Source organism: Streptomyces sp. VTCC 41912, from assembly GCF_045799175.1.
Lineage (GTDB): Bacteria > Actinomycetota > Actinomycetes > Streptomycetales > Streptomycetaceae > Streptomyces > Streptomyces albulus_C.
This window is the reverse complement of the sequence record NZ_JBJMAB010000048.1, coordinates 1-53,465: the sequence shown is the minus strand read 5'-3', so window position 1 is coordinate 53,465 and position 53,465 is coordinate 1. Positions and strand designations below refer to the sequence as shown.

Annotated in this window: 49 protein-coding genes, 2 pseudogenes and 1 CRISPR repeat array; of the genes and pseudogenes, 14 read left to right on the top strand and 37 right to left on the bottom strand. The window is 70.7% G+C overall.

Annotation, left to right across the window (positions count from 1 at the left end; all coding sequences use genetic code 11):
- Window positions 1–663: 663 nt before the first annotated feature.
- On the top strand, window positions 664–987 hold the full coding sequence (locus tag ACJ6WD_RS37030) for a hypothetical protein (protein WP_407617433.1): 324 nt from the start codon (window positions 664–666) through the stop codon (window positions 985–987).
- A gap of 984 nt (window positions 988–1,971) precedes the next feature.
- Window positions 1,972–3,829: a CRISPR direct-repeat array (repeat unit 29 nt; unit sequence CCGCTCCCCGCACCCGCGGGGTTGAGCCC).
- A gap of 320 nt (window positions 3,830–4,149) precedes the next feature.
- On the opposite strand, the gene ACJ6WD_RS37025 is transcribed toward ACJ6WD_RS37030, so the two are convergent.
- The 14 genes and pseudogenes from ACJ6WD_RS37025 to ACJ6WD_RS36960 form a co-directional block, all read right to left on the bottom strand.
- Window positions 4,150–4,509, bottom strand: coding sequence for a hypothetical protein (locus ACJ6WD_RS37025; RefSeq protein ID WP_407617432.1), 360 nt, complete (start codon window positions 4,507–4,509; stop codon window positions 4,150–4,152).
- Window positions 4,510–4,588: 79 nt separating this feature from the next.
- Window positions 4,589–5,848, bottom strand: a complete 1,260-nt coding sequence (locus tag ACJ6WD_RS37020) for an amidase domain-containing protein (protein ID WP_407617431.1) — start codon at window positions 5,846–5,848, stop codon at window positions 4,589–4,591.
- 4 nt (window positions 5,849–5,852) lie between these two features.
- A complete protein-coding gene (locus tag ACJ6WD_RS37015; protein ID WP_038524054.1) occupies window positions 5,853–6,170 on the bottom strand; it encodes a WXG100 family type VII secretion target in 318 nt (105 codons plus the stop codon).
- A 377-nt stretch (window positions 6,171–6,547) separates the two neighbouring features.
- Entirely contained in the window at window positions 6,548–6,802 is a 255-nt protein-coding gene (locus tag ACJ6WD_RS37010; RefSeq protein WP_407617430.1) for a type II toxin-antitoxin system RelE family toxin, read from the bottom strand.
- Entirely contained in the window at window positions 6,799–7,140 is a 342-nt protein-coding gene (locus ACJ6WD_RS37005) for a hypothetical protein (protein WP_407617429.1), read from the bottom strand. The genes ACJ6WD_RS37010 and ACJ6WD_RS37005 overlap by 4 nt, the downstream gene beginning before the upstream one ends.
- A 338-nt stretch (window positions 7,141–7,478) precedes the next feature.
- Window positions 7,479–9,029, bottom strand: coding sequence for an MFS transporter (locus tag ACJ6WD_RS37000; RefSeq protein WP_407617428.1), 1,551 nt, complete (start codon window positions 9,027–9,029; stop codon window positions 7,479–7,481).
- A 42-nt stretch (window positions 9,030–9,071) separates the two neighbouring features.
- A complete protein-coding gene (locus ACJ6WD_RS36995; RefSeq protein ID WP_407617427.1) occupies window positions 9,072–9,779 on the bottom strand; it encodes a tRNA-dependent cyclodipeptide synthase in 708 nt (235 codons plus the stop codon).
- 7 nt (window positions 9,780–9,786) lie between these two features.
- On the bottom strand, window positions 9,787–10,452 hold the full coding sequence (locus ACJ6WD_RS36990; protein WP_407617426.1) for a hypothetical protein: 666 nt from the start codon (window positions 10,450–10,452) through the stop codon (window positions 9,787–9,789).
- Window positions 10,453–10,808: 356 nt separating this feature from the next.
- Window positions 10,809–11,602, bottom strand: a pseudogene (locus ACJ6WD_RS36985) (IS5 family transposase).
- Window positions 11,603–11,818: 216 nt separating this feature from the next.
- The gene (locus ACJ6WD_RS36980) at window positions 11,819–12,298 is read right to left on the bottom strand and encodes a DinB family protein (protein WP_331247999.1); all 480 of its coding nucleotides are present in this window, start codon (window positions 12,296–12,298) and stop codon (window positions 11,819–11,821) included.
- 171 nt (window positions 12,299–12,469) lie between these two features.
- Window positions 12,470–12,577, bottom strand: a pseudogene (locus tag ACJ6WD_RS36975) (IS5/IS1182 family transposase); the annotation flags it as partial.
- A 354-nt stretch (window positions 12,578–12,931) separates the two neighbouring features.
- Complete coding sequence (locus ACJ6WD_RS36970) at window positions 12,932–13,483, bottom strand: lipoprotein (RefSeq protein ID WP_407617434.1); 552 nt, start codon at window positions 13,481–13,483, stop codon at window positions 12,932–12,934.
- A gap of 332 nt (window positions 13,484–13,815) precedes the next feature.
- A complete protein-coding gene (gene trxA / locus ACJ6WD_RS36965; protein WP_407617425.1) occupies window positions 13,816–14,166 on the bottom strand; it encodes a thioredoxin in 351 nt (116 codons plus the stop codon).
- A gap of 37 nt (window positions 14,167–14,203) precedes the next feature.
- Window positions 14,204–14,602 carry a MerR family transcriptional regulator gene (locus tag ACJ6WD_RS36960; RefSeq protein ID WP_233661066.1) on the bottom strand — a complete coding sequence of 133 codons (399 nt, stop codon included), beginning with the start codon at window positions 14,600–14,602 and terminating at the stop codon, window positions 14,204–14,206.
- 140 nt (window positions 14,603–14,742) lie between these two features.
- Here ACJ6WD_RS36960 and ACJ6WD_RS36955 point away from each other — a divergent pair, with 140 nt between their 5' ends.
- Both ACJ6WD_RS36955 and ACJ6WD_RS36950 read left to right on the top strand, forming a co-directional pair.
- Window positions 14,743–15,510: a MerR family transcriptional regulator gene (locus ACJ6WD_RS36955; RefSeq protein WP_376444226.1), complete on the top strand. Its 768-nt coding sequence runs from the start codon at window positions 14,743–14,745 to the stop codon at window positions 15,508–15,510.
- A gap of 53 nt (window positions 15,511–15,563) precedes the next feature.
- Window positions 15,564–15,779: a hypothetical protein gene (locus ACJ6WD_RS36950; protein ID WP_233661068.1), complete on the top strand. Its 216-nt coding sequence runs from the start codon at window positions 15,564–15,566 to the stop codon at window positions 15,777–15,779.
- A gap of 12 nt (window positions 15,780–15,791) precedes the next feature.
- On the opposite strand, the gene ACJ6WD_RS36945 is transcribed toward ACJ6WD_RS36950, so the two are convergent.
- Window positions 15,792–16,052, bottom strand: coding sequence for a hypothetical protein (locus ACJ6WD_RS36945; RefSeq protein WP_376444229.1), 261 nt, complete (start codon window positions 16,050–16,052; stop codon window positions 15,792–15,794).
- A 280-nt stretch (window positions 16,053–16,332) separates the two neighbouring features.
- On the bottom strand, window positions 16,333–16,923 hold the full coding sequence (locus ACJ6WD_RS36940; RefSeq protein WP_407617424.1) for a snapalysin family zinc-dependent metalloprotease: 591 nt from the start codon (window positions 16,921–16,923) through the stop codon (window positions 16,333–16,335).
- 600 nt (window positions 16,924–17,523) lie between these two features.
- On the opposite strand from ACJ6WD_RS36940, the gene ACJ6WD_RS36935 reads away from it, so the two are divergent.
- Window positions 17,524–18,585 carry an isopenicillin N synthase family dioxygenase gene (locus ACJ6WD_RS36935; protein ID WP_407617423.1) on the top strand — a complete coding sequence of 354 codons (1,062 nt, stop codon included), beginning with the start codon at window positions 17,524–17,526 and terminating at the stop codon, window positions 18,583–18,585.
- A gap of 111 nt (window positions 18,586–18,696) precedes the next feature.
- Window positions 18,697–20,052, top strand: coding sequence for a solute carrier family 23 protein (locus ACJ6WD_RS36930; protein ID WP_407617422.1), 1,356 nt, complete (start codon window positions 18,697–18,699; stop codon window positions 20,050–20,052).
- An 11-nt stretch (window positions 20,053–20,063) separates the two neighbouring features.
- Here ACJ6WD_RS36930 and ACJ6WD_RS36925 read toward each other — a convergent pair whose 3' ends face one another.
- The 7 genes from ACJ6WD_RS36925 to ACJ6WD_RS36895 all read right to left on the bottom strand — a co-directional run bounded on the left by ACJ6WD_RS36925 (window position 20,064) and on the right by ACJ6WD_RS36895 (window position 28,434).
- A complete protein-coding gene (locus ACJ6WD_RS36925; RefSeq protein ID WP_407617421.1) occupies window positions 20,064–21,470 on the bottom strand; it encodes an 8-oxoguanine deaminase in 1,407 nt (468 codons plus the stop codon).
- A gap of 244 nt (window positions 21,471–21,714) precedes the next feature.
- Window positions 21,715–22,917 (bottom strand): MFS transporter, encoded by a 1,203-nt coding sequence (locus ACJ6WD_RS36920; protein WP_038524077.1) that lies wholly within the window; start codon window positions 22,915–22,917, stop codon window positions 21,715–21,717.
- Between the two features lie 98 nt (window positions 22,918–23,015).
- A complete protein-coding gene (locus tag ACJ6WD_RS36915) occupies window positions 23,016–24,791 on the bottom strand; it encodes a M4 family metallopeptidase (RefSeq protein ID WP_407617420.1) in 1,776 nt (591 codons plus the stop codon).
- A 337-nt stretch (window positions 24,792–25,128) separates the two neighbouring features.
- Window positions 25,129–25,422, bottom strand: a complete 294-nt coding sequence (locus ACJ6WD_RS36910) for a hypothetical protein (RefSeq protein WP_037634725.1) — start codon at window positions 25,420–25,422, stop codon at window positions 25,129–25,131.
- 140 nt (window positions 25,423–25,562) lie between these two features.
- Window positions 25,563–26,561, bottom strand: a complete 999-nt coding sequence (locus ACJ6WD_RS36905; protein WP_407617419.1) for an alpha/beta hydrolase — start codon at window positions 26,559–26,561, stop codon at window positions 25,563–25,565.
- Window positions 26,558–27,310, bottom strand: coding sequence for a glucose 1-dehydrogenase (locus tag ACJ6WD_RS36900; protein ID WP_038524083.1), 753 nt, complete (start codon window positions 27,308–27,310; stop codon window positions 26,558–26,560). The genes ACJ6WD_RS36905 and ACJ6WD_RS36900 overlap by 4 nt, the downstream gene beginning before the upstream one ends.
- Window positions 27,307–28,434 carry an LLM class flavin-dependent oxidoreductase gene (locus ACJ6WD_RS36895; RefSeq protein WP_407617418.1) on the bottom strand — a complete coding sequence of 376 codons (1,128 nt, stop codon included), beginning with the start codon at window positions 28,432–28,434 and terminating at the stop codon, window positions 27,307–27,309. Before ACJ6WD_RS36895 ends, ACJ6WD_RS36900 begins: the two co-directional genes overlap by 4 nt.
- A 138-nt stretch (window positions 28,435–28,572) precedes the next feature.
- Here ACJ6WD_RS36895 and ACJ6WD_RS36890 point away from each other — a divergent pair, with 138 nt between their 5' ends.
- On the top strand, window positions 28,573–29,226 hold the full coding sequence (locus ACJ6WD_RS36890; protein WP_233661077.1) for a PadR family transcriptional regulator: 654 nt from the start codon (window positions 28,573–28,575) through the stop codon (window positions 29,224–29,226).
- Here the strand turns inward: ACJ6WD_RS36890 and ACJ6WD_RS36885 are convergent.
- A complete protein-coding gene (locus tag ACJ6WD_RS36885; RefSeq protein ID WP_233661078.1) occupies window positions 29,109–29,726 on the bottom strand; it encodes a flavin reductase family protein in 618 nt (205 codons plus the stop codon). The genes ACJ6WD_RS36890 and ACJ6WD_RS36885 overlap by 118 nt on opposite strands.
- 157 nt (window positions 29,727–29,883) lie before the next feature.
- Here ACJ6WD_RS36885 and ACJ6WD_RS36880 point away from each other — a divergent pair, with 157 nt between their 5' ends.
- Together ACJ6WD_RS36880 and ACJ6WD_RS36875 are read left to right on the top strand one after the other, a co-directional pair.
- A complete protein-coding gene (locus ACJ6WD_RS36880) occupies window positions 29,884–31,530 on the top strand; it encodes a FadD3 family acyl-CoA ligase (RefSeq protein ID WP_376557406.1) in 1,647 nt (548 codons plus the stop codon).
- Window positions 31,527–32,597: an acyl-CoA dehydrogenase family protein gene (locus tag ACJ6WD_RS36875; protein ID WP_376444258.1), complete on the top strand. Its 1,071-nt coding sequence runs from the start codon at window positions 31,527–31,529 to the stop codon at window positions 32,595–32,597. Before ACJ6WD_RS36880 ends, ACJ6WD_RS36875 begins: the two co-directional genes overlap by 4 nt.
- Window positions 32,598–32,681: 84 nt before the next feature.
- On the opposite strand, the gene ACJ6WD_RS36870 is transcribed toward ACJ6WD_RS36875, so the two are convergent.
- From ACJ6WD_RS36870 to ACJ6WD_RS36860, 3 genes are all read right to left on the bottom strand, one after another.
- Entirely contained in the window at window positions 32,682–33,665 is a 984-nt protein-coding gene (locus ACJ6WD_RS36870) for an acyl-CoA dehydrogenase family protein (RefSeq protein WP_376444261.1), read from the bottom strand.
- 61 nt (window positions 33,666–33,726) lie between these two features.
- Complete coding sequence (locus tag ACJ6WD_RS36865; RefSeq protein ID WP_407617417.1) at window positions 33,727–34,899, bottom strand: acyl-CoA dehydrogenase family protein; 1,173 nt, start codon at window positions 34,897–34,899, stop codon at window positions 33,727–33,729.
- Window positions 34,899–35,750 (bottom strand): enoyl-CoA hydratase, encoded by an 852-nt coding sequence (locus ACJ6WD_RS36860; protein WP_038524102.1) that lies wholly within the window; start codon window positions 35,748–35,750, stop codon window positions 34,899–34,901. The genes ACJ6WD_RS36865 and ACJ6WD_RS36860 overlap by 1 nt, the downstream gene beginning before the upstream one ends.
- A 47-nt stretch (window positions 35,751–35,797) precedes the next feature.
- Here ACJ6WD_RS36860 and ACJ6WD_RS36855 point away from each other — a divergent pair, with 47 nt between their 5' ends.
- Genes ACJ6WD_RS36855 through ACJ6WD_RS36840 form a run of 4 tightly spaced genes read left to right on the top strand, consistent with a single transcriptional unit; the run spans window position 35,798 to window position 39,532 of the window.
- On the top strand, window positions 35,798–36,982 hold the full coding sequence (locus ACJ6WD_RS36855; RefSeq protein ID WP_376444270.1) for an acyl-CoA dehydrogenase family protein: 1,185 nt from the start codon (window positions 35,798–35,800) through the stop codon (window positions 36,980–36,982).
- The gene (locus ACJ6WD_RS36850) at window positions 36,979–37,761 is read left to right on the top strand and encodes an SDR family oxidoreductase (RefSeq protein ID WP_233661084.1); all 783 of its coding nucleotides are present in this window, start codon (window positions 36,979–36,981) and stop codon (window positions 37,759–37,761) included. Before ACJ6WD_RS36855 ends, ACJ6WD_RS36850 begins: the two co-directional genes overlap by 4 nt.
- The gene (locus ACJ6WD_RS36845; protein WP_233661085.1) at window positions 37,754–38,338 is read left to right on the top strand and encodes a TetR/AcrR family transcriptional regulator; all 585 of its coding nucleotides are present in this window, start codon (window positions 37,754–37,756) and stop codon (window positions 38,336–38,338) included. Before ACJ6WD_RS36850 ends, ACJ6WD_RS36845 begins: the two co-directional genes overlap by 8 nt.
- A 36-nt stretch (window positions 38,339–38,374) precedes the next feature.
- Entirely contained in the window at window positions 38,375–39,532 is a 1,158-nt protein-coding gene (locus tag ACJ6WD_RS36840) for an acetyl-CoA C-acetyltransferase (RefSeq protein ID WP_376444275.1), read from the top strand.
- Between the two features lie 147 nt (window positions 39,533–39,679).
- Here the strand turns inward: ACJ6WD_RS36840 and ACJ6WD_RS36835 are convergent, their stop codons facing one another.
- From ACJ6WD_RS36835 to ACJ6WD_RS36790, 10 genes are all read right to left on the bottom strand, one after another.
- Window positions 39,680–40,480 carry a LuxR C-terminal-related transcriptional regulator gene (locus ACJ6WD_RS36835; RefSeq protein WP_331247986.1) on the bottom strand — a complete coding sequence of 267 codons (801 nt, stop codon included), beginning with the start codon at window positions 40,478–40,480 and terminating at the stop codon, window positions 39,680–39,682.
- Window positions 40,481–40,812: 332 nt separating this feature from the next.
- Window positions 40,813–41,742, bottom strand: coding sequence for a hypothetical protein (locus tag ACJ6WD_RS36830; protein WP_407617416.1), 930 nt, complete (start codon window positions 41,740–41,742; stop codon window positions 40,813–40,815).
- Window positions 41,743–41,902: 160 nt separating this feature from the next.
- On the bottom strand, window positions 41,903–43,150 hold the full coding sequence (locus ACJ6WD_RS36825; protein ID WP_407617415.1) for an ATP-grasp domain-containing protein: 1,248 nt from the start codon (window positions 43,148–43,150) through the stop codon (window positions 41,903–41,905).
- 107 nt (window positions 43,151–43,257) lie between these two features.
- Window positions 43,258–44,685 carry a hypothetical protein gene (locus ACJ6WD_RS36820; protein WP_407617414.1) on the bottom strand — a complete coding sequence of 476 codons (1,428 nt, stop codon included), beginning with the start codon at window positions 44,683–44,685 and terminating at the stop codon, window positions 43,258–43,260.
- Between the two features lie 234 nt (window positions 44,686–44,919).
- Entirely contained in the window at window positions 44,920–45,996 is a 1,077-nt protein-coding gene (locus ACJ6WD_RS36815) for an aminotransferase class I/II-fold pyridoxal phosphate-dependent enzyme (RefSeq protein WP_407617413.1), read from the bottom strand.
- A 1,059-nt stretch (window positions 45,997–47,055) separates the two neighbouring features.
- Window positions 47,056–47,985, bottom strand: coding sequence for a tyrosine-protein phosphatase (locus ACJ6WD_RS36810; protein WP_331247991.1), 930 nt, complete (start codon window positions 47,983–47,985; stop codon window positions 47,056–47,058).
- A gap of 78 nt (window positions 47,986–48,063) precedes the next feature.
- Complete coding sequence (locus ACJ6WD_RS36805; protein ID WP_407617412.1) at window positions 48,064–49,161, bottom strand: NAD(P)H-dependent flavin oxidoreductase; 1,098 nt, start codon at window positions 49,159–49,161, stop codon at window positions 48,064–48,066.
- The gene (locus ACJ6WD_RS36800; protein WP_331247993.1) at window positions 49,158–49,886 is read right to left on the bottom strand and encodes a CoA-transferase; all 729 of its coding nucleotides are present in this window, start codon (window positions 49,884–49,886) and stop codon (window positions 49,158–49,160) included. Before ACJ6WD_RS36800 ends, ACJ6WD_RS36805 begins: the two co-directional genes overlap by 4 nt.
- On the bottom strand, window positions 49,883–50,722 hold the full coding sequence (locus tag ACJ6WD_RS36795; protein WP_020930300.1) for a CoA transferase subunit A: 840 nt from the start codon (window positions 50,720–50,722) through the stop codon (window positions 49,883–49,885). Before ACJ6WD_RS36795 ends, ACJ6WD_RS36800 begins: the two co-directional genes overlap by 4 nt.
- Entirely contained in the window at window positions 50,719–51,498 is a 780-nt protein-coding gene (locus ACJ6WD_RS36790) for an enoyl-CoA hydratase family protein (RefSeq protein WP_233662077.1), read from the bottom strand. Before ACJ6WD_RS36790 ends, ACJ6WD_RS36795 begins: the two co-directional genes overlap by 4 nt.
- 80 nt (window positions 51,499–51,578) lie before the next feature.
- Here ACJ6WD_RS36790 and ACJ6WD_RS36785 point away from each other — a divergent pair, with 80 nt between their 5' ends.
- Both ACJ6WD_RS36785 and ACJ6WD_RS36780 read left to right on the top strand, forming a co-directional pair.
- Window positions 51,579–52,367 carry an SDR family oxidoreductase gene (locus ACJ6WD_RS36785; protein ID WP_407617411.1) on the top strand — a complete coding sequence of 263 codons (789 nt, stop codon included), beginning with the start codon at window positions 51,579–51,581 and terminating at the stop codon, window positions 52,365–52,367.
- Window position 52,368: 1 nt separating this feature from the next.
- Window positions 52,369–53,277, top strand: coding sequence for an SDR family oxidoreductase (locus ACJ6WD_RS36780; RefSeq protein WP_233662079.1), 909 nt, complete (start codon window positions 52,369–52,371; stop codon window positions 53,275–53,277).
- The last annotated feature ends 188 nt before the right edge of the window (window positions 53,278–53,465 follow it).

The following is a 53,465-nucleotide window of genomic DNA, read 5'->3' as shown; positions in this document are numbered from 1 at the left end:
CCTTCTTCCGCCCCGGCCGCCGCTGACCATCGGGTTTCGATGGCAGCAACGGCTCGATTCTCGACCACAACTCATCGTCAAACAGTCAGGGTTGAGGGTTCCGCTTGCCCATACCCAAGCAACCGACGCATCCGTCCGGAGGACACGGCTACCAGTGTTGCGTTAGGAGCTCTTAGCCCAGAAGTCGGGGTCCGGACGGGCGAGCGGGAACACCCCCACGTGCGTGGGGAGGACCTTTCTGACCTGCGGTGTTGTGGCTGGGGTGCTGTTGTTTTGTCAATGAGCAGGTGGTGCGCTGTCGACGATACCGAGTGCTGGGAGGGGTTGGGGGCCGGTCGAGGAGTGCCAGTCGTCGGTGGTCGGCGGCGGCGCGGTCACATCAGCCCAGGACCGGCTCGCGAGGCAGGTCCTCGAGTACCAGGTCGTCGTCGGCATCGTGGAACTGCGGTGCCGGGAGAGGGGCGATGGCGGCCGGGCGGGGTGCGGGCTGCGACGACGATCTGCCGGGCGCGGCCCCGTTCCCACTCAGGTGCCCACGCTCTGGCAGTCACGTCCCGATGCAACTGTCGTTCGGTAGCAGCCCGCTGCTCCGCCTCGGGGGCCCCTATGGGTTTCGTCAAGATGGGACAGTGCTCATGGTGGAAGCGGGGGCGAGGATGTGGCATGACCAGTTGGTTCCGCACGTATTACGAGGACGAAGACCTGTGGCTGTATTTCGAGGCCGATGACGAGGGCTGGGCAGTTCGCCAGGTTGAGGTCCGGGGGGCGGACTCGAAGCCCGTGACAGCGGCTTGCCTGGAGGAGGTTCTGCACCTGCGCGACCATGCTGATCTTGCTGCGATGGATTGGTATGAGCGGCAGTACGGTGTGCTCGCCGAGGGCAGTCTTGACGGCTGGCAGGAGCAGCCGCATGCAGCCGGGATTCCCGCGGCGGAGTTCGAGCGGCTGTGGGCTGAGGCACGGCGAACCCTCGGTGCTTCACGCTGACCTGACGGGGTGGGGTTCGTAGAAGGAACACGCGCGCGGGGCGGCCCCCCCCCGTGGCGGGGGAGCTCGATCAAGATTCTGAACACTGGCCGGGCCTGGTTGTCGTTCCCGCGCGGGGGAGTTCGACCAGCGTCGGCCGCCAGAGCGTTACTGCCGCCGAGGACGGCCGGCTGCTGGTCCACGACGGCTTGGACGAGGTCGGGCCACGAGACCAGGTCGGTGTGGGCGAGCAGCGCCTCGACGGGGCCTCCGAGGCGCAGAGTGGTGTGAGGAGCGAGTAAGGCGTCCATGCCTCTCCTCACGTCACGCTGAGCGTCTTGACCCGGCCCCGGGGCCGGTCGGGCGCGCGCGGCACGACCGGTGCCGGCGCAATGACTGTGAGGTCGAGGTTGCCCTCGGGCCGCGCGGCTGCGGCTTCGGCGCGGACTGCGACGACCGCCTGCCAGAGGTGCTCGTACTCGCTCTCGCTCGGGTGCCCACGTCCTGGCCGTCATCTCCCGGTGCGGCTGCCGTTCGGTAGCCGCTCGCTGCTCCGCCTCAGGGCTCAGCATCGAAGCGTCGCCGGAGGCCGCCGCGACCGCGAGACGCTGCAAACGACGGTCGAGCTGCCGCTCTTCGCACCGCGGGCAGCCGGGGCCGGGCAGCCGTGCGGGTGGATCAGGCAGCGCGGCCCCCACGTGCGTGGGCATCTCGATAATCCCCGGAAACCGGACTCCCCACGGGCTGGGCCTTGCTTCCCGCGGTTCGTAGCGAACCGCCTGGCGCGCATGCGGTTTCACGCCCGGCACTGTAGGAGGGGAGCAGGGCCTCGTCGGGGGTGTCTTTGGGGCCTTGGCGGTTTCCCCGAGGGCCTCGGTGTGAGGGCATAGCCTGTGGCGTGGAGGTGTCTCTGACCGAACGGGTTCCCGTTTGTTCTGTATGCCCTTTTCTCTCATCCTTGCTGAAACAAGCGTCGCCCCTTGATAAAAGTACAGCTCACGAAGTCCGCTCCCCGCACCCGCGGGGATGAGCCCTACGACCCCGCCTGGAAGACCCAGGACACTCCCCGCTCCCCGCACCCGCGGGGTTGAGCCCCCACCCCGAACGACGAAGGAGGCGTCAGCACCCCGCTCCCCGCACCCGCGGGGTTGAGCCCTGCGTTTCGCGGACGCGGCGTGGAGCGGGCGCCCGCTCCCCGCACCCGCGGGGTTGAGCCCGAGGGCCACGACCGGGTGCTCGACGGGGGCGCCCGCTCCCCGCACCCGCGGGGTTGAGCCCCCCCAAATCGACCTGGCCGGTGCCGGATTCCGCTCCCCGCACCCGCGGGGTTGAGCCCTCGGGGGTGGACGGCCTGTCCAAGGTGTCCAACCGCTCCCCGCACCCGCGGGGTTGAGCCCTGGCGGCAAGCCGGCTGGCGTCCGCTCCGCCCCCGCTCCCCGCACCCGCGGGGTTGAGCCCATCTGCGCGGGCCGGGCCGGCACCGGTGGAGGCCGCTCCCCGCACCCGCGGGGTTGAGCCCGACCCCGCGCCCCCACCTTCCCTCGGCAGCGTCCGCTCCCCGCACCCGCGGGGTTGAGCCCGCGACGCCCGCGACACCGACGAGGCCGACGACCCCGCTCCCCGCACCCGCGGGGTTGAGCCCGATCCGGCGTCCACCGCAGCAACAGCCGGACGCCGCTCCCCGCACCCGCGGGGTTGAGCCCGAGGGGAGGCTCTGGCCCGCTACATCGTCAAGCCGCTCCCCGCACCCGCGGGGTTGAGCCCCGGTGCACAGATCGCCAACAAGCGGAACATGCGCCGCTCCCCGCACCCGCGGGGTTGAGCCCATCGGGCGGATGTGGGGGCCCGGCTTGGTGTCCCGCTCCCCGCACCCGCGGGGTTGAGCCCGCGGTCTGGTGCGGGCAGAGTCGACCCGCGGTCCGCTCCCCGCACCCGCGGGGTTGAGCCCCCGAGGAGCCCCACCATGTCCGACGACTGGCGCCGCTCCCCGCACCCGCGGGGTTGAGCCCGCCCCGCGCTGCAGGGGCACCAACCGCCGGTTCCGCTCCCCGCACCCGCGGGGTTGAGCCCCAGCCCCACCGGCCCACCGCCGACGAGGCGCTCCGCTCCCCGCACCCGCGGGGTTGAGCCCGACCTATGGGCACTCCCCGGTGGCGGTCACGACCGCTCCCCGCACCCGCGGGGTTGAGCCCTGCCCATGGGCAACTGCGCCGCTTGCCGGGACCCGCTCCCCGCACCCGCGGGGTTGAGCCCGGGACCTTGCCTGCCCGCAGGGGTAGGGCCGGCCGCTCCCCGCACCCGCGGGGTTGAGCCCAACGCGACGCCGGCCATCGAACGCTACCTGTGCCGCTCCCCGCACCCGCGGGGTTGAGCCCACCCACACCCGGGCGGTCTCGTCGAAGTGGTCCCGCTCCCCGCACCCGCGGGGTTGAGCCCCGATCCGAAGGCCACTCACGCCGCCGCCTGCTCCGCTCCCCGCACCCGCGGGGTTGAGCCCGACGACGTCATCGAAGGTGACCTCCTCGCACACCGCTCCCCGCACCCGCGGGGTTGAGCCCGCCCAGACCACGCTGGGGATGTGAGACGCGATCCGCTCCCCGCACCCGCGGGGTTGAGCCCGAGCGTGAGACCGATGGCGGTACTGGCGGGCACCGCTCCCCGCACCCGCGGGGTTGAGCCCGATCCGCGAACCTCGGCACACCGGCCGGCGCCCCGCTCCCCGCACCCGCGGGGTTGAGCCCGACAGTGACTTCGAGGTCATATCCCGCCTGTGCCGCTCCCCGCACCCGCGGGGATGAGCCCGCAGACCATCACGAACCTGCGGGCGCACGCTCCCGCTCCCCGCGCATGCGGGGATGAGCCCCGCAGCACCCACCAGGGCGCCCAGGGCGAGCGCCGCTCCCCGCGCCCGCACGCGCGGGGGTAGCTCGGAGTTCATCCAGGACAGCGCGCCCCTGAGCGCGCGGGGGTAGTTCTGCTGCATGCCCCGCACCGTGCGGCCAGCGCCCTCGCCGGTCGACGATCCCGGTCTCGGCGGACCGGGTCCCGCAACCGCCAGCGGCTCGGAGCTCAGGGCAGTCGGCTGCCGAACTTCGACAAGGCCGACCACCGCGAGCGCCACGAGGCCGAGCGCGGGGTCAACGATGAAGCAGCGGGGCGTATCCATCGACACAGGCCACAGGGTCAGCCTTCGCAGATGGGTTTTCCGATATTCGCAGCTGACTGGGAAGCGTCCATGTGTGTCACGACGACCATGCCGGCCGTCAGCAGGATCATGAGGCAGGCGATGATGAAGAAGATCGTTGAAACCGTGCTCTGCCAACCACAGTTGGGATTCTGCCCTGCATGTCGTGCGGACCGGAACATCAGCAGATGGACAGCCACCGACATGACGGCCGCCGCCAGGCCGCCGTAGGCGACGGCGAAGTGAGTCCATGGCAGAAGCGTGTACCGGCATGCCGTCGACTGGAATTCGTGGTGCCCGTTGGAGAGTGAGACCGACACAAAGAAGCTGACGACGGCGGCTGCCGAGAGCAGCGGCACGGAGAGGATCATCGTCTGCCAACGTCCCGACGGACGTTGCCCGCGCTGGACGCGTTGTGGTGTGGCTGCGGTACTCACGTCAGTACCAATCCGGGTGCGGGCGGACGATGCGGATTCGCTGCTGTCCTTCGGCCTTTTCCGTCGTTGGGAGTCTCCCTTGCAGACTCACGTTCTGGTACGAGTCCTGGTGTTGTGTGTACTTGATCTCGCCGTCCGGCATCACGGCCGTGACCACGGCGGCGTGGTGGGTGTTGCCCTGCTCGATCTTGTCGTTGGGGCCCTGCTGCTCGTAGTAGATGATGTCGCCGGGCCGTGCCTCGGATCGTGGTACTTCCTCCCCGCCGTGCTTGAGCATGAAGTTCTGCTGATTCTCGGCTCCAGCCCAAGTCTTTGAGTAGTACATGCTCGCGTCGATTGTGTCGATGCCGATGCCGCCGGTATTTCCCCACGTATCGTCGCCTCGGGCGCCCGACCAGAAGTCGATTTTGTGCTCCATGCCTGCGTGGTCAAGTGCTTGGGACACGAAGTTGGTGCAATTGTTGTCGAACTGGATCGGGTCCTTCTTGTCCCAGTTCTCCAGCGCGTACTCCACCATCTTCACGCGGTCGAATTTCCCATCCGTGCCACGCATTTCACGTTTGATGTTCTCAGGAATTCCGTCGAGATGAGCGATCTTTACCGGCTCGGCACGCATCAAGTCGTGCTGCTGCTTCTCGCTTAGGCCGTTCCACCAGGCCCGTACCACAGACGGGTCAGTACCTTTCTTCGGGATGTCGGCGGCGAGCATGTCCATTTCGACGTGCGATGCGCGGTTCTGCTCTTTGAGCGCCTTGTCCGGATCATTGATACTGACCGTACCTGCCAGACGGTACAGCTCGGCCGCTGTCTTCTCGTCCGCTTCAGTCGCCTGCTGAACCGCTTGGTCCCGCAGTGCGACGATTTCGCGGTATGCCTGCTGCTGGCCAGCTTCGGCGTTCGCGCTGGGACACTCCAGCGGCATGCCGTCCTCGCCTAGAGGAAGGTCATGAGCTCGTGAGAGATCGGCTATCTGGTGCGCGATGCTCATCGCCGTTTCAAGGCTGGTATGCATGCCTTCCATGACCATCTTGACGCTGAGCAGCAGGTCGTACGCCGACTCGAGTTGGTTCGCCAACGTCACGAAATCGCCGGCCGCAGCTGCGCCGACTTCGTCGGCCCAATTATCGGCAAGAGGCTTGACGCCTTGCTCACGTACATCGTGCGCCGCATTCAAAGCATACTTCGCCAGTGCTGCCCAGTCGTCCGCGGCTTCTTTCCATTTCTGCGGATGGGCACTGATGAGTTCCGAGTACGAGACCAAGGTGTCAGTTCCTTCCCAGGTCCCGCATGCCGGCCCTCAGTCGCGTAACGGCTTCCTGGTCGGCAGCATCGTAGCCGTCGGCGGAGTCTTGCAAACGCTGCCCCAGTTCGCCCATCTGCTTGGCGAGCTCGATCATGTGATCTTGCCAAGCAGTGCGGCACGACATGACAGCGTTACCGCTCTTCCAAAACATGGCGTCGAAGTAAACCTCTTCAGAGCTGTCAAGGACATGCGACAAGCGCCGCTGGGTGTCGCTCGACAGCGCCTTCATGTCATCGCCGGTGCCACGGACCTTCGCCGTGTCCACCTGTATGTCACCCACGACGCCCCCTCGATACGTTCGATCGTTTTCGTACGTGGCCTTGCGCAAGCCCTCGTACATCGTGCCCGCACACCCTATGACGTGCCCGACACGCCTACGAGAAGGAGCCAAGCCAACCGCTGTCCCGTTAGTGGCCGTCCCCGCGTCTGCCGGGGAGCCCGCTCCGGCTGCGTTCCCACCATCAGGCGCTCGTCTCCACACCCATGGGCGAGTTCCATCGGGTTGTCGTCCGTTGCGCTGACTGTGGTTGTCCAGAGCTGCGGAGCCCGCATGTGGTGGTTCCGCCTTCGTGAGTCGGCCGGTGCTGGCTCTGATGTGCCGGCTTCGAGGTTTGACTCAGGCGCGGGAGACCGGCTATCGCGCTCGGGTTCCCTGCGTTAGGCAGGCGTGGCGTCGGCGGTCAGGACTTTCACGGCGAGGTGGGCCCCGTCGAATTCGTAGGTGGCACGGAACTCCCCGACCCGTAGGCATCGCAGGTGGGTGCCGCCGAGTCTGTTGCTGGAGCGTGGTTCGGGGTTGTCTGCGAGCGCGTTGACGGCGCGGACGAAGGGTTTGACCGTGTCGCCGTACTTGGCGGGTAGCCGTTTCAGTCCCTCGGAGGCGGCCCGTTCCCAGATGACGGTATGGCTCACGAAGCCTTCCTCGTGATCATCTGCTTGACCTCATCAGACGTGTAGGTGGGCCCGCCTTCGGCGCGGACATGCAGGGCGACGTCGGCGACCCCAATCGCAGCCTCCCTGGCCTCGTCGTCGAGGGCGGCGTCGGCTAGGACCTGGGTCCACTTGTGGTTGAGCCATGCCGCGAACGCGCCGCCACCATCAAGGGCACCGAGTTCCTGATCGAACTCCTGCCGCCGGTCGGCCCGCAAGCGTTCTCGGACCGCCTCGACGCTTCGGGGGATGGCCTCGCCGGCATAGCCGGTTGCCTCGCGAGGTTGGCCCGTGGCCCTGGCCCACTGGAGATCCGCCAAGTCCTACTCCTCTCGCGCGGACATCACGCTACTCCGATGACGGTGGCCGGCGGTCGACTTCTGGCCCGGACCCTGAGCGGAGGTTGGCCGGGGCTCTGTGTCAGGGCGCCGAGACAGGCCCGTCGTGACAGTCGACTTTCGGCGTGCTGATCGTTGAACCTGCTCAGTCGTCCCCGCAAGGGCGGACGTCGTCCCGTTGCCTGGAGAGCCTGGCGCTCAGTTGGCGGTCGCAGTCGCCGAGCCGTTGTGCGGCGTCACTGCGGGTTCCTGGTGAGTGTGCGGAACGTCCTGGAAGGCGACGAGGGGAGTGGCCGGATGAGGCTGCTCCCCTTGGTGTGTCAGGCGGCTTGGCGGCGGTCGGTGAGGCTGAGCAGGCCGAGGATGATCAGGGCGGCCCCGGAGGTGCCGACCAGCATCCACATTGCCGACTGGGTGCCGTGCGCGAACATCTGGTTGAAGACGTCGGTGATGTCGTGTGCGTTGAGGGAGGTGTGTTCCTTGAGGAGTTCAGTGGCGCGCTCCGGGTCGGCGACGGCGTCCCGGGCCCAGGGGCCGATGGCCACGCCCTTGGCCGACAGAGTGTCGGTGAGGTGGGATTCGGCCTGTACCCGGTAGAGCACGATGCCTGCTGCCAGGCCGATGGCTCCGCCGAGGTTGTGGAAGGTCCAGGAGGAGCCCATGGCGAGGCCGGCTTGTCGTTCCGGCACCGAGGACAGGGCGGAGACGGTGGCGGGGCCGAGCACGCTGCCCCAGGCCAGTCCCATCGCGACCAGCGCCACCACGATGAGGAAGAGGGAGGTGTGGGCGGTGAGTTGGGTGAACAGCAGGGCCGAGACGGTGAATGCGGTGAAGCCCGCGATGAGGATCTTCCGGGGGCCGTAGCGGTCGGTCAGGCGCCCCACGAAGGGGGACAGCACCGCCATCACCGCCGTGCAGGGCAGCAGGAGGGCACCGGTGGCGTAACCGTCGTAGCCGCGTACTTCGTCGAGGTAGAGGGGCAGCAGGAAGAGCACGGTGGCGTAGAAGGAGGCGAGTGCGAAGTCCGAGACGATCGCGGCGAGGAAGGCACGGTGCTTGAAGAGGCTGAAGCGGATGACGGGGTCGGCGGCGCGCTTCTCCACGAGGTAGAAGGCGATGAGCACGATCAGAGCGAAGGCGAGAAGTCCCAGCGTGGGAAGGCTCGTCCAGCCCCATGCGCCGCCGAGTGCGAAAGCGAGCACGATGGCGGGGATGCCGAGGCTGATGAGGATGAGGCCGGGCCAGTCCACGCCGGTGGTGGCTTCCTCGTTGCGGGACTCACGGACGCTGAACGAGCACAGCGACAGTGCGAGTGCGACGAGCGGGACGTTGAGCCAGAACACCCAGTGCCAGCCGGCGGCGGAGACGAGCACCCCGCCGAGCATGGGCCCGATGGCGAGGCCGACACCGTTGACCCCGTACAGGGCACCGATGGCCCGGCCGCGCTGGGATTCGGGGAAGGCGTTCTGGACGATGGCGCCGGTGGAGGTGTAGAGGATCGCCCCGGCGGCGCCCTGCAGGAACCGGAAGGCGATGAGCCAGCCGGTGGTGGGGGCGAAGCCGGCGCCGAGCGAGGCGAGTCCGAAGACGACCGTGCCGATGTAGAGGACACGACGCCGGCCGTAGGAGTCGGCTAGCCGCCCCATGGTCACCATGAACATGGACAAGGCGACGATGAACATGTTGACGATGAGCTGGAGGTCGGTGACGGACGCACCGAGGTCCTTCTGGATCTGCGGGGCGGCCGTGTTCACGATCGTGAGATCGATGCAGCCGAGGAAGCTGATCAGGCTCACCCCGGCGAAGGCCCACCACCTGCGGTCCGATGGGGTCTTCGTCGCTGACTTGGGGGTGGTGGTCGATGACGTCACAGTGCCGTGTCCTCTGTACCGGATGGTGATGATCGTGAAGCTCTAGGCAGGTTGGTCAGCAGCGGCGGCCCGCTTCTTGAACCTCAAGGACAACCAGCCTCCCTTTCCGGGGTATTCCGTCGTGACGAACAGCCGTTGGGATTCAGCCAGGGCGGCCGTCATCGGCTGTGGGCAGATGACGTAGTCGTAGCCCTGGTGTGCCCACATCGGAATGGTGGTGGGGCACTCCTCTATGAGGTATTCCAGGCATCCTTTGAACGCCTTCTCGGTGTCCGCTTCAGGGTCACGTGCCGTGAGCCGGTCAATGAACTTCTTGATGGTGGAATCTACCGCCTGGCGGTACTCTGCATTCTCCGCGTATGCGCGTTCGACGCGCTGCCTGAATTGGGGGTAGTCGGGGTCCTTCAGTGCTTCTTCCCACCGGAGCACCTCGTTGGGAACGGAAAGCTGGCCCAGGATCTTGTCGTTGCGCTCAAGCCATTCGTCCCCCTCGCGCAGGAAACGTGCGTATGCCTGCTCGGGAGATGCGTCGATGTAGTTGGAGCGCTGCAAGGTGTCGGCCACCGCGATGGTCAACTGCTTGAATTCGCTGCGGTTCACCAGCTCCGCTGTGGCTCTGAGTTTGTCACCCTCGTGATAGCGCTGGCCGACACTCACCAGCAGAATTGCTCGCGTGCCGGCGAGGGTGAGTTTCTTGGCGGCCTCCCCGAAATTCGCCTTCGTGCGTCCGTCGACGAGGTAGGAGTTCATTCCTGCCTCAGCTCCACAGGGTGAGCGGCCGGTCGGTACCGTGGTAGCCGATGAAATGGCCCAAGGTGATGCGGGGCTCGTCGCTGGACGGCCGTACCGCATGGATCTGGCGCGGGTTGAGGAGCAGCAGATCGCCCGGCGCAGGCTTGATGACCGCCTTCGGCGGGCCCCACTGATCGCGTTTGAGGCCCCAGACCCGTCCCCCTTGAGCTTGTTGTAGGCGTGCTCGCCAGGTTCGGTGCCCCATAGTTCGAGTTCGCCGCCGGTGTGCGGGATGTTGATGTAGATGTTGGCCGAGAGCTGTGCGACCAGCTCTTGTGCGTCCGTCGAGGGAAGATTGCGTTCCAGGGTCGGTATGCGGATTGAGATCCACTCCCTGGTCCTGGAACCGGCAGATGCCGATGAACGCCTTCCGCCCTTCAACGCTCAGCAGGCTTGCCCCGGGATTCCAGGTCTCTTCGAGGAGGAGGCGCAGGGTGTCACTCGGCGACGCGTAGGGGGAGAATAGATCTCGCATTCTTTGGATGTTGTCGCGGGCTTCCGAGTGATAACGCTCGCGGGACGCGTCACAGCTGACCTCGGAGTGGGCGAAGCCTATGCGCTGGAACGTTGTGTCCTTACTCAGGCCACCCTTGTCGGGGTGGTCGACCAGTTGACCGTGTGCGGATGTCACGACCTCGGCGGGGTGAACCCCGGTATATGTACGGCTAATACCGTACCTCGATGAGTGCATGAATGTCCTCATGGGTGAGCTCGCGAAAAGTCGCACGTCTCGTAATTGACATTTCTTCTCTTTCGGGTCCTCGGGTCCTCGGGAACTGGGTGGCGACCCTTCCTCGCGTTTCCGCTTGAAGGAGCTCCTGGCCGGGATCGGGCTGGCGCGTTCTGTGCGCCGATCGGGATCCCGCGGAAAGAGGCGCGACATACTGCCGCAACGGTGTTTGGTGTCGACCGTTCCGCCATCAGCCGGGTCGTCGGCCAGATCCGACCGTGCCTGGGCGGACGGGGCCGTGCGGTTCAGAGGTCGTCTCATTTGGCGAGTCTGCGGTAGCAGATGAGGGTGCAGGCGATACTGGTGAAGGCGAGGAAGTGGTCGGCTTTGCGCTCGTAGCGACGGTGGCGTCGTCGGCAGCCGGCGAGCCAGGCCGTAGTGCGTTCGATGGTCCAGCGGTGGCGGCCCAGTCGCTTGGAGGGCTCGATGCCCTTGCGCGCGATGTGGTGGGTGATTCCGCGTAAACGGAGCCATCGCCGCAGGAGGTCGTAGTCGTAGCCCTTGTCGGCGTGCAGCTTTGCGGGACGTCGCCTGCGGGGGCCACGGCGGGAACGGATCGGCGGGATGCCGCGGACGAGCGGTTCGAGGGCCTGGCTGTCGTGCAGGTTCGCGCCGGAGATGCCGATCGAGATGGGCAGACCGGTCCGCTAGGTAGTCAAGTGGGTCTTCGAGCCTTTCTTGCCTCGATCGACAGGATTCGGACCGGTCAGGTCCCCCCTTTCAGGGCCCGCATGTTCACCGAGTCGATCGCGCAGCGACTCCAGTTCAGGTCGCCGCGCGTACCCAGTTCGTCCAGCACCAGGCGGTGCAGCTTCGCCCGCACCCTGGCCTTGCTCCACTCGGTGAAGCGCCGGTGAGCCGTCGGCCCGGACGGCCCGAAAGACGGAGGCAACTGCCTCCAGGTACAGCCTGACGTGGCGACAAAGATGATCGCCGCAAGCACTTCACGATCCCCATACCTCTGTCGGCCGCCACCCTGCCGCCGAATCGGCGCCGGCGGCACCACCCGCTCGAACAACGACCAGAGCTCATCCGGCACCAAACGCTCCACGATTCCCACGACCGCAGACTACCGAGCACACCAAATGAGACGACGTCTAAAGTCCCCGGCCCGATCCGTGCTTGCGAACTCCGGGCGGCGTGTTCGCCTACGCCCGGGCTGCGGGCGGCGAGTTGCGCCTTGACGCCACCGAGGTCCGGGCCCGCTGGCCGGCGACCGGCCGCGGCGGACGCCGCGCGTTCACCTCGTCGGACGTGGTCTCAGGACTCAGTCAGCGAGTACCTGTTCGCGCAGGATGTCGGCGTGTCCGCAATGGTGGGCCAGCTCTCGCAGAACTTGCAGGTACACCCAGCGAAGCGTGCGCGGCCCGGTCCGATGGCCCGTCACGACGGCGTCCAGCGGCAGGTCCGCGATCGTCGTCCGGGCCGTGGCGCAGGCTTCCCGGTGGGCCGCCGTGACCGAGGCGACGGTGTCGTCGTCGGAGAGCTGGAAGGATGCGTCCGGATTCGGTACCAGACCGAGTTCCTGGCGGGACGTGCCGCCGGCGCACTCTTCGAACCACACCCGCTGCATCCACGTGACGTGCTTGAGCAGACCGAGCAACGTCGTTTTCGACGTGACGAGTTGGCGGCGGGCCTGTTCTTCGGTGAGACCGTCGAGAGTCAACTCGATGGCGCTGCGGTATTCCTCGATGAATGCATCGAGCTGGGTGCGTTCGTCGTCCAGCGGCACATCGAACGAACCCATCAGAGTCTCCCCTCAAGCCGTAGGCCGAGGCCCGTGGCAACTCGCGCGAGCGACGGCCCGCGGCGACGTCGACAATCCCGGTCGCACGACTCTTGCCGCACGGGTCGACGCCAGGCAATCCGTGCACAGCCCGAGGTGAGCAGTCGGCGCACGGTGGTTGTGTGCGGTCGAGCGCAGTCCGAGACGTGCGAACCGCAGCAGCCAGCATACGGTGCGCTCGACGAGCCATCGGTGGCGGCCGAGCGAGGTCTCGTCCTCGGTCCCACGACGCGCGATGCGGACCTTGGGCCCGTGCTGGTGCGGGGGCGACGGCGATGGAGGTGGTCGTAGCCTTCGGCGGCGGATCGGTCCCGAGTCGCGGAGCGGATCACGCCGGGGACACCCGGTGCTCGGCGCGAACACGATCTTGCTGGGGCGTGTCCGCTCGGTCGTCTGACGTGCTCGAGCAGACGTCGTTCGGGCCTGTGTAGGCGGGTGACCTGTCGGAAGAGGAGTGGGGTCGGCTGGAGCCGCATGTGCCGAAGAGTGGTGGTGGAGAAGGGCGTTGGGAAAGCCATCGCAGGGTGATCAACGGCATTCCCGGCCGGTAGCGGACAGGTGTCCCGTGGCGTGATCCACCGCAGGTGGAAGCTGTCAGGGGGTGATCCGCAGGGAGGACTTCACCCGGTCGTAGACCTTGCGGTTGCGCTCGTCGGCGCCGGGGTTGCGGGCGCCCATCCGCAGCAGGATCGTGGCATCGCGCGTGACCACCGCGAGCGTCCGTCTTTGGAAGGACTGGTCCTCGGCAGTCGGCGGGTCGACTGTGTACCTCATCTCCGCGGCGGGGTGCCCCGCGATCGTCAACCGGTTCTCGTGCCGGTCGTGGTAGTACTCGCCGTAGTTGCTCATGCCGTAGCCGTCGTAGTCGAGGAGCGCCTTGCTCGGATCGGCGCTCGCCTTGCCCTTGTCGTAGACCCTGACCCGCATTTCCATGCTCGTCTTACCGGAGCCCCACTCAAGGTCGCAGGAGGCGTACCGGGTCGACCGCTCCGGGTCCACTACGTTCCCGTCCTCCGACTTCCTCCACCGCTGCGTCGGAATCTCGAAGGTCACCGGCAGTTCGCACGCCGAACCTGCACCACCTACCGACGCAACGCGCTCGCCCTCGTTACGGGAACAGCCCAGGTCTGCCCCGACCAGCAACACGGCACCCAACACCCCCACGGACCACCGTCGTATGCGGCTCGACACCAGGATCCCCTCCCTCCGACTCCTCCGAACGGTAATGCACTTCCGTAGAGGCATCCCAGGCACATCCGTGCCGGCCTGCTCCCTCCCGTGAGCAGCACCACGCAACCAGCCGGACAACCTATGGGACAGGCTCTGGGCCGAACATTGCCTGGGCAGCGGTTCTCGCGGGGCCTGCCTGTCCCCATGAGCCGGGTCCGGCTTGCGTCGCCGCCCGTGTCGCCCGGCGCAACAACGTGACTAGCGCGCAGGTAACTTGGTCACTGGTCGCCTATGGCCACCGGTCGGCCCTACAGCTGATTGTGCGTCAGGACGTCCTCCAGTTCATGCATCAGCCGCCGCTTCGGGCGCGCGCCGACTATTTCCTTCACCAACTCGCCATCGCGGTAGACCTGCAAGGTGGGAGCGGCGAGAACGTTGCAGGCGATCATCGTGGCGGGGTTCTCGTCGGTGTTGAGCTTGGCGACGGTCAGGCGGTCCGCCTCCTCGCGGGCGATGTGTTCGAGGACCGGCGCAAGCTGTCGGCAGGGGCCGCACCAGGATGCCCAGAACTCGAGGAGGACGGGCCGCGCGCTGTGCAGTACCAGGTGGTCGAAGGTCTCGTCGGTGACGGTGATGACGGCGGTTTCGGTGGTGTTCACGGGTGGTGTCCTTTGCTCTTGGGCGGGCCGGGCTGGATCATTCGGAAACACAGGGGGAGAACTCGCAGCGCGGATCGGTGGTGCGGACCTCGATGGCCCGTTGCAGTTGTCCGGAGACCCGCTGACGCACCTCGCTCAGGTGGGCGATGCACGCGTCCAGCTCGGCGATCTTGTGGCGGTAGACGGCGATGGAGTCCGCGCAGCGATCGCCGGTCTCGTGACCGTCGCGCAGACACTCCACGAAGGGCCGGATCTCCTCCAGTCCGAAGCCGAGATCCAGCAGCGAGCGGATTTCCCGAACGATCCGCAGGTCCTCGTCCCCGTAGTCGCGATAGCCGTTGGCAGCCCGCCGGGCTCGCAGCAGCCCCTGCGCCTCGTAGTAGCGCAACGACCGAGTGCTCACCCCGGCACGCTCGGCCAGCTCTCCGATCCGCATGGTGGCTCCTCCCTGGTTCACCCGAGACGCTAGACCTTGACACCGGCGTCAAGGCCAGCGCTGGGTCGAGTTGAGTAGTAGTAGCAGCAGTCGCTGTCACGGTTTGAACCTCACGCGGCGTGAGGATGCATCGTTGCTCTATGACCACTTCTGCCACCTGGAAGGTAGGCCGGCTTGCCGAGGCCAGCGGGCTGACCGTGCGCACGCTGCACCACTGGGACACCATTCGCCTGCTCAGCCCCTCACAGCGCACCACGGGAGGGCACAGGGAATACACCGAGGAAGACCTCGTCCGCCTGTATCAGGTGCTGGCGCTCCGTAGCCTGGGGCTGGCTCTGGACACCATCGCTGCCTGCCTGGATGCCGGGGTCGACCCTGCGCGGTTGGTTCGGGACCACTTGACCAGCGTGGAGACGTCTCTCGCTGCGCTCGGTGTCCTGCGGGAGCGGCTCGTGCGACTCGGTGACGAGCTGTCGGCTGACCAGAACCCGACGGCCACGGCGCTGCTCGATGCGCTGCGGGCGATCGGCGCCCCCGGACCGGAGGGCGAGCGCTCGCTAGGCCACCACCTGGATGCCGACCAGAGTCAGGTCCTGCGGGCCCGAGCCACTGCCCTGGGGCCTGCGATGCATTACGTGCTCGAGGTCGAGTGGCCTGAGCTGTACCGCAGGGCCGAACGGCTCCGTGCCGCTGGAACTCCTCCCACTGATCCGAAGGTCCGCCGACTGGTGGCCCGCATGGATGAGCTGAGCGCGTTGGTCACCGGCGGCGATGCCGGCGTTTCCGCCGGTGTAAGAGCTGCCTGGCATGACGATCCAGCCGCCATGTCCGGCGACCCCGGTGCTCCGGCTGACGACTGGCGAGAGCTGGCCGACTACCTGGACCGCGCTCGCAACAGCCCCGCCTGACTGGCGCGTGCTGTGGTCACCCTGTCACCTTCATCTGCCAAAGGAGTCCGGCCATGAACCGCCGAACCCGTATATGCATTGCCCTGGCCTCGACGTGCCCCACTCTCCTCACCCTTCCGGTCATCTGTCTGCTGGCTGCAGTCGGCGCGGTGCCGTGGGGCCTTCTCGTTGCTCTGCCGGTTGCGCTCGTCGCGCATGCCGCCATCAATTTCTTCCGACTGAATCCGAGGCTGTCGGAGGTCGGTTCGGGCCGCCCGAACACCTTGTGAGGGAGCAGGGGGTCACATCGACTGCCGTATCACGGCGAGGTGGACGGTCGCTTCGTAGCGGATGGCGAGCTTGTCATTCCTGGTGGCCATGGCCCGGGCCTGTTTGAGCAGCCCGATCCGGCATGCGGTCTTGTGTCTGTGCTTGTGGTGGTCGCGGTCGAAGCCGGGCGGCCTGCCGCCCGTTGAGCCCGGGCGGAGCCGGTGTCCGGCCTGGTCGCGCCTCTCCGGGATCGTGTGCGGGATCTGTCGGCCACGGAGGTGGCCGCGGATCATGCGGGACGAGTAGGCCCTGTCGGCGATCACATGCGCCGGCCGGGTGCGCGGGCGTCCGACGCCGGTCCGGGCAATGGGGATCCGTCCCATAGGCGTGATGAACGGCGATTTTCACGGCTCGGGCCGGAGCCGTGGTCGTGGTCGTGGTCGTGCGGTCCGACGGCAACGTCTCGGTCGTTTCGCCGTCGCTCCGCGCGCCTTGCTGTTGCTCCACGCCGGTCTACGAGCCTGTAGGCCGGCGTAGGTCGCCGGTGTCGAGTGGGGCTGACTCGCTGGCCAGTCAGCGGGGGTTGGTGTGCGTCCGGCCGGACCAGATGTCGATGACCACCTGGTGGTGCTGCGGGCGTACGGCTGGTGCGCCGGCGGCGTAGTTCTTGTCGACCTGGGCCGCCTCGGCCGCGTTCGGCTTGGCGTTCGTGCAGGACGTGCCTGGGCCGTGGCCGGACATGAGTTCTGAGCAGGGCCCGCTGTAGTCGTCGGGCAGCCCGAGGATGTGCCCGGTTTCGTGCGCCGTGATCCGGGTCGTGTCGTAGCCCTCGTCGACCGCCTGCTGGCCCAGCTGCACGTCACCGTTGCCGCCGGGGAAGATCGGCCCCAACGTGGTCTGTGGCCACCCGCTGGTCGCCTCGTAGACGAAGTCGGCCGAGCCGGGGGAGCTCGCCGGCTCCAAGCGCACGTTGTGCACGGCGTCGTTCCAGTTCTGCACGGCTTGCTTGATCGCGCCCGCCCACTGACCGGCGCCACTGGCGTCGTAGGTCAAGGTGACCACGGAGGTGGTCGCGTGCGCCGCGGGGTGCGCCGCGGCGGCGCCGACCGTGGTGCCCAACATGGCCGGGACGAGCGCCGCCAGGGCGGCTATTCGCTTGATCATCGGACTGATACGCCTCCTTGGGTTTCCGTTGCTGTCCGAAGTAAACGAGTTCGTCGCGGACACGACAACCTCCCTGTCGGTGATCGGGCCCGGTTGTTGCCAAGTTGGCTCAAATGGAGAGGAGTTGATGGTGGGTGGGGTGGGGGGAGGAGGGCGAGTGTCGTTGGCCGGTCGTGAGGGTGGGAGATCGAGCGCCGTCAGCCCGCCTTGCGGGGCCGCTGCTGCGGATTGCGCCGGGCTCGCCTGCGATCTTGATGGGAGTCCTGCTGGCGGGTTGGTCCGGAAGCAGTACGCGCCGGGATCGATCCGGTGTCGCCGAGTTGGGTCGGCCAGGGCGTCACGCGGCGCAGGCGTCCCCGGGCGGGGATCGTGGGGGAAGCAGGCGGCCCGGTGATCGTTCGGTATGCGGCGCGGACTCCTCGCATACAGGGGAGGCGAATCGGCATCTCGGCCAACGGGCGGCTGGTTTCGGCTTGTTCGCCGCGGGGTCGTTAACAGGAAGTTCATCAAACTGTTGAAGCGGATAGGGGTGGGTGGGCGCCGCGGGGGACCGCGGAGCGCCGCCGGAGAGGACCGAGCGCGACGGAAGGACGGCATGCGATGGGCAGGGCCACGGCTGTGGACGGCGTACTCGACGTACCCGTCATCGACATCTCCGCCTGGACGGACGGCACCGCCGCCGACCGGGCCGGCATCGCGGGCGAGATCGACCAGGCGGCGCGCACCGTCGGGTTCATGCAGATCAGGGGGCACGGTATTCCCGAGGCCGCGGGGCGGGCGTTCGCCGCGGCGCTGGACGGGTTCTTCGGGCTCCCGATGGACGAGAAGAAGGCGCTGTGCGCCCCGTCGCCGGACGTCAACCGCGGCTACACCCCGCCGCGCACCGAGAAGCTCAGCCTGAGTCTGGGTGTCCCCGCGGCGGCCGAGGACCTCTTCGAGGCGTTCAACGTCGGTGCGGAAGCGGCCGCCTTCCCCGGCCTGGGCCTGCCCGAGGCGCACTATCCGGCCAACCTCTGGCCGGCGGTGCCGGGGTTCCGGGACGCGGTGACCGAGTGGTGTGCGCAGGCGGGCGGGCTGGCCCGGCGGCTGACCGGGATCTTCGCGCACGCGCTGGGGCTCCCCGCCGACTACTTCGCCCCGTTCACCGACCATTCGCTCGACGTGCTCCGGATGAACCACTACCTGGTCCCCGAGCAGGAGTTGGTCGTCGACCGCGATCAGATGGGGATGGGCGCCCACACCGACTACGGCATCGTCACCGTGCTGTGGGCCGACCGGGTCCCGGGGTTGCAGATCCTCGACACCGAGGGGCGCTGGCACGACGTCCTGCCGGAACCGGGCTGCCTGCTGGTCAACCTCGGTGACTTGTTGGCCCGTTGGACCAACGATCAGTGGCTGTCGACCATGCACCGGGTGCTGCCGCCGACCGACGCAAGTGGGCGCGTGGTGCGCCGCCGGTCCGCCGCGTTCTTCCACGACGGCAACTGGGACGCCGAGATCAGCTGCCTGCCCGGCTGCGTCCCGGTGGGGGCCGACCCGCTGTACCCGCCCACCACCGTCGGCCGGCACCTCGCCGAGAAGTTGGGCGGCTCGCGCGCCGGGAGGTCCAACGCCAACTCGCCGCGCGAAGCCGCCCGGCTGCTCGCCGCCCGCGGCGACTGACGTCAACGCATCTGTACCGCAGGTCAGTTGTGACCGGCCCCGCGCCGCACCGGCAGGGGGCGGGTGCTTTCCCCCCACCGCCCGTCCCCTCCGTGCCCGAGAGGTTCTGTCATGGCCCTGACGCCACGCCGCGCGCCGCTGCGCCGCCCCCGCCCCGTCCCGGCGGACGGCGCCCCGCACCCCGGTCTCGGGCGGACCCTGGGCCTCGGGGTGCAGCACGCACTGGTGATGTACGCGGGCGCGATCGCGGTCCCGTTGATGTTCGGAGCCGGCGCCGGACTGGACGAAGCGGCGGTCAGCACCCTGGTCAACGCGGACATCTTCGTCGCCGGGATCGTCACCGTCGTGCAGAGCCTGGGCGCCGGGCGGTTCCTCGGCGTCCGGCTGCCCCTGGTGACCGGCGGCTCCTTCGTCTGCGCCACCCCCATGATCGTGATCGCTCGGCAGTACGGAATGCCCGCGGTCTACGGCTCGATGATCGCGGCGGGGCTCTTCGGGATGCTGGTCGCGTTCCCCTTCGCCCGGGCGTTGCGGACCTTCCCGCCGCTGGTCAGCGGGGTGGTGATCACCGTCGTCGGACTGGCGCTGATCGGTGCCGCCCCCGGCATGATCGCCGGGCCGGACCCCGCGGCGGCGGACTACGCCCCGCCCGCCCATCTGGCCCTGGCCGGCGGGGTGATCGGCTTCCTGCTGCTGCTCCGGCGGTTCCTGCGCGGCTTCCTGGCCCAGGTGAGCGTGCTGCTGGCGCTGCTGGCGGGGACGCTGGCGGCGCTGCCGATGGGGCTGACCGACTTCTCCGGCGTCGCCGACGCGGACTGGTGGGGGCTGGTCTCCCCGTTCCGCTTCGGGGCCCCCACCTTCCCGCTCGCCGGCGTGGTCTCCCTGTGCGTCGTGATGTTGGTGGTGTTCGCCGAGTCGACCGCGCAGATGATCGCGGTCAGCGAGGCGGTCGAACGGCCGCTGACCGACCGGGCGTTGGGCCGCGGACTGGCCGCCGACGGCCTGTCCGGGGTGCTCGGCGGCGCCATGAACTCCTTCCCCGACACGGTCTTCGCCGGCAACATCGGACTGACCCTCATGACCGGCATCCGCAGCCGGTACGTCACCGCCGCCGGCGGCGTGGTGATGGTGTTCCTGGGGACCCTGCCCAAACTGGGCGAGGCGATCGCCTCCCTGCCCCAACCCGTGATCGGCGGCGCCTCGTTGATCTGCTTCGCCACCGTCGCCGCGGTGGGCATCAACATCCTGCGCCGGGCCGGGCTCGACCACGGGGACAACCTGCTCATCGCGGCGGCGGCGATCGGCACCGGCATGCTCCCGGTCGTCGCCCCGCGCCTGTACCACCGCTTCCCGGAGTGGTGGCAACTGGTGTTCGGCAGCCCCTCGACCGCGGCGCTGGTGGTGGCGCTCGGACTGCACTGCGCGTTCCACCACGGGCGGCGCCGGGTCGAGGGGGCCGAGGTCTGACGGGCGCAGCGTCAGGCGAGGCCCTGCATCCGCCGGGCGACCCGGGCGTGCTCGTTCAACTTCTCGTCAAGTGACGGGAGTTGGAGTGCTCCCTCGTCGACGAGGACACGTCCGCCGACGACCGTGGTCCAGGCCCGCGACGGGGCGCAGCGCAGCCACGCCTCGACCGGGTCGGTGAGCGCCCCGGCCAGCGCCACTTGGGGGGTGTCCCAGACGACGAGGTCCCCGCAGGCGCCCGGGCGCAGCTGTCCCAACTCGTCCGCGCGGCCCAGGCAGCGGGCCGAGCCGCGGGTGGCGATATCCAGGGCGTCCCGGGCGGTCATCGCCGACGGGCCGCCGCGGTAGCGACCCAGCAGCAGGGCGCTGCGGGTCTCCAGCCACAGCGAGGCGTGGTCGGTGGAGGCGGAGCCGTCGCAGCCGATGCCGACCGGCATGCCCAGTCCGCGCATCTCCCGGACCGCCGCCGTCCCGCCGGCGATCAGCATGTTGGAACTGGGACAGTGCGCCACCCCGACCCCGGCGGCGGCGAGCCGGGCGCGCTCCTCCTTGGTGGGGTGGATGCAGTGCGCCACCCACGTGCGGTCGGTCATCCAGCCGACCGACTCGAAGTACTCGACGGGCCGGCAGCCGTAGGTCTCCAGGCAGTAGGCGTCCTCGTCCGGGTCCTCGGCGAGGTGGGTGTGCAGCCGGACGTCGAGCCGCTCGGCCAACTCGGCGGTCGCGGCCATCAGTTCCCGGGTCACCGAGAACGGTGAGCAGGGCGCGAGGGCGACTTGGGTCAGCGCGCCCGGGGCCGGATCGTGGTAGGTCTGCACCAGTCGCTCGCTGTCCGCCAGCACCTCCTCGGCGGTCTGGGTGACCGAGCGGGGCGGCAGCCCGCCGTCCTCGGTCGAGCGGGTCATCGAGCCGCGGGTGGCGTGGAAGCGGAAGCCCACCTCCTGGGCGGTGCGGATCTGGGCGTCGATCAGGCGCGGCCGCGGATGGACGTAGTGGTGGTCCATCGAGGTGGTGCAGCCGCCCAGCAGCAGTTCCGCGATGCCGACGTAGGTGGCGAGGTGCACGGCCTCCTCGTCGAGGGCGTCCCACAGCGGGTAGAGGGTGGTGAGCCAGGTGAAGAGGGTGCCGTTCACGGCCGGGGCGTAGGCGCGGGTGAGGTTCTGGTACATGTGGTGATGGGTGTTGATCAGCCCGGGGGTGACCAGGCGACCGGCGGCGGAGAGGGTGCGGGTGGCGCCCGCCGGCTCGGAGCCGGCGGGCCCGTACGCCGCGACCCGGCCGTCCCGGAGGGCGATCCAGCCGCCGGGCACCTCGGTGTCACCGTCGATGACGAGCAGGCGGGCGTCCCGGACGAGCAGGTCGCAGTGGTCCGTCGGGTCGGCGGTGCCGTCCGGACGGGCGTGGTGGTGGGTGTCGGCCATGCGAGGACTCCTGTGATGCGGTGTGCCGAGGCTCCGGCACGGGGCACGATGGATGCGCGCGGGCCCTGTACCGGTGTGGTGCGCGGCCACCGGATCGTCACCGCCGGGCCTGCCGGCGGGCGGGCGGTCCTCCTCCTTGACGTCTCACGTCCCTGGGATGGGGACGTAACTCGGCGCGGTGCACACGTCGTTGGAGCCCTGCCCGGAATTGGCCGGGCCAGTCCCCGGCCCGTCGCCGGCGGCGTCAGGCCGGCCGGTGCGCCGGCAGCGGGCGCCGCAGCACGTACCCGCCGACCGCCACCGCCACCGCGATGACGCACCCCGCGAAGGCCAGCCCCGCGCCGCGCAGTCCCAGCGCCATGGTCAGGGCGCCGACGCCCACCACCGGCAGGGAGATGCCGAGGTAGGCGACGAGGAAGAAGGCGGAGAGGGTGCCGCCGCGGTGCTCCGGCGGGGCGGCGGCGCTCACCGCGGTCAGTCCGGCACGGAAGGCCAGGCCCTGGCCGGTGCCGCCGCAGAGCGCGCCGGCGACCAGGACGGGCAGCGACGCCGTCGCGAGCGAGGTCCCCACCAGCACCAGCCCCACCACCAGGATCAGGCAGCCGGCCGGCAGCGCGGCGCGGACGCCGATCCGACCGGTCAGCGACTGGCCGAGGGTCGAGCCGAGGAAGACCGTGCAGACGACCGCCCCGGACACCGCGAGGTTGTGCACGCCGAGGGTCTGCGCGACGAAGCTCGGGGCGATCGCGGTGAACAGTCCGAGCAGGGCGAAGCCGGCGAACGCGGCGACCGCGGCGGGTGCGAACACCCCGCGGACCGCCGGGGGGATCACCAGCCCCTGGGGACGCAGGGACCGCGGACGGTGCGGATGCGCGACGGTCTCCGGCAGGAACCAGGTCACCAGCCCGGCGAGGAGCAGCAGGAGGAGGTGGACGAGGAAGGGGAGGGCGAGTGGCCGGGGCGCGTACTGCGCGAGCAGACCGGCCAGTAGTGGGCCGCAGCCCAGGCCGCCCATGTTGGCGGCGGTGGCCGCGAAACCGGCCCGGGACTCCCGGCCGGGGCGGGCCAGTTCCAGGACGGCGGCGGTGGCGGCGCCGCTGAACAGCCCGGCGGCGAAGCCGGACAGCACCCGGCCGAGCAACAGCAGCGGCAGCCCGCCCTCGAAGAGGAAGCACCCGGCGCTCGCCGCCGACAGGCCCAGCGCCGTGAACAGCACCGGTCGCCGACCTGTCTGGTCGGAGAGGTTGCCCGCGCCGAACAGGACGGTGATCACGCCGAGGGCGTAGGTGGCGAAGACCACGGTCACCATCAGCTCGGAGAAGCCCAGTTGTTGGCGGTAGAGCCCGTAGAGCGGGGTGGGCAGGGTCGTTCCCGCCATGCCGATCGCGAAGACGCCCGCCGCGGCGGGGCTGCCGGGGCGACGGGTCGGGCCGGTGCGCACGGTCATGGCGTCAACGTAGGCGGCGGCACCGCGCCCCGGCCAGGACGCGGTGCCGCCGCGCGTGGCGGGGCACCGCGTCCCGTGGGGCAGTCGCGCCGAGCGGGTCAGCGGGTGGGTGCGTTGGCCGCGGTGACGTTGACGGCGGCCCAGGCGCGGTCGACCGTCCGGTAGGCGGTGCTGGTAGCGCCGTACAGGTCCTTGGCGGCCTGGAGGGTGGCGGTCCGGGCGTCGTGGAAGTCGGTCGTGGAGACCATGTAGCGGGTGAGCGCCCGGTAGAAGATCGCCGTCGCCTTGTCCCGGCCGATGCCGGTCACCTTGGCGCCGTCGTAGGTGGGGGAGTCGTAGGCGACCTTGCCGATGGTCTTCTTGCCGCTGCCCTCGGCCAGCAGGTAGAAGGCGTGCGAGGAGACGCCGGAGCCGGCGTGCACCTCGGTGTCGTAGGTGTCCTTCGACCAGTAGTCGACGGCCCCTTCGAGCTTGTCCAGGGACGGCTCGTCCAGCCGGCGCAGGAACTTCTGGGCCAGGCCGAGGTTCTCGCCCATGAGGTAGTTGGGCGGGTTCTTCGGGTTGTTGGTGGCGAACTCCACCGCGCTGCCGAAGATGTCCGCGAGCGATTCGTTGAGGGCGCCCGGCTCGCCGAACTGGCGGCCCTCGGCGTCGACGCGGGTGGGCTGGAGGTTCGCGGTGGCGTCGACCACGCCGTGGGTCAGCTCGTGGCCGGTGACGTCGAGGACCACCAGCGGCTTGGTGAAGAGCTGGCCGTCGCCGTCGCCGTAGAGCATGCAGCCGCAGTCCGAGGACCAGAAGGCGTTGCCGACGTTCTTGCCGTAGTGGACCAGGGCGTGCGCGCCGGCCCCGTCGTTCTTGATGCCGTTGCGGCCGAAGGTCTTCTTGTAGAAGTCCAGGGTGCTGGTGATGCCGAACTGGGCGTCGACCGCGGCGGTGGCCCGGTTGGCGGTGGTGCCGTCGCCCCAGCGGTTGGTGCCGTTGACGAGCGGCTTGGCGCTGATGAACTTCTCCAGCTCCTTGCCGCCGGCGTCCCGCGTCTCGGTGTTGCCGCGGGTGCCGTCGCGCAGGACGAAGGCGTTCTTCGCGGTCTGCGTGGTGGACAGCGGCACCGTGCCGACGAAGAGGGACGCGCCGGTGCCGGTGGCCCGCGCCGGGAAGCTGCCGGCGGTGGACTTGCTCGGGGCGGTCGGGGTGGCGGCCGCACCGGGCTTGGGGGTGGGACGCTCGCCGCGCTGCCGGAGCTTTCGCAGGACGGAGGGGGAGAGGAACGGGTCGTTGACCGGCACGTTGCTCAGGACGCCGCCGGTGGTGGCGTCGACGACGACGGTCCGGGCGCCGCCGGCCTCGGCGGTGCGGCTGTCGGTGACCTGCACCTGGTAGGCGAGGGTGGTGCGGCCCTCCCGGGCGTCGACGACGAGTTGGGGCTCGCCGGCGGTGCCCTGCGCCACGGCGGCGGCCTTGGTGGCGGCCTGGCCGGCCGACAGTTTCGGGTCGGTGGCGGGGAGGTCGACCCGGTGCCGGGCGGCCCGGGTCACGCCCTGGTAGGCGGAGTCCGCACCGAGGTGGACGACCAGGTCGCCGCCGAGCACCGGCAGGCCGCGGTGGATGCGGACGAACCGCACGTGCCGGCGGCCGTCGGGGTCGACCAGGGTGTCGGTGGCCTTGAGGGTGTCCTGCTGGCTGACGCCGGTGGTCGCGGAGTGCGCGTAGGCGGCGGCGCGGGCGGCGGCCACGAGCGAGGGGGTGCCGGTGGCCGAGGAGGCGGCGGGGGAGGCCGGGGCCGCGACGGCGGCGCCGGCGGTGAGGGTGGCGGCCGTGCTGACGGCCAGGGCTATCGCCAGGCGGCGGCTGCGTATGTGGGGTCTACGCACAGTGTGGCGTCCTTATGTGCTGTGGACGGTGGCATGCGCCAACCGCCCGTACACGCGGTGGCGTTGCACACCGCGGGGGCCGTCCGGCCCCGCACAGACCCTGGTATGTCTGGCATGAGCATGTAAAGAGGAATGATCAATTTTCGGTGCTAGATAGTCAAAAATTGATAATTGATCAGCTTTAGGTAGTCGGAAGATGACCAAGTGTGTTCTGAGGGGGAAGACTCACCGAGGCGCACGGGGGTTGTGCGGGGCGCGGAGGAATTTCCGGGCACGACGACGGCCGGGGCGGCGGCTGCCGTCCCGGCCGGGTTCGATCAGGGGTGCTCCGGCGGCGCTAGCCGGTGCGGAAGAGCTCCTCCAGCGACGCCTGCGCCTTCTCGCCGCCGCGGACCGCCTCGACGACGGCCTGGTGGAAGGCGCGGCTGTCCGCCTCCGAATGGCAGGGGACGGGGCTGCCGATCATGGTGTACCAGTCCGAGGACCCGGTGTACTGGACGGCGACGTGCGCCTCGTCCTCCGACCACGTGGTGTGGATGGTCAGGTCCCCCTGCATGGGACCGACCTCCTCGGTCTGCACCGCGCCGGGGCGGGCGTGGATCCCCACCGTGGTCCAAGATGCCCAGGTCATGTCGTTCCCCTCGGTCCCCAGGCCCCGGCCGGCCGCCGGGCGCGGTGCTTCAAGTCTGGCACTCGACGTGCGGCGGCGCACCGCATCGACGGGCCGTCACGGCTCCCCCGCACACTGTCACCATCCTCGCCACCCGGCCCTCACCGGCTCGTCACGCCGCGGTCACACAGGGTGCCGGACAGCCACGCGGTGGCCGCCTCCAGCGCGGCGTCCGCGGCCGGCAGCGCACCGACCGCGCCGAGGAACCCGTGGAAGGTGCCCGGATGTTCGTCCACCCGCACCGCGACGCCGGCGGCCCGCAGCGCCCGCCCGTAGGCGCGCCCTTCGTCCCGGAGCGGGTCGCACTCGGGCAGCACCAGCAGCGCGGGCGGCAGACCGGTGAGGTCCGCGGCGCGTCCGGGGGCGGCGTACGGGTGCTCCCGGTCGCCGTCCGGGCCCAGGTACTGGTCCCAGTACCACTGCATGTGGGCCGTGGTGTGGAAGAAGCCGGTGGCGTAGTCGACGGGCGAGCGGCCCGCGAGCCGGGGGTCGAGCGCCGGGTAGGCCAGCAGCTGGGCGGCGAGCGGGGGCCCGCCGCGGTCCCGGGTCATCAGGGTGACGGCGGCGGCGAGGTTGCCCCCGCTGGAGTCGCCCGCGACGGCCACCCGGGCCGGGTCGCAGCCCAGCTCCGCGGCGTGCGCGACGGCCCACCCGGTCGCCGCGTAGGCGTCCTCGGCGGCGGCCGGGAAGCGGTCCTCCGGGGCCCGGCGGTAGTCCACCGAGACCACCACCGCGTCGCAGCGCCGGGCGAGTTGCCGGCAGAGCCCGTCGTGGGTGTCCAGGTCGCACAGGACCCAGCCGCCGCCGTGGAAGAAGACGACCAGCGGGCGGGGGCCGGTGGCGGGGGCGTCCGGGCGGTAGACGCGGAGGGGGAGGGCGGGTGCGCCGGGCGGGCCGGGCACGGTGCGGTCGGTCGAGGTCACCGTGCCGTCGCCGGGTTCGGGCGGCGCGGCCCGGGAGGCGCGGCGCAGTGCGCCGGCGTCCAGCGGGCCGCGCGCCGGGTCCGGGAAGCCCGCGGACATCGCGTCCACGATCCGCCGGGCCAGCGGGGAGAGCGGGTCGGGGGCGCCGGACGCGGGGCCCGGCCGGGCGTCGGTCATCGGGTGGTCAGCCCCCCGTCCACGGCGAACTCCGCACCGGTGATGTACGCGGAGGCGTCGGAGGCCAGGAAGCGCACCAGCTCCGCGACCTCGTCGGGGCGGCCGACGCGGCGCAGCGGCACCCGCGGCCACTCCTGCTCGCCGGGTGCCGGGCCCAGGACGTCCGCCACCATGGGCGTGTCGATCATGCCGGGGTGGACGGAGTTGACCCGGATCCGGTCTCCGGCCAGGTCGAGCGCGGCGGACTTGGTGAGCCCGCGCAGCCCGAACTTGCTCGCCCCGTAGGCGGAGTGCCCCGGGATGCCCCGGAGCCCGGCGGTCGAAGAGATGTTGACGATCGAGCCGCCGCCGGCGTTCCGCAGGGCCGGGACGGCCGCCTGGATGCCGAGGAAGGGGCCGAGGAGGTTGACCCGCATCAGCAGCGCGAAGTTCTCCTCGGTCTCCTGGTCGACCGGCGCGGTCCGCCACAGGGCGGCGTTGTTCACCAGGACGTCCAGCCGCCCGAAGGCGGTGACCGCGGTGTCGACGACCGTCCGCCAGCCGTCCGCGTCGGTGACGTCGTGCCGGACGAACCGGGCCGCGTCGCCCAGCTCGGCGACGAGTGCCCGGCCCTCCTCCTCGCGGACGTCGCCGAGCACCACCCGGGCGCCGCAGGCCACGAACAGGCGCGCCTCGGTCGCGCCCTGTCCGCGCCCGGCGCCGGTGATCACCGCGACCTTGCCGTCCAACCGCGCCGCGTCGGTCGTCATGCCTGCTCCTCCAGCGCCCGGAAGTGCGGGATGACCGTCTCGCCCCAGTGCCGGATGGTCTCCAGGCAGGCATCCTGCGGCACGGTGCCCATCTGGATCAGGCACATCACCTCGTCCACGCCGATCTCGCGCAGCTGCTCGACGTAGGCGATGGCGTCCTGGGGGGTGCCGTAGGCGTGCTGGGCGTTGTAGGTGCCGGTGTCGACCGGGCGGGCGGGGATGTTGGCCTCGTGCAGCTTGGCGACCAGCTCGTCGCGGTCCTGCGCCAGCGCGGCGACGTGGTCGTCGTGCTCGTCGTGGACGGTGGGCGCCGGGCCGTTGCCGTACCAGTGGGCGATCGCCTCGGCGAAGAACCGCTGACCGCGGGTGCCGATGCGGTAGGCGGCCGGCCCGTCGTCCAGCACGATGGTCGGGCAGAGCGCGGAGAAGTGGTCGTTGGTCTCGGTGGAGACCAGCCGGTCGCCGCCGCGGGTGGCGATCGCCTCGTCGTAGACCTTGCGCATGGTGCGCACGTCGTCCGCGCCGGCGAAGCCCATCACCAGGGCGCCGATGCCGAGTTCGGCGGCGAGCTTGAGGGTGTCGTGCTTGCTGCACGCCATGAACAGCGGCGGGTGCGGGCCCTGGACGGGCCGCGGCAGGATCGCACCGGGGCCGATGTCGAGCCCGCCGTGCCACTCGAAGGTCTCCTCCCGCCAGGCGTTGCTGAAGATCTTCAGCGCCTCCTCCATCTGCGGGTAGGTGTCCTCGGGGCGGACCCCGTACATCGACATCTCCTGCTTGGTGGCGCCGCGGCCGGCGCCGATGTCCACCCGGCCGCCGGAGAGCACGTCGAGCATCGCGGCCCGCTCGGCGACCCGCACCGGGTGCTGGTAGCCGAACGGCATGGTGACCACGCCATGGCCGATCCGGATGCGGGAGGTCCGGGCGGCGACCCAGGTGAGGAAGATCTCCGAGGCGCTCATGTGCGCGTACTGGGTGAGCGAGTGGTGCTCCACCGCCCAGATGCGGTCGAAGCCCATCTCCTCTGCGTAGACGGCCTGTTCGACGCAGTCGTGGATGACCTGGCGCTCCCGTTCGGGCGTCGGGTCGGCGAGCTGTGCCTCGAAGATCATCGAGAACTTCACGGAACTGCCTCCTCTGTTCTGGAGGTGCGGAGACTATTTCTAATAGGAATATGTCTAGCAGGTATACATGGCGAGTGGGAAGGGGGGCCGACGATGTCCCGTCAGGTGGGGGACCAGGGAGGCCGTAGACTGCGGAGCGTGACGGAGAAGAAGGCGCACGGAGCGCAGGCCGGGGTCGACGCGGAGCGTCCGGCGCTGCCGGCGACCAGCTGGGCGGTGCTCGGACTCCTCTCCTTCGGTGAGGAGTTGTCCGGTTACGACCTCAAGAAGTGGTCGGACTGGTCGCTGCGCTTCTTCTACTGGAGCCCGTCGTTCAGCCAGATCTACGGCGAGCTCAAGCGCCTGGAGAAGGTCGGCTACGTCAGCTCGCGGATGGTCGCCCAGGAGACCGGTAACCGCGACAAGCGGGTCTACGTCATCACCGACGAGGGCATGGCGGCGGTCCGCCGGTGGGCGCGCGAGGCGCCCGTGGAGCCGCCGGTGCTCAAGCACGGCGTGATGCTGCGGCTCTGGCTGGGGCACCTGCTGGAGGTCGAGCAGATGCGCGACGTGCTCGGCCGGCACCGGGAGTACGCGGAGACGATGCGGCAGCGCGCCGAGGCGGACGCCGCCGGCGCCCGCGCCGAAGCGGCCTGGGCCTACCCGTCGCTCGCGCTGAAGTGGTCGGAGCGGTACTACGCCTCCGAACGCGACCTGGCGGACGCGATGCTGGCCGATTTGGACGAGATGGTAGCCGCCGACGGCACTGACGGCACCGACGGCGCCGACGGCGAAGCGGTCAACCGCCCGTAGGTGCGCCGGAAGTAGAGCAGCGGGCTGGTCTCGCGCAGCCGCTCCGGCGGCGTCAGGGCGGTGACCCGGCCGAGCGCGATCAGGTGGTCGCCGCCGGGCAGCACGTCCGCGAGTTCGCACTCGATGGTGGCGAGCGCCGCGGTCAGCAGCGGCGCGCCGTTGACGCCGGAGCGCCAGTCGACGTCGGTGAACTTGTCGCCGCCGGTGACCGCGAACTGCCGGCACAGGTCCTCCTGGTCGGCGGCGAGGACGTTCACCGCGAACCGGCCGGCGGCACTGATCTTCGGCCAGGTCGTGGACGTCCCGGCCGGGCAGAAGCACACCAGCGGCGGGTCCAGGGAGACCGAGGAGAACGACTGGACGGCCATGCCGGTCGGTTGGCCGTCGGACTGGATCGCGGTGATCACGGCTACGCCGGTGCAGAAGCGACTGAGCGTGTCGCGCATCGCGGCGTCGTCGAACGACGTGGTGGGGGCGGTGGGCGGGATGTAGGTGGACACGCGTCCTCCCGAGGTGGGGTGAATTTCTCTACGTGTTTCTACTAGGTATATGCCTAACCGAAACACTGTGATTGGATACCGGCCACGTCCGCACGTCAAGTAGGCGGTTCCGCACCACACACCGCCGTCACCTCCGAGCAAGGGAGCGGGAGGGCCAATGACCTGGGCACACCACACCCCTCAAGGGCCGCCGCAGCCGGCGGCACCGGCCACCGTCGCACAACTCGCCGCCCACGCGGCCCGCGCCCACGGTGACCGGGAGGCGCTGTCCGACGGTGAAGTCCGTTGGACGTTCACCGAGTTGGAGAAGGAGGTCGCCGCCGCGGCACGGGCCGCGCTCGCCCACGGCGTCCGGCACGGGGACCGGATCGCGGTCTGGGCCCCCAACTGCCGCCAGTGGATCACCGCAGTCCTCGGCGCGGTCTCCGTCGGCGCCGTCCTCGTGCCCCTCAACACCCGTTACAAGGCTGCCGAGGCCGCCGACATCATCCGGCGCAGCGGCGCCACCGTGCTGTTCACCGCCCGCGGCTTCCTCGGCTGCGACTACGACGACCTGCTGCACGACTCCGGCGAGGACCTCGGGCGGCTGCGCAGCACCGTGCTGCTCCGCGACGACGGCCCGCCCCGGGACGGGGAGCGCCCCGGCACGGTCACCTACGACGCCTACCTGGCGGCCGGCCGGCAGGTGGACGACGCCGAACTGGCCGCCCGCACCGACGCCGTAGGCCCCGACGACCTGTCCGACATCCTCTTCACCTCCGGCACCACCGGCCGCCCCAAGGGCGTGCTCGCCACCCACGGCCAGACCATGCGGGTCTTCGACGCCTGGGCGCGACTGGTCACCCTGCGTGCCGGCGACCGCTACCTGCTGGTCAACCCCTTCTTCCACACCTTCGGCTACAAGGCCGGGATCCTGGCCTGCCTGCTGCGCGGCGCCACCATGCTGCCCGAGCAGGTCTACGACGCCGACCGGATCCTGCGGCGCACCGCCGAGGAGCGGATCAGCGTCCTGATGGGTCCGCCGACCGTCTTCCACGGGCTGCTCCACCATCCGGAACGGGACCGGTACCGGCTGGACTCGCTGCGACTGGCCGGCACCGGCGCCGCCCTGGTGCCCGCCGAACTCGTGCTGCGGATCCGCGCGGAACTCGGCATCCCGGACGTCTTCACCGCCTACGGGCTGACCGAGTCCGCCGGGGTCGTCTGCATCTGCCCGACCGACGCCGACGCCGAGACCCTCGCGCACACCGTCGGACCGCCGCTGCCCGGCACCGAACTGCGCATCGTCGACCCGGCCAACCAGCCGCTGCCGCCGGGCGAGCCGGGCGAGGTGGTGGTCCGCGGCTACCACGTCATGCCCGGCTACCTCGACGACCCCGCCGCCACCGCGGCGGCCGTGGACGCCGACGGCTGGCTGCACACCGGCGACGTCGGCGTCCTCGACGACCGCGGCTTCCTCACCCTCACCGACCGCATCAAGGACATGTACGTCGTCGGCGGCTTCAACGCCTATCCGGCGGAGGTGGAACGGGTGCTGCGCGATCACCCGGCGATCGGCGAGGTGGCCGTGGTCGGGGCGCCCGACGAGCGGCTCGGCGAGGTCGGAGTGGCGTTCGTCGTCCCCGCCGACGGCACCGCCCCCGACCCGCAGGAGCTGACCGACTGGGCCCGCGCACGGCTGGCCAACTTCAAGGTGCCACGGCGCTACCACCTCGTACCGGAACTGCCGCGCAACGCCGGCGGCAAGATCCTCAAGGGCGAACTGCGCCGGACGGCCAGGAACGAAGGGAGCAACGGCGGATGAGGCCGACCGAGGAACAAGAGGAACTGCGGTCCGCGGTACGCCAGTTGCTGGCGCGGCAGCCCGGCCCGGACGCCTGGGGCCCGCTCGCCGGGCAGATCGGCGCGGCCGGACTGGCGGTGCCCGAGGAGCACGGCGGGGCCGGCTGCGGACCCCTCGAAGTCCACGTGGTGATGGAGGAGTTGGGGCGCGCACTGGCGCCCGTGCCCTTCCTGGGGTCCGCGGTGCTGACCACCCAGGCACTGCTCGCCTGCGGCGACGCCGCACTGCTCCCCGCTCTCGCCGAGGGGCGCGCGGTGGGCGCCCTGGCCTGGGCCGAGGACGGTTCCTGGGAGCCGGCCGCGATCCGCGCCGCGGCCCACCGCGGCCCGGACGGCGGCTGGCGGCTGACCGGCACCAAGGACCACGTCCTGGACGGCGCGGACGCCACGCTGCTGGTGGTGGCCGCCCGCACCGCCGCCGGGGTCGCGCTCTTCGAGGTCCCGGTGGACGGGCCCGGCGTGCGCCGCGAGCGGCTGGTGCCGATGGACCCGACCCGGGCGCAGGCCCGGATCGCGCTGGACGGGGCCGCGGGCCGGCTCCTGGGCGCCGACGGCGACGGCGAGCGGGTGCTGGCCCGGGTGCGCGACCTGGGGAGCGTGGCGCTCGCCGCCGAGCAGGTCGGGGCGGCCGAACGCTGTTTGGAACTGACCGTCGCCTACGCCCGGGAACGCGTGCAGTTCGGCCGCCCCATCGGCTCCTTCCAGGCCGTCAAGCACCGGTTGGCGGACGCCTACGTGCAGGTGGAGGCGGCCCGGTCGATCGCGCTCGGCGCCGCGTACGCCGCCGCGGACGGTGCGGCGGAGCTGACGCGGTACGCCGCGGCCGCCAAGTCCGCCTGCTCGGAGGCGTTCTCGGCGGTGGCCGGGGAGACCATCCAACTGCACGGCGGCATCGGCATCACCTGGGAGCACGACGCCCACCGCTACTTCAAACGAGCCCACGGCAGCGCCCAGCTCCTCGGTGCGCCCGCCGCGCACCGGCGGCGCCTGGCCGCGGAACTGGAGCTGGAACCCCGTCAAGTGGCCTGATCCACCGCCGACATGACGGAGCACAGGCGTCGGCCCCGTACTCCCGGAGCACCTCCGGGAGTACGGGGCCGACGTCCGTGCGGGCTATCCGGCCAGGACCCGGGCCCGGCAGTCGGCCGGGGTTCCCCAGGCGTCCCGCAGGGGGCGGGCCTTGCGGATCCACAACGAGAGGTCCGGCTCGTCGGTGTAGCCGACCGCGCCGTGCAACTGGAGGGCGGCGCGGGCCGCCGCGTAGCACGCCTCGCCGGCCGCCACCTTCGCGGCGGCCACGTCCGCACCGGCCGACGGGGCGCCGCCGGCCAGTGCCAGGGCCGCCGCGTGCACCAGCGGCTGGGCGAACTCCAACCCGATCAGGACGTCCGCCAGTCGGTGCTTGACCGCCTGGAAGGAGCCGATCGCCCGCCCGAACTGGGTGCGTTGGCGCACGTAGTCGACGGTTCCGGTGAGCAGGGCCCGTCCCAGGCCGAGTGCCTGGGCGGCGGTCAGCAGCCGGGCGAGGGCGACGGCGTGTCCGGCGGCCGCGGTGACCGCCGGGCCGCGGGCGAGGACGGTGCCGCCGAGCGGCCGGGACACCCGCCGGGCCGGATCGAGGGTGGCCTGGACCGGACCGTGGGTCTCGGTGCGGCACACCGTGTCGCCCCCGACGACCAGGACGGTGTCGGCGGCGTCCGCGTCGAGGGCGAACGGGGCGCCGTCCGCGCACAGTCCGACCACGGCGTCACCCGCGGCGATCCGCGGCAGCCAGTCGGCCGCCGCACCGGCGTCGCCCAACCGGCCCAGGAAGGCCGCCGCCGCGACCGTCTCCACCAGCGGTCCAGGGACCGCGTGCCGACCCAACTCGACGAAGGCGACGGCTAGTTCGAGGGGGAGCGGGCCCATCCCGTCGTGTTCCTCGGGGACCGCGAGTGCGAACACCCCGGTCTCGGCGAGCCGGGTCCACAGGGCGCGACCCGGCTTGTGCTCGCCGGCCGCCCAGGCACGCACCGCGGTGGCGGTGTCGGCCGCGCCCAGCAGGGCGTCCAGGGTGCGGGCGAAGTCCCGTTGCTCCTCGGTCAGCAGGAAGGGCATGGGTGGGCCCCTCCCGCGAGACCGGTGCGGACCGGGCCGCCCCGGACCGTTCGGTGCTGCGTCATGCCCGGGCCTCCTTCGGCAGGCCGAGCAGCCGCTCGGCGATGATGTTGCGTTGGATCTCGTTGGTGCCGGCGTAGATGGGCCCGGCGAGGGAGAAGGTGTAGCCCTCGGCCCAACTCCCGTGTGCGGGCGCGTCGTCGGCGTCGTCGGCGAGCATGCCGTAGGGGCCCAGCAGGTCCAGTGCGGTGTCGTGCAGGGCGATGTCCAGCTCCGACCAGAAGACCTTGTTGAGGCTGGACTCGGCGCCGAGCGTGCCGCCGGCGGCGATCCGGGAGGCGTTGGCGTGGGTGAACAGCTGGTAGGCGCGGGCGCCGATCACCGCGTCGGCGACCCGGTCGCGCAGTGCGGTGTCGGCCGGGTCGCCGCTCTCCCGCCACAGCGCGGTGAGCCGGTCGGCGGCGGCGGTGAACCGGCCGGGGCTGCGCAGGGTCAACCCGCGCTCGTTGCCGGCGGTGCTCATCGCCACCCGCCAGCCCTGGCCGGGCTCGCCGATGACGTCCGCGTCGGGGACGAACACGTCGTCGAGGAAGAGCTCGGCGAAGGCCGGTTTGCCGTCCAGTCGGCCGATCGGCCGCACCGTCACGCCGGGTGCGTCCAGCGGGAACATCAGGTAGGTCAGGCCCTGGTGCGGGCGGGCCGTTCCCGGCTCGCTGCGGAACAGCCCGAACGCGCGGTCGGCGAAGGCGGCCCGGGACGACCAGGTCTTCTGCCCGCGCAGCAGCCAGCCGCCGTCGGTCCGCACGGCCGTGGAGCGCAGCGCCGCCAGGTCCGAACCGGCCTCCGGCTCGGACCACGCCTGGGCCCAGATGACCTCACCGGTCGCCATCGGGCCGAGGATGCGGGCGCGCTGCTCCGCGGTGCCGTGCTCGAAGAGGGTGGGGGCGAGGAGGTTGATGCCGTTCTGGCTGACCCGGCCGGGGGCGCCCGCGGCGTAGTACTCCTCCTCGAAGGCCAGCCACTGGAAGAGGGTGGCGCCCCGGCCGCCGAACTCGGCCGGCCAGGAGACCACCGACCAGCGGTCGGCGGCGAGTTGCCGTTCCCAGGCACGGTGTGCCGTGAAGCCCTCGCGGGTCTCCAACGACGGCAGGGGCGTCGCGGGGACGTGCGCGGCGAGCCAGGCGCGGGCCTCGGCCCGGAACACGGCGTCGGCGTCGCTTGCCTCCAGGTCCATCAGGAACCGGCCTCCTTCATCTTCTTGATGTCCATCCCGCCCAGCGAGTCCCGGGCGGTCTCGGCGTTGTGGGCGTGCGCGAGGTGGTGCAGGCCGAAGACGGAGTCCAGGCCGGTGTGCAGCCCCTGGAGGTCCTCGGCCTGGTTGACGGCGCGCTTGGTCAGCGCCAGGCCCATCCGCGGCATCTCGGCGATCCGCTCCGCCAACTCCCGTGTCTTCGCGGCGAGTTCGGCGCGCGGGACGACGCGGTTGACCATGCCCAGTTCGTACGCCCGCTGGGCCGGCATGCGGTCGCCGGTGTACAGGAACTCCTTGGCGATCCGCGGCGGCAGCACCCACGGGTGGGCGAAGTACTCCACGCCGGGGATGCCCATCCGCACGACCGGGTCGGCGAAGAAGGCGTCGTCGGCGGCGACGATCAGGTCGCAGATCCAGGCCAGCATCAGACCGCCGGCCACGCACGCCCCCTGGACCGAGGCGATCACGGGCTTGGGCAGCTCCCGCCAGCGGCGGCACATCCCCAGGTAGACCTCGGACTCGCGGGCGAAGCGGCTCTCCGCGCCGGTCTTGTCCGAGTGGTCCCACCACAGTCCGGCCTTGCGGTCGAAGGGCAGGTGGGCGTCCCGGCCCGGGCTGCCGATGTCGTGGCCGGCGGAGAAGTGCCGGCCCTCGCCGGCCAGCACCACGACCTTGACCTCGTCGTCCTCCGCCGCGCGGTAGAAGGCGCGGTCCAAGGCGTAGGTCATCGCGGAGTTCTGGGCGTTGCGGTAGTCCGGTCGGTTCAACGTGACGGTGGCGACCGGGCCTTGCCGGGCGTAGCGCACCACGGACGTTTCCTCGCTGGCGGTCATCGGCGACCTCCTTCCCTAACAAGTGTTTGGTAGGTTAACGTACGGCCATGAGCAGCGTCGAGGCCCCCACCACCGTCGAGAGCTTCCGCACCGAGATCCGCAGTTGGCTGCGGGCCAACCTCACCGGGGAGTTCGCGGCCCTGCGCGGCCGCGGCGGCCCCGGCCGGGAACACGAGGCGTTCGCCGAACGCCTGGCCTGGGAACGGCACATGGCCGCCGCCGGCTGGACCTGCGTCGGCTGGCCCGTGGAGTACGGCGGCCGCGGGGCGACCCTGGAGCAACAGGTCGCCTTCCACGAGGAGTACGCACTGGCCGACGCGCCCGCGCGGGTCAACCACATCGGTGAACAACTCCTCGGCCCCACCCTGATCGCCTTCGGCACCGACGAGCAGCGGGCCCGCTTCCTCCCCGAGATCGCCGCCGTCCGGGAGCTGTGGTGCCAGGGGTACAGCGAGCCCGACGCCGGTTCGGACCTGGCGAACGTCCGGACCCGGGCCGCCTTCGACGAGGGGCGCGGCGACTGGGTCGTCGACGGCCAGAAGATCTGGACCTCACTCGCCCAGGATTCCCAGTGGTGCTTCGTCGTCGCCCGCACCGCACCGGGCTCCGTCCGCCACCGGGGGCTGTCCTACCTCCTCGTGCCGCTCGACCAGCCCGGCGTCGACGTCCGGCCGATCACCCAACTCACCGGCACCTCGGAGTTCAACGAGGTGTTCTTCGACGGGGCCCGCGCCCCGCACGTGGTCGGCGCGCCGGGCGACGGCTGGCGGGTCGCGATGGCCACCCTCGGCTTCGAGCGCGGAGTCTCCACGCTGGGACAACAGGTGGGCTTCCGAAGGGAGTTGGAGACTCTGATGGAGGTGGCCCGACGGAACGGCGCGGCCGGCGACCCGCTGATCCGCGACCGGCTGGCGCGCGCCTGGATCGGCCTGGAGACCATCCGCTGCAACGCACTGCGGATGCTGGAGGGCGTCGCCGCCGGCGCCCCCGGCCCCGAGGCGTCGATCGGGAAGATCTACTGGGCCACCTGGCACCGCGAGTTGGGCGAACTGGCCATGGACGTCTGCGGCGCGGGCGGCATGCTCGCCGCCGGCGAGCCGTACGACCTCGACGACTGGCAGCGGCTCTTCCTCTTCTCCCGCGCCGACACCCTCTACGCGGGCTCCAACGAAATCCAGCGGAACATCATCGCCGAGCGGGTGCTCGGCCTGCCGAAGGAGGCGAAGGCATGACGGCACCGTCCTACGTGCCCGGTCACGATCTGCTCAAGGGGCGGACGGCCGTGATCACCGCCGCGGCCGGCGCGGGGATCGGCGGCGCCACCGCGCGCCGGTTCCTGGAGGAGGGCGCCCGGATCGTCATCGGGGACGCGCACGCCCGCCGGCTGGCCGAGAGCGCCGACGCGCTGGCCGAGGAGTTCGGGGCCGACCGGGTCGCCGGACTGCCCTGCGACGTCACCGACGAGGCGCAGGTGGCGGCCCTGTACGCACTGGCCGAGGAGCGGCACGGCCGGCTCGACATCGTGGTCAACAACGCCGGACTCGGCGGCACCGCCGATCTCGTCGACATGACCGACGACCAGTGGACGAAGGTCCTCGACGTCACCCTCAACGGCACCTTCCGCTGCACCCGGGCCGCGCTGCGCCGGATGAAGGCCACCGGGGCCGGCGGCGTGATCGTCAACAACGCCTCCGTGATCGGCTGGCGCGCCCAGCGCGGCCAGGCGCACTACGCCGCCGCCAAGGCCGGGGTGATGGCGTTGACCCGCTGCGCCGCGGTGGAGGCCGCCGAGTACGGGGTGCGGGTCAACGCCGTCTCGCCCAGCCTGGCCATGCACCCGCACCTGGTGAAGGTGACCACCCCGGAACTGCTGGCCGAGCTGACCGCGAAGGAGGCGTTCGGCCGCTACGCCGAGCCGTGGGAGGTGGCCAACGTGATCGTCTTCCTGGCCGGTGACTACGCCTCGTACATGACCGGGGAGACCGTCTCGGTCAGCTCGCAGCATGCGTGAGGAGCGGCGCGGCGAACTCCTGGCGACCGCCGCCGAGGTGTTCGCCGCGCAGGGCTACAACGCCACCACCGTCCGCCAGATCGCGGACGCGGCCGGGATGCTCGCGGGCAGCCTCTACTACCACTTCGATTCCAAGGAAGCGATGGTGGACGAGATCCTCACCGCCTTCCTGGACGAGCTGTGGGCCGGCTACGACGCGGTGCTGGCCGCCGGCCTCGGCCCGCGGGAGACCATCGAGGCGCTGGTCACCGAGTCCTTCCGGGAGATCGACCGGCACCACGCGGCGGTCGCGATCTACCAGAAGGAGGCCCGGCACCTCGCCGACCGGCATCCGCGCTTCGGCTACCTCGCCGACGCCCGGCGCCGCCTGGCCCGGGCCTGGCTCGGCACGCTGGAGCGCGGGGTGGCCGACGGGGTCTTCCGCACCGATCTCGACATCCGGCTGACGTACCGGTTCGTCCGCGACACCGTCTGGGTCGCCGCCTCCTGGTACCGGCCGGGCGCACGGCACAGTCCCGAGGAGATCGCCCGCCAGTACCTCTCGATGGTGCTGGACGGCATCGCCTTGCGCGACTGACCGGCACATCCGCACAATCTGACCAAGGAGTTCACCATGTCCGAGGCGTACATCGTCGATGCCGTCCGCACCCCGGTGGGGAAGAAGGGCGGCGGACTGTCCGGCGTCCACCCGGCCGACCTCGGCGCGCACGTGCTGACCGCGCTGATGGGCCGCACCGGGATCGATCCGGCCGCGGTCGAGGACGTCGTCTTCGGCTGCCTGGACACCGTCGGGCCGCAGGCCGGGGACATCGCCCGCACCTGCTGGCTGGCCGCCGGGCTGCCGGAGGAGGTGCCCGGCGTCACCGTCGACCGGCAGTGCGGTTCCTCGCAGCAGGCCGTGCACTTCGCCGCGCAGGGAGTGCTCTCCGGCACCCAGGACCTGGTCGTGGCCGGCGGGGTGCAGAACATGTCGCAGATCCCGATCGCCTTCGCCAGCCGGCAGGCCGCCGAGCCGCTGGGCCTCACCCAGGGCCCGTACGCCGGTTCCGAAGGCTGGCGGGCCCGCTACGGGGACCAGCCCGTCAACCAGTTCCACGGCGCCGAGCTGATCGCCACCAAGTGGGACATCTCCCGGCTGGACATGGAGGAGTTCGCGCTCCGCTCGCACCAGCGGGCGGTCCGGGCCATCGACGAGGGCCGCTTCGACCGCGAACTCGTCGCGTACGGCGAGGTCACCACCGACGAGGGGCCGCGCCGCGCGACCTCGCTGGAGAAGATGGCGGGGTTGGCGCCGGTGGTCGAGGGCGGCCGGCTGACCGCCGCGGTCTCCTCCCAGGTGTCCGACGGGGCCGCGGCGATGCTGCTGGCCTCCGAGCGGGCGGTGGCCGAGCACGGGCTGACCCCGCGCGCCCGGATCCACCACCTCTCGGTCCGCGGCGAGGACCCGATCCGGATGCTGTCCGCGCCGATCCCGGCCACCGCGTACGCGCTGAAGAAGGCCGGGATGACGATCGACGACATCGACCTGGTCGAGATCAACGAGGCGTTCGCGCCGGTGGTGCTGGCCTGGCTCAAGGAGACCGGCGCCGATCCCGAGCGGGTCAACGTCAACGGCGGGGCCATCGCCCTCGGCCACCCGCTGGGGGCGACCGGCGTCCGGCTGATGACCACGCTGCTGAACGAACTGGAGCGCACCGGCGGCCGGTTCGGCCTCCAGACCATGTGCGAGGGCGGCGGCCAGGCCAACGTGACCATCATCGAACGTCTCTGAGAGCGGTCCGGCGTCCCCCGGCGATCTACGCCTGAGGCCGGATCTGATCGATGGCTTCGGGGGGCGCCTCGCGCTCGGCGATCGCCCTGCGCGCCCGCGAGCCGGACGTCGACCTGGTGGTGCGCTGGAGGGCGTCGGCGCCGTGTCTCATGCACCGATGTGCGCGGAGGGAGGAAGAATCCCCAGGGCTTGAGCGCGCAACACGGTGGCCATCCGGTCCCTGGTGTCGAGTTTGCGGTAGAGGTTCGCCACGTGCTTGTGAACCGTGCGTACCGATATGCCAAGGCGCCGGGCGATCGACCCGGCGGACAGCGCGTCCCCCAACAGCGTGAGCACCGTGATTTCCCTCGGCGTCAGATCGTAGGCGGCGGCGCACGCCTCCGGAGCGGGTTGCAGGTGATCTGTCGCAGATCGCCAACGGCGCAGCAGCTGTGCCTGCTTCTCGACGCCGATCAGCAGTGGCTGTACGCGCTGCGCGTAGCCGAGTTGTGCGCTGGTGAAGTCCGTGCCCGAGCGGTAAACCAGGCATCCGCGGATGACCGCTGCGCTGTCCGGAACGGGTATGCCCAAGACGTGCTGGGTGCCGAAAGCCCGTCGGGTGAGGCTGTGCAGCACACTGTTGCGCCACTCACGTGCACCGGCTGCCCGGGCGGCCGTCACAGGGGTTCGGTCGGCTGACCATTCGTAGTGGTCCCGGAAGGGGTAGCCGTTCATGATCAACTGCCGAGTCCGGGTGTCGACGGAAACCTCTCTGAGCCCGCTGTCCGGTTCCCAGAAGGGGACCTCGGCGGTGTGACCGCCCCATGCACGGGTTTTGCACACCCCGATCTCCCCACCCACGGAGCGCAGAAGCTCCCCGACGATCAACGGCCACAAGCGCTCGGGCTCTTGTTCACCCAGCGCGGCGATCGCCAAGTCCAGCATCCGTGCGACATCGTGCTCTGACACGCCCCCGGTCCCTCCGGTGCCCAGTGCCGTACAAAGGTCCGTACCATTATGGGTCGTTGGCAGGCCAGTCCGGGGTCAGGGAGGCGCGCAGCGTGACGTTTCCGGCCACACCGGATATTCACTCAGGCGGACACGGGGTGGCGAGGCTGGGGGGCCAGCGAGCTGGCCGGCGCCGCGGGGCTGTACACGGCCGGGTTCCTGAGGGGGAGATGGGGCCGTTGTGACGATTGGCCGGCGTCTCGGATCACAGCTCCGGGTTCGGGGACACGGCGCCGAAGACGCCCAGGCCAAAACGGGGTTCGCGCACCAGGGCCGTGTCCTCGACCGCGTCGTCAGCGCTGGCCGGGCGGGTGACGCGGCCCTCGGCGTTGCGTGACCACGATCCACAGCAGCCCGGCGAGAACCACGGCGATGCCGTAGAGAGTGCTCAAGGAGAGGTGCAAGCGGGTGTCGAACAGTTGGAGGAGGTAGGTGAGAAGGGAGTTGAGGTTGGTCATCGCCATCACCACGAAGGGAGCCACGTTGCGGATTCCGATCTGCAGCAAGAGGAGGACCCCGGAACCGATCACACAGAACGGCAGCAGGTACCCCGCACTGCCCATCAGAGCCGACCAGTTCGCGTCCACGCCGATGCTCAGCCCGGTGCAGCACGCGATGGTGAAGTAGAAACGATGCGCCAGCACTGCCGAGTTGCTCCAGCCCAACTGGGTGAGGCGCTTGGCGCACAGGGTCAAGAACACCATCGCTAGGCCGGAGACGAGCACCGCAGCGACACCGATGGCCGTGCCGCCGGTATCGGCGCTCCCGAGCGCGGAACGCCCAGTAAAGGACACCCACATCAGCAGACCGCTACCGACCAGGATGACGGCCCCACCGCACCACTCGGCGGGACCGGCGGTGAACCGCCGTGCCAGCAGGCCGGTGACCAGGATCGTCATCAAGGGGGCGGCTCCTGCCTGGAGCGCCGTGCCGACCGCGGGTTCCAGGTACTTCAGGCCGACGACCAGACAGACGTACGCTCCTGCCGACGCCACGTTCAGACCTATCGCGGCACGCCAGGTATCCCTGTTCAGCAGCGGCCGCCGGCCGCGGTTGACGACGCCGAAGACGAGTGCCGAGACGGTCACCATGCACAACGTGACGACGAAGGGATTCACCGCTTGCGCAACATGGCTGAACACCACGTTGGTGGAGGCGCCGAGCACCGATCCGAGGCCGAGAGAGGTCACCCCGAGCGGGTAGGTGCTGCGGTGCGTTGCCACGGTCACTCCCGAACCCCCCGCTTCGGCTGGTCGCGTTCCCGGGCGCAGGCGTTCAGGGGTGGTACGGGCGTGTCCTTGAGGGGGGTGGCAGAAGTCATGGCTCTCCATCCACTCAGTGGTTGAGCAACGCGACTCGGGCGGCCTGGCCGGCCTCGACGGATCAGCTGATGCGGTAGAAGTCGGGCCCGTCAAGGTGGCGCATCGTCGCGATGTCGCGCATGACCACGGACTCCACCTCGTGGAGGAGATAGAGGACGACGGGGAAAGTGAAATCGTTGACCGTGCGTTGGATCCTCTCGCCGGGGCGGACCAGTACCTTCAGCTCGTGCAGGCTCTCCAGGCCCTCGATGAGCGCGAGGTCACGGTAGGTCCGTAGGCGTCCGCCCGCCGGACTGACCATGCCGACACACGCGGCGTACCGCCTCACCTCGTAGTCCTGGTCGCAGGTCGCGAGGAAACGCTCTGGCCGTGTGTAGGCGTCCACGGTCGATTCCAACTGGCCTTCTCCCAGGGCGAGTCGTGCGAGATGTGGGAGATCACCGCCGCACAACCGTGCCCCGGTCTCGATCAGGGCCGGACCGTCCGGCGTGTACTTGACCTCGGTGTGCGCCGGCCCGTTCCTGATGCCCAGAGCATCGAGCGTGCGCAGGGTGTACCTCACCAACTCGTCCTGCACCGCTCCAGCCCTCGGCAACAGGTGCGCACCTTCCAGTAGATCGAGTACCCCGTTGGCGGTGAGGTGCGTGGTGCGCCAGATGTCGCAGACGCGGTGCCGTCCGTCCCGGCTCACGGTGTTGACGTAGTACTCGTCGCCCGGCAGGTATTCCTGTGCCACCACGGCGTCGTTCTGCGTGGCCAGCGCGCTCTTCGTGCCGAGGACGGACTTCAGCGCGGTCACCGATTCCTCGGGCGTCTCGCAGAAGGACACCCCATCGCTTCCCGCGCTGCGCAGGGGTTTGACCACGATGCGGCCACCGGTCTCGGAGTGCCAGGACGCCAATGCGGCGGGGTCGGCGGTCCGGATCTGTGCCGCGGTCCGCAGTCCCGCAGCACGGACCGTCTCGATCATCCGGTATTTGTCCCGGCGCGCCGCGCTCAGTGCTGTGCCGTTGGATCGCAGACCCAACCGTTCACCGAGCGTGTCCGCGAGTTCCACGCCGGTCTCGATCCCCGCGATCACCTGGGCCGGCCGCAGCAGGGCGACAGCATCGAGCGTCTCCTGAAGGTCGCCGCGGTGCACATGGTTCGTCACGAAATCGGGCGCGTCGAATGAGCCCGCGTACAGGTTCGGGATCTCCGGTGTGCTCTGGACGTGCACGCATTCGTATCCCTGGGCGATGAACAGCGGCGCCAGCCGTCTGGCCGAGGAATACGCGTCCACGATGGCGATGCGCTTCGGAATTGCCATGAGGGCTCCCCTGAGAGGTGGTGGAGTGACGTCTTGGCGTGCTGAGTTGGGACCGGGCGGCATCGTGGCGCCGGCGTTCCGGGGGCGGGCTGGCGTACCCGGTGGGATCAGGTCAGCCTGACGACCCTTCGGGCCTCTCGTACGCCGGTGAAGCCGTCGGCGATGAGCTGGTAGAAGCCGGCGAACAGGGCATGGGTGAGCTGCTGGTCATGAAGGAAGGACAGTCGCCGGCCCACCTCCGGAGACACCTCTTGGCCGGCGGCCAGCTTGATGAAACCCTGGGTGAGGTGCCGGGGGGTGAGCTGACTGCCCGCGTGTGCGTCTTCGAACAACCAGTCCCGACTGGGCTCGTCGGTGATGCGTGGATTGCGGCGACGCCGGATCGCAATGCGGTAGTCCTCGCCGACCACGTCGTTCTTGCTCATCACGACGTGCTGCAGGCTGCCTTGGTTGATGTCCATCACGAACTGCGACATCCGGCCTTTCTCCCGGAACGGCACCAGGCCGGCGCGGTCGATCTCACTCATTCCGCTCGTGCGGTGCGAGTAGGTGTTGTTGAAGCAGGAGTAGGTGATCAGCCCGAGTTTCCGCTGGTCTTCGTCGAGCAGTTCGGCGTGGAAGACGAAGTCCACTTCGGCGCGGAGCACCTGGTACGGCAGTTCGCCTCGAACGTCCCCGTCGGGGCCTTCCCCCAGGATGCGCCCGAGAGCGCCGGCTTCGGCGGTCTGCAGATAGTCGCCGAGCCGTCGCAGGTAGGGGTTGGTGAGGACCAACTGCGTCGCCTGCCCAAGGGCGAGCGATAAGTACCAGGCGATCACGTCGATGAAGTGGTAACTGGAGAAAGCCAGTGAACCGACGCCGGAACGGTATCCGTGCGCGTCGCCGAGTCCGTATTCGGCGGGAAGCCGGTACATGCCCGCGTTCTTCACCAGATTGATGCTGGTCAATCCCTGCTTGTGACTGTCGTAGACGTCGCTTATCTCCTGTGCCGCCGTCAGGTAGGCGTCGTTGGCCCGGCGGCGCAGCGGCACCACGAGGTGACACGGACGCTTCTCCTGCTGCCGTGCGAGATTCCGTAGGAGGGCGTCGAAATCGTGCTGGATGCTCAAGGCCGCAGCCGGGTCGAACGACGCGTTCGCGGCGCACACCACGGGCTTGTCGCACAACGTGTGCACACCCCGATCGACCGCCCACTGGAGGTACACCACGTGATGGACGGGGTCGCACGCGATGACCAGCGCGTCGAACGGCTCCTCGGAGTGCAGATCGTCAAGGGCTCGGTGCAGGGCGTCGGCCGACAGCCCCGCGGGGTCCAGCCACTTCGGCCGGTCGCCCCGCAGGAGTTCCGCCAGCGGGGCCATACCCAGTTCGGTGAGGTTCTCGCGATACGGATCACGATGGTCGCAGATCGCGCCGACCCGGACGGGGAAGCGTTGGGCTTTCAACTCCAGCAGGGCCGGGACGTGGTTCTCCTTGGCCGCCCAGTGCCCGCAGCCTCCGACCAGGAGGACATTGACTGTGTTGGGCCGGTTCATCGGGCCTCACCCGGGGTCCGTCGGTGGTCCTTCGGGTGAGCGGGCGCGCAGGTGGCACCTGCGCATGCGGATCGGATGGGACGCACGGTGCATTCCTCAACTCTTGGTGGTTTCAGTGGTGGTGTGTCGTGCGGGCGGCGCCTTCCGTGACGGCTGCACGGCGTGCCGTCGCGCCCATCGGCGGGGCACCGGGCCCGGTGGGCCGTTCCCGCGCCGTGCTGCGGCGCGGTCGGGTCACGGGGCATGGACGGGTGGCGGGGCGAGGGGAGCCTCGACCAGTACGCGACGCAGTACGGGCAAGAAGCGTTCTGTGGTCCCGGCGTCGGCGATCGTGAAACGTACGCATCCGGTGAGGCCCGGCACGTCAGACAGATCGCAGACGGAGTACCCGGCGTCGGCGAGCTTGGCCGCGCAGGCCGCTGCCCGTTGGGTACGGCCGAGGGAAACGGTGATGAAGTTGCCGCCGGACGGCAGCGGTGCATGCCCCAGCCCGTGCAGCATCTCGGCGGCCCGTGTTCGCATCTGTCGGATCTCGTTCCACACGTCCTGGAACATCTGGTGGTGCTCGACCGCGACTCGGGCCGCCAGCAGGGAGGTGCTGGACACGGCGTGTTCCAGCGGCCCTGCGGCCAGACCTCCGATGAGTTCGGGGGCGCCGATCAGTACGGCGATCCTGGAACCCGCCAGCGCATGCGACTTGGACAGGGACTGGACGACCAGCACTCGGTCGCCCGCCCGCGCGGCCTGTTCGGTGAGCGGGCCGTGGAATGCCTGATAACAGCTGTCCACAACGAGAATGTGCCGGCGTTCCTGGGCCAATGCGCAGAGTTCGGTCAGCGCGGCCGGTGTCAGGGCACCGCCCGCCGGGCCGTTGGGCACGCTGACGGCGATCAGGGCGTTCGCCGTCGTGCGCGCTGCATGCAGCAGTCGGCGCTGCTGCCCGGCCAAGTCGCCGTCGTCCAGGGTGGCCCGGTGCAGGGTGAGGCCGAGTAATCGGGCGGTGTGTTCCCACGCCGGGTAGTTGGGGTCCTGCAAGAGGACGGTGCCGCTGCCCTGGGTGCTGCGCCTGTAGTACTCGCACACCAGACGGATGGCGGCGTCCGAGCCCGGCGTCAGCACCAAGTGGTCGGTATCGGTGCCGAAGTACGCGGCCAGCAGAGCGGCGGACTCCGCCGTCGCCGGGTAGTGACGCAGCATCTGCGGCGAGAGCGCCCTGCCCACCGCCCGCAGCACTTCGTCCGTCCGTGGGTGGATCAACTCGTTCTTGCTCAGGTCGATCCCGTTGCGCTGAGTCTGTCGCCGTATCGGCATGAGATGACGTAAGTCGACGGTCATGTCGTCGCTCTCCCCCGTCTTCCTGGGGCAGGCGGGGTGCGGTGCGCCCCGACCCCTGCCCTGGGTGCCCACGGTGTGTGGTGTGAAGCTGTCTTTCCTGTGCCTCGTGCCCTGCGGAGGGCCGAAGCGGCGCGCTTGCGCGTCCCGGTGTCTGTGGCCGTCCGGACCGGTGGGCGTCGGGTGGCGGCGGTTGCGGCTGCCCTCCGTCACGACCACAGTCGCGGTCTCGGGCCGGGGGCGTTCCTGACCTTGGCGGGCTCAGGACGGCGAGACGACGGGCGCGGTGACCACCGCGATGCCGGGCGGGTGTGCCCGCGAGCACCGCGGCAGCACCCGACTTGCCTCTCACGTTTCGTCCCCCCGTGCCGGTCGTGCGGCGCGGCGAGCCGGGACAACCCTCCCCAGCCGCACGCCGACCCGAACGCCACCACACTGCTGCGTGCCGCGGACTCGCCGGTATGGGCACATATGCCACTTGACGCCGGAGGGCGGGTGTGGATGGACGGGGCACCGGGCGGTCCGGACCTCGTCGACTGGCGGTGCGGTCCCTCGCCGCAGGCCGTGGCGTGCCCCCCCCCCGCCGGCAGCAGCGCGGTCATCCCCGGTCAGCCAAGTCGGTCCTCGCACGCGCCGGGGCCCGGGCGGTGCCGCCCCCTCCCGCGCTTGCTGCCGCTGATCGCGAAAGGAACAGCGCGTCGGGTGGTAGGCGAAGCCAGCGCACTTCTGGCGGGCGACCCGGGTGTTCAGGAGGCGGCTCGCGTCTGGGGGATCGATTCCCCACCCGTTGGTGGTCCGGCGGCGGCGCGGTCCGGTGTCGGAGTGCCTCGCGCGGCTCGCCTGCCGCCTCGCCGACCGGGCGTGTCGGCAGGAGCGGTGCGGCTGGTCATGGGGCCGCCCGGGCACCCCGTCCCGGACGGGGCGCAGGCCGTCCGGGCTCTGGTTGTCCGGGCGGCGGCCAGGCCAACGTGACCATCATCGAACGTTTCTGACGGTACGTCACCTCACCGCCGCCGGGCGGGTGGTGCGCGGTCCGGGTCAGCGCAGCAGCAGTGCGCGGATCCGGGCCGTCGTCTTGGCGTCCACGCCCAGGCCGGTGGCCAGGTAGCGCGGGATGCTTCCGTAGTCGCGGTGCAGTCGGTCGAGTCCGGACGACAGGTACGCGGTGCGCACCTCCTGGAGCGGGATCAGCAGGTCCGGGTCCTGCATCATCCCGGCCTGCTTGAGCTGTGCGCGCACCGCGGCGTCGGCCTCGCGGCGCAGGGTGTTGGAGAGCAGGTAGTCCTCCAGTGCGGTGGCGTGCGGGACGCCGAGCAGACGCAGCACGAGGTAGCTCAGCCAGCCGGTGCGGTCCTTGCCCGAGGTGCAGTGGAAGAGCAGTGGCACCCGGTCCCCGTCGGCGATCCGGGCGAACATGGAGCCGAACGCGGCGCGGTTGGCGGCGTTGGTGACGAATGTCGGGTACATGTCACTCATGAGGGCCGCCGCCTTGCCGTCGCCCAGCAGGCGCTGCTGCGCGACCGGGTCCTTGGTGGCGATGGCCGCCTGCATGGCCGCGAACAGCCCCGTGTCGTCGATCGGCAGCGACGTGACGGTCAGCCCGGAGGGCAGCCGGTCCGCGCCGTCGAACGAGACCTCCGAGGGCACCCGCATGTCGAGGGCCGTGTGCAGCCCGAGGCGGCCGACCGCCGCGACGTCCTCGGGGGTCAGCTTGGCGAGCGAGTCGGAGCGGAACAGGCGGCCGTACCGCAGCTGCCTGCCGTCCTCGGTCCGGTAGCCGCCCAGATCACGGCAGTTGACCGCGCCGTGCAGCGGGACCCGGCGGTCGGGCGGCGGTGGGGTGCTCCGCCGGTTGCGCGGGGCGGTGGCGGCGTCGGCGGAGGTCTCGCAGCCGGTGGCTACGAGCCCGCCGAGGGCCAGCGCCGAGCCGAAGAGCAGGGTGGTGACGCGTCGTCGGGAGGGGTACACGCGGCAGCTCCTGAGGGGGAGGGGAGGGGCGCCCGGGGGTGCGGACCGGTGCCGGTCCGCACCCCCGGGCGGTGGGGGTCAGCGGGGCAGGCCCGCCAGTGACCGGTGCGCCTCGGTCATGATCCGGTCGACCAGTTCGGCGCACGACGGAAGGTCCTCGATCACCCCGGCCACCTGGCCGGAGGCCATCACGCCGAGGTCGGTGCGGCCGTCCACCATCGACGCCTTGAGCAGCATCGGGGTGTTGGCCGCCAGCAGGATCTGACTCCAGGTCAGGTCCTTGCCGTGTTTCATCGCCAGCCCGTCGCGGACCATCTGGGCCCAACTCAGGCCGGACAGCTTGCGGAACGACGCGGCGTGCCGCACCGCGCGCAGCAGCGCCCTGGTGCGCCCGGACCGCTCCAGCGCCTCGACCAGTTCGCTGCGCAGCATCCGGTGCGGGAGCCCGTCGACCTTCGTGGTGACGGTGACGTCCTTGACGGCGGCCTCCAGGTAGCGCGCCTGGACGGCCGGCGGCACGGTGCTGTCCGAGGTCAGCAGGAAGCGGGTGCCCATGGCGATCCCGGCCGCCCCGTAGGCGAGCGCGGCGACCAGGCCCCGGCCGTCGAAGAAGCCACCGGCGGCGATCACCGGGATGTCCACCGCGTCCACGACCTGGGGGAGCAGCACGGTGGTGGCGACGTTCCCGGTGTGGCCGCCGCCCTCGCCGCCCTGGACGACGACCGCGTCGGCGCCCCAGGCCGCGACCTTCTCGGCGTGCCGCCGGGCGCCGATGGAGGGGATGACGACGACCCCGGCGTCCTTGAGCCGGGCGATCAGCTCGCGCGAGGGCGCCAGCGCGAACGAGGCGACCCGGACGCCCTCGTCGACGATGATCCGCACGCGCTCGGCGGCATCGCCGGCGTCCGCCCGCAGATTGACCCCGAACGGCTGGTCGGTGCGGGACCGGACCTCGCGGACCGCGGACCGCAGCTGGTCCGGGCTCATGGTGGCGGAGGCCAGGATGCCCAGTGCGCCGGCGTTGGCGGCGGCGGACACCAGGCGCGGGCCGGCCACCCAGCCCATCCCGGTCTGCACGATCGGGTGCCGCACGCCGACCAGTTTGGTCAGCCGCGTGGCGAGGGCCGGGGCCTCCCCGGTGGCGGAGCCGGCGGCCGGGGCACGGTCGGTGCTCACGCCGGCACCTCGCGGTCGCGCAGCCCCTTCGGATCGATCACCTCGCGGATCAGCCGCAGCTCCTCGGCGGTGGGCTCGCGGGTGTACGGGACCTCGTCGGCCCGCCCCAGCGGGAAGCCGGTGGCCTCCTGCACCTCCTCGACGGTGACGCCCGGATGCAGCGAGACCAGCCGCATCGAGTGGTCCGCGGTGGCGAAGTCGAAGACGCCCAGGTTGCTGACCACCCGCGGGATGCGGTGGTAGCGGGTGGCGGACGGCCCGGCCGCGGCCGCCCTGTCGTAGCCGACCCCGCAGACCATGTCGACCTTCTCGACGAAGACCCGCCGGGAGTGCTTGGGAACCCAGTAACTCGTCGGGTTGTTCAGGGTGTTGACGGGTGCGCCGCGGACACCGAGGAGCTGCCGGTCGGGCCGCTCCCAGTCACCGATGCAGGAGATGTTCTGGTTGCCGAACCGGTCGAGTTGACTGGCGCCCATCATCACGTGCCGCTTGCCGCCGGTGACCATGGCCAGGTGCTGGCGGTAGGGCAACCAACCCTCGGCCCGCCCGTCCAGGCCGACCAGCAGCGCCTCACCGTCGGTCAGCAGCAGGTCGGGGGAGAAGGTGCGCTTGGCGAGCCGGGCGCCGATCGAGGGGACGGCGCCCATCGGGCTGGCGAGCACCTCGCCGTCGTCGCGCCAGGCGTCGGCGCAGGCGAGCACGCAGTATTCGGCGCGGCTGGTCATCGGGTCTCCTCGTGCCAGGTCTGGACGGCCGCCTGGTAGTCCTTCTCGTCCCCGTGCAGGAACCGGGCGGCGAACTCCGGCCAGGGGGTGGTCGCGTAGAGCTTCTGGAAGGCCTCGTCGCGGTCGTAGTCCGGGACGCAGGAGGTGAAGTGCGCGCCGTGCGGGGTCGCCACGACGCCGGTGACCGCGTGCCGCTTGACCAGCAGGGTCTGCGGCGCGGCCGCCCCGAAGTCGTCCACCAACTCCTCGCACGAGACGTAGGCGCTGTCCGCCGCCTCGCAGAACAGGTCGTCGAAGTACGGGTCGGGGCCCAGGTACTGGCCGTTGCCGAGCCGGTCGGCCCGGTTGAGGTGCACCAGCGCGGCGTCCAGCCGCAGTGCCGGCATCGCCACGAAGGTCTCGCCGTCCTCATACGGCGAGGTGACCGTCTTCAGGTCGGGGTTGACCCGCATCACGTCCGAGCCCAGACCGGCCCGGATGGGGAGGAAGGGCAGCCGGTTGGCGGCCGCCCGCAGCCCCCACATGAACATCGCCTCGTCGATCTCGCTCAGCTCGAAGCCGCCGGCCTGCCGGGCCGCGCGGAAGTGCGGCTCCAACGGGATCGAGTCCAGCGTGGCGAACGCGGTGACCAGCTTGCGGATCTTCCCGGCGGCGGCCAGCAGCCCCACGTCCGGTCCGCCGTAGGAGACCACGGTCAGATCGGTGACGTCGGACCGCAGCAGCGCCCGGACCAGCGCCATCGGCTTGCGGCGGGAGCCCCAGCCGCCGATGCCCAGGGTCATCCCGCTGTGCAGTCGCGCCACGACGTCCTCGGGGGTCATGGTCTTGTCGGTCACGATCGGTCCTCCTCGTCCTTGTGGGGCCCGTCGGCGCCGAAGGTGTCGCGGACCCGGTCCGCGACCCCGCTGAGGTTGGCCTCGAAGGTGAAGCCCTGCTCGAAGCGGTAGCTACGGCGTACGTCGACCGGGTCGATGCCGTTGATGGCGGCCTTGGCGAGCCGGATGAGGAAGCCGTCCTTGCGGGCGATCTCCCGGGCCAACTCCATTGCCGCGTCGGTCAGTTCCTCGCGCGGCACGACTTTCCAGACGGAGCCGTGCGCGTGCAGTTCGTGGGCGGTGGCGGTCCGCGAGGTGTAGTACAGCGCCCGCATCAGGTGCTGGGGGACCAGGCGGGCCAGGTGGGTGGCGGCGCCCAGGGCGCCGCGGTCCAGCTCGGGCAGGCCGAAGGTGGCGTCGTGGCTCGCCACGATCGCGTCGGCGTTGCCCACCAGGCCGATGCCGCCGCCCAGGCAGAAGCCGTGCACGGCGGCGACCACCGGCACTTCGCACTCGTAGACCGCGGCGAACGCCTCGGCGCAGCCGCGGTTGGCGCCGATCAGCGCCCCGTGGCCGCCGGACGCGGTGTCGCGCTGCATCTCCTTGATGTCGACGCCGGCGTTGAACCCGCGCCCCGCGGCGGTGAGCACCACGCACCGGACGTCCGGATCGCGGCCGGCGGCCCGTACGGCGTCGGCGAGGTCGTACCAGCCCTGTACGGGCAGTGCGTTGACCGGGGGGAAGTCCACGGTGACGACCGCGACGCCCTGGTCGGGTGCGGAGGTGGAGACACCCATGAGCAGATCAGCTACCTTTCCACCAAGCGTTTGTTAGGTAGCGAAGTTAGCAGCGGATCGCCCGCCGCGGGAGGTACCAGTTGTCCCTGAACCTCGATCTGACCGGACGGGTCGCCGTCGTCACCGGCGGTACCCGGGGCGTCGGCGCCGGCATCGCCCGGTCCTTCCTCCGGGCCGGCGCCACGGTCGTGGTGTGCGCCCGGCGGCCCCCGGACGCCCCCGTCACCGCCGACGGCCGCGCCGCCCGCTTCCACGCCGTGGACCTGCGGGAACCCGCCGCCGTCCAGGACTTCTTCCAGGGCGTCGCGGCCGCCCACGGGCGGCTGGACTGCCTGGTCAACAACGCCGGTGGCAGCCCCTACCGGCTGCTCGACGGCACCACCGCCGAACGCCACGCCCGCGTCGTGGAACTCAACCTCATCGCCCCGCTCACCGCCGCGCTCGCCGCCTACGAAGTGATGCGCGACCAGCCCGACGGCGGCTCGGTGATCATGATCGGCAGCGTCAGCGGCACCCGCCCCTCACCCGGCACCGCCGCCTACGGCGCCGCCAAAGCGGGACTGGACAACCTCGCCCGCTCGATGGCCGTCGAATGGGCGCCGCACGTCCGCGTCAACACCCTCGTCCTCGGCATGGTGCGCACCGAACTCTCCGCCCTGCACTACGGGGACGAGACCGGCATCGCCGCCGTCGGCGCGACCGTGCCGCTCGGCCGGCTCGCCGAGCCCACCGAGATCGGCGACGCCTGCGTCTTCCTCGCCTCCGACCGCGCCGGCTACGTCAGCGGCGCCAGCCTGCACCTCCACGGCGGCGGGGAACGCCCCGCCTTCCTCGACGCCGCCACCGTCAACCACTCCAAGGAGTCATGAGATGACCGGAATCTGCACCGGACGCGTCGCCGCCGTCACCGGCGCCGGCCGGGGCCTCGGCCGCGCCCACGCCCTCGCCCTCGCCGCGGAAGGAGCCGCCGTCGTCGTCAACGACCTCGGAGTGACCGCCGACGGCGCCGGCGCCTCCGGCGGCCCCGCCCAACAGGTCGTCGAGGAGATCCGCGCCCACGGCGGCCAGGCCGTCGCGCACACCGGCGACATCACCACCGACGACGGCGCCCGCTCCCTCGTCACCACCGCCCTCGACACCTTCGGCCGCCTGGACGCCCTGGTGAACAACGCCGGCTTCCTGCGGGACCGCATGCTCGTCAACCTCGCCGAGGACGACTGGGACGCCGTCATGCGGGTCCACCTCAAAGGTCACTTCCTGCCCCTCAAGCACGCCGCCGCGCACTGGCGGACCGAGGCCAAAGCCGGCCGGACGCCCGACGCCCGGGTCATCAACACCAGCTCCGGCGCCGGCCTGCTGGGCAGCGTCGGCCAGGGCAACTACTCCGCCGCCAAGGCCGGCATCCTCGGCCTGACCCTCGTCGCCGCCGCCGAACTCGGCCGCTACGGCATCCAAGTCAACGCCCTCGCCCCCGCCGCCCGCACCCGCATGACCGAACAGACCTTCGCCGACACCATGGCCGCCCCCACCGACGGCGACTTCGACGCCATGGCCCCCGAAAACGTCTCCCCCCTGGTCGTCTGGCTCGCCTCCGCCGACAGCGCCGGCGTCACCGGCCGCGTCTTCGAAGCCGAGGGCGGCCGCATCACCGTCATGGAAGGCTGGCGCCCCGGCCCCACCGCCGACAAGGGAGCCCGCTGGACCCCGTCCGAGGCCGGCGAAACCACCCGCAAACTCCTCACGGAATCGGAGCCGGCGCGGCCGGTATACGGAGCGTGATTGCTGGCGCTGGGCCGGTTCCCACGTTGTCGGCTTTGCCGCCGTGGGGGTTGCTGTTTGCGCCTGGCGGCGCGGGCGTTGTCGGTTGTCCCGCCGTGGGGCGTCTCGCCGTTGCGCCTGCGGCGCGTTGCCGCTGCGCGGGGCTGTTGGGTGGCGGTGACGGGCCTGCGGGGGTGGTGTGCAGGACT

Coding starts and splice junctions, on each gene's coding strand:
- ACJ6WD_RS36930 (WP_407617422.1), top strand. CDS start 18,697: ATGGCCCTGACGCCACGCCGCGCGCCGCTGCGCCGCCCCCGCCCCGTC.
- ACJ6WD_RS36840 (WP_376444275.1), top strand. CDS start 38,375: ATGTCCGAGGCGTACATCGTCGATGCCGTCCGCACCCCGGTGGGGAAG.
- ACJ6WD_RS36870 (WP_376444261.1), bottom strand. CDS start 33,665: ATGCCCTTCCTGCTGACCGAGGAGCAACGGGACTTCGCCCGCACCCTG.
- ACJ6WD_RS36875 (WP_376444258.1), top strand. CDS start 31,527: ATGAGGCCGACCGAGGAACAAGAGGAACTGCGGTCCGCGGTACGCCAG.
- ACJ6WD_RS36845 (WP_233661085.1), top strand. CDS start 37,754: ATGCGTGAGGAGCGGCGCGGCGAACTCCTGGCGACCGCCGCCGAGGTG.
- ACJ6WD_RS36910 (WP_037634725.1), bottom strand. CDS start 25,422: ATGACCTGGGCATCTTGGACCACGGTGGGGATCCACGCCCGCCCCGGC.
- ACJ6WD_RS36780 (WP_233662079.1), top strand. CDS start 52,369: ATGACCGGAATCTGCACCGGACGCGTCGCCGCCGTCACCGGCGCCGGC.
- ACJ6WD_RS36800 (WP_331247993.1), bottom strand. CDS start 49,886: ATGACCAGCCGCGCCGAATACTGCGTGCTCGCCTGCGCCGACGCCTGG.
- ACJ6WD_RS36950 (WP_233661068.1), top strand. CDS start 15,564: ATGAACCGCCGAACCCGTATATGCATTGCCCTGGCCTCGACGTGCCCC.
- ACJ6WD_RS36825 (WP_407617415.1), bottom strand. CDS start 43,150: ATGGCAATTCCGAAGCGCATCGCCATCGTGGACGCGTATTCCTCGGCC.
- ACJ6WD_RS36855 (WP_376444270.1), top strand. CDS start 35,798: ATGAGCAGCGTCGAGGCCCCCACCACCGTCGAGAGCTTCCGCACCGAG.
- ACJ6WD_RS36880 (WP_376557406.1), top strand. CDS start 29,884: ATGACCTGGGCACACCACACCCCTCAAGGGCCGCCGCAGCCGGCGGCA.
- ACJ6WD_RS36865 (WP_407617417.1), bottom strand. CDS start 34,899: ATGGACCTGGAGGCAAGCGACGCCGACGCCGTGTTCCGGGCCGAGGCC.
- ACJ6WD_RS36945 (WP_376444229.1), bottom strand. CDS start 16,052: ATGATCCGCGGCCACCTCCGTGGCCGACAGATCCCGCACACGATCCCG.
- ACJ6WD_RS36815 (WP_407617413.1), bottom strand. CDS start 45,996: ATGCCGATACGGCGACAGACTCAGCGCAACGGGATCGACCTGAGCAAG.
- ACJ6WD_RS36980 (WP_331247999.1), bottom strand. CDS start 12,298: ATGGGTTCGTTCGATGTGCCGCTGGACGACGAACGCACCCAGCTCGAT.
- ACJ6WD_RS36905 (WP_407617419.1), bottom strand. CDS start 26,561: ATGACCGACGCCCGGCCGGGCCCCGCGTCCGGCGCCCCCGACCCGCTC.
- ACJ6WD_RS36935 (WP_407617423.1), top strand. CDS start 17,524: ATGGGCAGGGCCACGGCTGTGGACGGCGTACTCGACGTACCCGTCATC.
- ACJ6WD_RS36920 (WP_038524077.1), bottom strand. CDS start 22,917: ATGACCGTGCGCACCGGCCCGACCCGTCGCCCCGGCAGCCCCGCCGCG.
- ACJ6WD_RS36925 (WP_407617421.1), bottom strand. CDS start 21,470: ATGGCCGACACCCACCACCACGCCCGTCCGGACGGCACCGCCGACCCG.
- ACJ6WD_RS36860 (WP_038524102.1), bottom strand. CDS start 35,750: ATGACCGCCAGCGAGGAAACGTCCGTGGTGCGCTACGCCCGGCAAGGC.
- ACJ6WD_RS36790 (WP_233662077.1), bottom strand. CDS start 51,498: ATGGGTGTCTCCACCTCCGCACCCGACCAGGGCGTCGCGGTCGTCACC.
- ACJ6WD_RS36850 (WP_233661084.1), top strand. CDS start 36,979: ATGACGGCACCGTCCTACGTGCCCGGTCACGATCTGCTCAAGGGGCGG.
- ACJ6WD_RS36900 (WP_038524083.1), bottom strand. CDS start 27,310: ATGACGACCGACGCGGCGCGGTTGGACGGCAAGGTCGCGGTGATCACC.
- ACJ6WD_RS37030 (WP_407617433.1), top strand. CDS start 664: ATGACCAGTTGGTTCCGCACGTATTACGAGGACGAAGACCTGTGGCTG.
- ACJ6WD_RS36820 (WP_407617414.1), bottom strand. CDS start 44,685: ATGAACCGGCCCAACACAGTCAATGTCCTCCTGGTCGGAGGCTGCGGG.
- ACJ6WD_RS36955 (WP_376444226.1), top strand. CDS start 14,743: ATGACCACTTCTGCCACCTGGAAGGTAGGCCGGCTTGCCGAGGCCAGC.
- ACJ6WD_RS36960 (WP_233661066.1), bottom strand. CDS start 14,602: ATGCGGATCGGAGAGCTGGCCGAGCGTGCCGGGGTGAGCACTCGGTCG.
- ACJ6WD_RS36940 (WP_407617424.1), bottom strand. CDS start 16,923: ATGATCAAGCGAATAGCCGCCCTGGCGGCGCTCGTCCCGGCCATGTTG.
- ACJ6WD_RS36995 (WP_407617427.1), bottom strand. CDS start 9,779: ATGAACTCCTACCTCGTCGACGGACGCACGAAGGCGAATTTCGGGGAG.